55 protein-coding genes (2 of these 55 cut by a window edge) are annotated in these 57,671 nt (G+C 46.0%); 40 read left to right on the top strand and 15 right to left on the bottom strand.

Annotated features, from left to right (window positions below):
• Positions 1-241 carry the 5' portion of a P-II family nitrogen regulator gene (locus tag QUA01_RS04415; RefSeq protein WP_006633346.1) on the bottom strand. Its footprint begins 98 nt before the window's first position, so only the first 241 of its 339 coding nucleotides appear in the window; its start codon is at positions 239-241; its stop codon lies off the left edge, out of view.
• A gap of 348 nt (positions 242-589) precedes the next feature.
• Here QUA01_RS04415 and QUA01_RS04410 point away from each other — a divergent pair, with 348 nt between their 5' ends.
• From QUA01_RS04410 to QUA01_RS04370, 9 genes are all read left to right on the top strand, one after another.
• A complete protein-coding gene (locus QUA01_RS04410; RefSeq protein ID WP_333087134.1) occupies positions 590-1,888 on the top strand; it encodes an MFS transporter in 1,299 nt (432 codons plus the stop codon).
• A complete protein-coding gene (locus QUA01_RS04405; protein ID WP_333087132.1) occupies positions 1,878-2,081 on the top strand; it encodes a hypothetical protein in 204 nt (67 codons plus the stop codon). The genes QUA01_RS04410 and QUA01_RS04405 overlap by 11 nt, the downstream gene beginning before the upstream one ends.
• A 320-nt stretch (positions 2,082-2,401) precedes the next feature.
• Entirely contained in the window at positions 2,402-4,237 is a 1,836-nt protein-coding gene (ilvB, locus tag QUA01_RS04400; protein WP_333087131.1) for a biosynthetic-type acetolactate synthase large subunit, read from the top strand.
• 326 nt (positions 4,238-4,563) lie between these two features.
• Positions 4,564-5,961 carry a serine/threonine-protein kinase gene (locus tag QUA01_RS04395; RefSeq protein WP_333087130.1) on the top strand — a complete coding sequence of 466 codons (1,398 nt, stop codon included), beginning with the start codon at positions 4,564-4,566 and terminating at the stop codon, positions 5,959-5,961.
• Positions 5,962-6,066: 105 nt separating this feature from the next.
• On the top strand, positions 6,067-6,321 hold the full coding sequence (locus tag QUA01_RS04390) for a type II toxin-antitoxin system HicA family toxin (RefSeq protein ID WP_333087129.1): 255 nt from the start codon (positions 6,067-6,069) through the stop codon (positions 6,319-6,321).
• Entirely contained in the window at positions 6,321-6,530 is a 210-nt protein-coding gene (locus QUA01_RS04385; protein ID WP_333087128.1) for a type II toxin-antitoxin system HicB family antitoxin, read from the top strand. Before QUA01_RS04390 ends, QUA01_RS04385 begins: the two co-directional genes overlap by 1 nt.
• A gap of 70 nt (positions 6,531-6,600) precedes the next feature.
• On the top strand, positions 6,601-7,881 hold the full coding sequence (locus tag QUA01_RS04380; protein ID WP_333087127.1) for an FGGY-family carbohydrate kinase: 1,281 nt from the start codon (positions 6,601-6,603) through the stop codon (positions 7,879-7,881).
• Positions 7,882-8,193: 312 nt separating this feature from the next.
• The gene (locus QUA01_RS04375) at positions 8,194-8,538 is read left to right on the top strand and encodes a hypothetical protein (RefSeq protein ID WP_106146328.1); all 345 of its coding nucleotides are present in this window, start codon (positions 8,194-8,196) and stop codon (positions 8,536-8,538) included.
• Positions 8,535-8,735 carry a hypothetical protein gene (locus tag QUA01_RS04370; RefSeq protein WP_106146329.1) on the top strand — a complete coding sequence of 67 codons (201 nt, stop codon included), beginning with the start codon at positions 8,535-8,537 and terminating at the stop codon, positions 8,733-8,735. The genes QUA01_RS04375 and QUA01_RS04370 overlap by 4 nt, the downstream gene beginning before the upstream one ends.
• Before the next feature lie 178 nt (positions 8,736-8,913).
• Here QUA01_RS04370 and pcrA read toward each other — a convergent pair whose 3' ends face one another.
• Positions 8,914-11,259 (bottom strand): DNA helicase PcrA, encoded by a 2,346-nt coding sequence (pcrA, locus tag QUA01_RS04365; RefSeq protein ID WP_333087125.1) that lies wholly within the window; start codon positions 11,257-11,259, stop codon positions 8,914-8,916.
• Between the two features lie 52 nt (positions 11,260-11,311).
• Here pcrA and QUA01_RS04360 point away from each other — a divergent pair, with 52 nt between their 5' ends.
• Positions 11,312-11,464: a hypothetical protein gene (locus QUA01_RS04360; RefSeq protein WP_333087124.1), complete on the top strand. Its 153-nt coding sequence runs from the start codon at positions 11,312-11,314 to the stop codon at positions 11,462-11,464.
• A gap of 162 nt (positions 11,465-11,626) precedes the next feature.
• Here the strand turns inward: QUA01_RS04360 and QUA01_RS04355 are convergent, their stop codons facing one another.
• Positions 11,627-12,010, bottom strand: a complete 384-nt coding sequence (locus QUA01_RS04355; protein WP_333087123.1) for a YkvA family protein — start codon at positions 12,008-12,010, stop codon at positions 11,627-11,629.
• 177 nt (positions 12,011-12,187) lie between these two features.
• Here QUA01_RS04355 and QUA01_RS04350 point away from each other — a divergent pair, with 177 nt between their 5' ends.
• The 9 genes from QUA01_RS04350 (at position 12,188) to proB (ending at position 22,681) form a co-directional block, all read left to right on the top strand.
• Entirely contained in the window at positions 12,188-12,922 is a 735-nt protein-coding gene (locus QUA01_RS04350; RefSeq protein ID WP_333087122.1) for an SIMPL domain-containing protein, read from the top strand.
• 313 nt (positions 12,923-13,235) lie between these two features.
• Complete coding sequence (locus QUA01_RS04345) at positions 13,236-14,324, top strand: flagellar assembly protein H (protein ID WP_333087121.1); 1,089 nt, start codon at positions 13,236-13,238, stop codon at positions 14,322-14,324.
• Between the two features lie 215 nt (positions 14,325-14,539).
• On the top strand, positions 14,540-15,721 hold the full coding sequence (locus QUA01_RS04340) for a F420-0:Gamma-glutamyl ligase (RefSeq protein WP_333087119.1): 1,182 nt from the start codon (positions 14,540-14,542) through the stop codon (positions 15,719-15,721).
• A 327-nt stretch (positions 15,722-16,048) separates the two neighbouring features.
• Positions 16,049-17,380 (top strand): GNAT family N-acetyltransferase, encoded by a 1,332-nt coding sequence (locus QUA01_RS04335; protein WP_333087117.1) that lies wholly within the window; start codon positions 16,049-16,051, stop codon positions 17,378-17,380.
• Positions 17,381-17,625: 245 nt separating this feature from the next.
• Complete coding sequence (gene ruvX, locus QUA01_RS04330; RefSeq protein WP_333087115.1) at positions 17,626-18,093, top strand: Holliday junction resolvase RuvX; 468 nt, start codon at positions 17,626-17,628, stop codon at positions 18,091-18,093.
• A 301-nt stretch (positions 18,094-18,394) separates the two neighbouring features.
• The gene (locus QUA01_RS04325) at positions 18,395-18,970 is read left to right on the top strand and encodes a DUF3727 domain-containing protein (protein ID WP_333087112.1); all 576 of its coding nucleotides are present in this window, start codon (positions 18,395-18,397) and stop codon (positions 18,968-18,970) included.
• A gap of 372 nt (positions 18,971-19,342) precedes the next feature.
• Positions 19,343-20,467, top strand: coding sequence for an endolytic transglycosylase MltG (gene mltG, locus QUA01_RS04320; RefSeq protein ID WP_333087110.1), 1,125 nt, complete (start codon positions 19,343-19,345; stop codon positions 20,465-20,467).
• A gap of 141 nt (positions 20,468-20,608) precedes the next feature.
• Positions 20,609-21,130 carry a YqeG family HAD IIIA-type phosphatase gene (locus QUA01_RS04315; protein WP_194008478.1) on the top strand — a complete coding sequence of 174 codons (522 nt, stop codon included), beginning with the start codon at positions 20,609-20,611 and terminating at the stop codon, positions 21,128-21,130.
• 441 nt (positions 21,131-21,571) lie between these two features.
• The gene (gene proB / locus QUA01_RS04310) at positions 21,572-22,681 is read left to right on the top strand and encodes a glutamate 5-kinase (protein WP_333087109.1); all 1,110 of its coding nucleotides are present in this window, start codon (positions 21,572-21,574) and stop codon (positions 22,679-22,681) included.
• Positions 22,682-22,795: 114 nt separating this feature from the next.
• Here proB and QUA01_RS04305 read toward each other — a convergent pair whose 3' ends face one another.
• Both QUA01_RS04305 and QUA01_RS04300 read right to left on the bottom strand, forming a co-directional pair.
• Positions 22,796-22,990 carry a hypothetical protein gene (locus tag QUA01_RS04305; RefSeq protein WP_333087108.1) on the bottom strand — a complete coding sequence of 65 codons (195 nt, stop codon included), beginning with the start codon at positions 22,988-22,990 and terminating at the stop codon, positions 22,796-22,798.
• 18 nt (positions 22,991-23,008) lie between these two features.
• Complete coding sequence (locus tag QUA01_RS04300; RefSeq protein WP_333087107.1) at positions 23,009-23,209, bottom strand: hypothetical protein; 201 nt, start codon at positions 23,207-23,209, stop codon at positions 23,009-23,011.
• 310 nt (positions 23,210-23,519) lie between these two features.
• Here QUA01_RS04300 and ndk point away from each other — a divergent pair, with 310 nt between their 5' ends.
• The 5 genes from ndk to QUA01_RS04275 all read left to right on the top strand — a co-directional run bounded on the left by ndk (position 23,520) and on the right by QUA01_RS04275 (position 27,348).
• The gene (gene ndk / locus QUA01_RS04295) at positions 23,520-23,969 is read left to right on the top strand and encodes a nucleoside-diphosphate kinase (RefSeq protein WP_333087106.1); all 450 of its coding nucleotides are present in this window, start codon (positions 23,520-23,522) and stop codon (positions 23,967-23,969) included.
• 859 nt (positions 23,970-24,828) lie between these two features.
• Positions 24,829-24,993, top strand: coding sequence for a hypothetical protein (locus tag QUA01_RS04290; protein WP_333087105.1), 165 nt, complete (start codon positions 24,829-24,831; stop codon positions 24,991-24,993).
• Positions 24,994-25,206 carry a hypothetical protein gene (locus tag QUA01_RS04285; protein ID WP_333087104.1) on the top strand — a complete coding sequence of 71 codons (213 nt, stop codon included), beginning with the start codon at positions 24,994-24,996 and terminating at the stop codon, positions 25,204-25,206.
• Positions 25,207-25,370: 164 nt separating this feature from the next.
• Positions 25,371-27,050, top strand: coding sequence for a bifunctional lysylphosphatidylglycerol flippase/synthetase MprF (locus QUA01_RS04280; protein WP_333087103.1), 1,680 nt, complete (start codon positions 25,371-25,373; stop codon positions 27,048-27,050).
• 55 nt (positions 27,051-27,105) lie between these two features.
• Entirely contained in the window at positions 27,106-27,348 is a 243-nt protein-coding gene (locus QUA01_RS04275) for a hypothetical protein (RefSeq protein ID WP_333087102.1), read from the top strand.
• A 331-nt stretch (positions 27,349-27,679) separates the two neighbouring features.
• Here the strand turns inward: QUA01_RS04275 and QUA01_RS04270 are convergent, their stop codons facing one another.
• The 5 genes from QUA01_RS04270 to deoC all read right to left on the bottom strand — a co-directional run bounded on the left by QUA01_RS04270 (position 27,680) and on the right by deoC (position 32,879).
• Positions 27,680-28,906, bottom strand: a complete 1,227-nt coding sequence (locus QUA01_RS04270; RefSeq protein ID WP_333087100.1) for a glycosyltransferase family 4 protein — start codon at positions 28,904-28,906, stop codon at positions 27,680-27,682.
• Positions 28,907-28,932: 26 nt separating this feature from the next.
• Entirely contained in the window at positions 28,933-30,504 is a 1,572-nt protein-coding gene (locus QUA01_RS04265) for an MFS transporter (RefSeq protein ID WP_333087099.1), read from the bottom strand.
• Between the two features lie 213 nt (positions 30,505-30,717).
• Positions 30,718-31,593 carry a DNA repair protein RecO gene (recO, locus tag QUA01_RS04260; RefSeq protein ID WP_333087097.1) on the bottom strand — a complete coding sequence of 292 codons (876 nt, stop codon included), beginning with the start codon at positions 31,591-31,593 and terminating at the stop codon, positions 30,718-30,720.
• Between the two features lie 91 nt (positions 31,594-31,684).
• Positions 31,685-32,050, bottom strand: coding sequence for a four helix bundle protein (locus tag QUA01_RS04255; protein ID WP_333087096.1), 366 nt, complete (start codon positions 32,048-32,050; stop codon positions 31,685-31,687).
• A 151-nt stretch (positions 32,051-32,201) separates the two neighbouring features.
• The gene (deoC, locus tag QUA01_RS04250) at positions 32,202-32,879 is read right to left on the bottom strand and encodes a deoxyribose-phosphate aldolase (protein ID WP_333087095.1); all 678 of its coding nucleotides are present in this window, start codon (positions 32,877-32,879) and stop codon (positions 32,202-32,204) included.
• 400 nt (positions 32,880-33,279) lie between these two features.
• On the opposite strand from deoC, the gene QUA01_RS04245 reads away from it, so the two are divergent.
• Together QUA01_RS04245 and QUA01_RS04240 are read left to right on the top strand one after the other, a co-directional pair.
• Entirely contained in the window at positions 33,280-33,642 is a 363-nt protein-coding gene (locus QUA01_RS04245) for a hypothetical protein (protein WP_333087093.1), read from the top strand.
• A gap of 327 nt (positions 33,643-33,969) precedes the next feature.
• Positions 33,970-34,992, top strand: a complete 1,023-nt coding sequence (locus tag QUA01_RS04240; RefSeq protein WP_333087091.1) for a tetratricopeptide repeat protein — start codon at positions 33,970-33,972, stop codon at positions 34,990-34,992.
• Positions 34,993-35,085: 93 nt separating this feature from the next.
• Here QUA01_RS04240 and QUA01_RS04235 read toward each other — a convergent pair whose 3' ends face one another.
• Positions 35,086-35,880 carry a hypothetical protein gene (locus QUA01_RS04235; protein WP_333087089.1) on the bottom strand — a complete coding sequence of 265 codons (795 nt, stop codon included), beginning with the start codon at positions 35,878-35,880 and terminating at the stop codon, positions 35,086-35,088.
• Here QUA01_RS04235 and QUA01_RS04230 point away from each other — a divergent pair.
• Complete coding sequence (locus QUA01_RS04230; protein ID WP_194066484.1) at positions 35,879-36,052, top strand: hypothetical protein; 174 nt, start codon at positions 35,879-35,881, stop codon at positions 36,050-36,052. The genes QUA01_RS04235 and QUA01_RS04230 overlap by 2 nt on opposite strands.
• Positions 36,053-36,671: 619 nt before the next feature.
• Here the strand turns inward: QUA01_RS04230 and QUA01_RS04225 are convergent.
• Together QUA01_RS04225 and QUA01_RS04220 are read right to left on the bottom strand one after the other, a co-directional pair.
• Positions 36,672-37,394 (bottom strand): pyridoxine 5'-phosphate synthase, encoded by a 723-nt coding sequence (locus tag QUA01_RS04225; RefSeq protein ID WP_333087086.1) that lies wholly within the window; start codon positions 37,392-37,394, stop codon positions 36,672-36,674.
• 97 nt (positions 37,395-37,491) lie between these two features.
• A complete protein-coding gene (locus QUA01_RS04220) occupies positions 37,492-38,271 on the bottom strand; it encodes a nucleotidyltransferase domain-containing protein (RefSeq protein ID WP_333087084.1) in 780 nt (259 codons plus the stop codon).
• Here QUA01_RS04220 and QUA01_RS04215 point away from each other — a divergent pair.
• Together QUA01_RS04215 and QUA01_RS04210 are read left to right on the top strand one after the other, a co-directional pair.
• On the top strand, positions 38,263-38,472 hold the full coding sequence (locus tag QUA01_RS04215) for a hypothetical protein (RefSeq protein ID WP_333087082.1): 210 nt from the start codon (positions 38,263-38,265) through the stop codon (positions 38,470-38,472). The genes QUA01_RS04220 and QUA01_RS04215 overlap by 9 nt on opposite strands.
• Positions 38,473-38,541: 69 nt before the next feature.
• Complete coding sequence (locus tag QUA01_RS04210) at positions 38,542-39,402, top strand: Tab2/Atab2 family RNA-binding protein (RefSeq protein ID WP_333087080.1); 861 nt, start codon at positions 38,542-38,544, stop codon at positions 39,400-39,402.
• A 73-nt stretch (positions 39,403-39,475) separates the two neighbouring features.
• On the opposite strand, the gene QUA01_RS04205 is transcribed toward QUA01_RS04210, so the two are convergent.
• Positions 39,476-39,601, bottom strand: a complete 126-nt coding sequence (locus QUA01_RS04205; protein WP_333087079.1) for a hypothetical protein — start codon at positions 39,599-39,601, stop codon at positions 39,476-39,478.
• Between the two features lie 36 nt (positions 39,602-39,637).
• Between QUA01_RS04205 and QUA01_RS04200 the strand changes: the two genes are divergently transcribed.
• The 6 genes from QUA01_RS04200 (at position 39,638) to QUA01_RS04175 (ending at position 49,257) form a co-directional block, all read left to right on the top strand.
• Positions 39,638-40,933 (top strand): TldD/PmbA family protein, encoded by a 1,296-nt coding sequence (locus QUA01_RS04200; protein WP_333087078.1) that lies wholly within the window; start codon positions 39,638-39,640, stop codon positions 40,931-40,933.
• A gap of 644 nt (positions 40,934-41,577) precedes the next feature.
• On the top strand, positions 41,578-42,534 hold the full coding sequence (locus tag QUA01_RS04195; RefSeq protein WP_194066490.1) for a GDSL-type esterase/lipase family protein: 957 nt from the start codon (positions 41,578-41,580) through the stop codon (positions 42,532-42,534).
• 619 nt (positions 42,535-43,153) lie between these two features.
• Positions 43,154-44,227 (top strand): tetratricopeptide repeat protein, encoded by a 1,074-nt coding sequence (locus QUA01_RS04190; protein WP_333087072.1) that lies wholly within the window; start codon positions 43,154-43,156, stop codon positions 44,225-44,227.
• A 498-nt stretch (positions 44,228-44,725) separates the two neighbouring features.
• Positions 44,726-47,536, top strand: coding sequence for a chloride channel protein (locus QUA01_RS04185; RefSeq protein ID WP_333087071.1), 2,811 nt, complete (start codon positions 44,726-44,728; stop codon positions 47,534-47,536).
• 355 nt (positions 47,537-47,891) lie between these two features.
• Complete coding sequence (locus tag QUA01_RS04180) at positions 47,892-49,013, top strand: glycosyltransferase family 4 protein (RefSeq protein WP_333087069.1); 1,122 nt, start codon at positions 47,892-47,894, stop codon at positions 49,011-49,013.
• Between the two features lie 10 nt (positions 49,014-49,023).
• Entirely contained in the window at positions 49,024-49,257 is a 234-nt protein-coding gene (locus QUA01_RS04175) for a hypothetical protein (protein WP_333087067.1), read from the top strand.
• A gap of 201 nt (positions 49,258-49,458) precedes the next feature.
• Here QUA01_RS04175 and QUA01_RS04170 read toward each other — a convergent pair whose 3' ends face one another.
• On the bottom strand, positions 49,459-50,394 hold the full coding sequence (locus tag QUA01_RS04170) for an exopolyphosphatase (protein WP_333087065.1): 936 nt from the start codon (positions 50,392-50,394) through the stop codon (positions 49,459-49,461).
• A 66-nt stretch (positions 50,395-50,460) separates the two neighbouring features.
• On the opposite strand from QUA01_RS04170, the gene bioF reads away from it, so the two are divergent.
• The 5 genes from bioF to QUA01_RS04145 all read left to right on the top strand — a co-directional run.
• Positions 50,461-51,636: an 8-amino-7-oxononanoate synthase gene (gene bioF, locus QUA01_RS04165; protein WP_333087064.1), complete on the top strand. Its 1,176-nt coding sequence runs from the start codon at positions 50,461-50,463 to the stop codon at positions 51,634-51,636.
• A 238-nt stretch (positions 51,637-51,874) separates the two neighbouring features.
• Positions 51,875-52,024, top strand: a complete 150-nt coding sequence (pirA, locus tag QUA01_RS04160; protein ID WP_333087062.1) for an arginine synthesis PII-interacting regulator PirA — start codon at positions 51,875-51,877, stop codon at positions 52,022-52,024.
• Positions 52,025-53,101: 1,077 nt separating this feature from the next.
• The gene (locus tag QUA01_RS04155) at positions 53,102-56,032 is read left to right on the top strand and encodes an amino acid permease (protein ID WP_333087060.1); all 2,931 of its coding nucleotides are present in this window, start codon (positions 53,102-53,104) and stop codon (positions 56,030-56,032) included.
• Between the two features lie 4 nt (positions 56,033-56,036).
• The gene (locus tag QUA01_RS04150; protein ID WP_333087059.1) at positions 56,037-56,414 is read left to right on the top strand and encodes a response regulator; all 378 of its coding nucleotides are present in this window, start codon (positions 56,037-56,039) and stop codon (positions 56,412-56,414) included.
• 157 nt (positions 56,415-56,571) lie between these two features.
• On the top strand, positions 56,572-57,671 hold the 5' portion of the coding sequence (locus tag QUA01_RS04145) for a hybrid sensor histidine kinase/response regulator (protein WP_333087058.1). 265 nt of this gene lie beyond the right edge of the window; only the first 1,100 of its 1,365 coding nucleotides appear in the window; the start codon lies at positions 56,572-56,574; its stop codon lies beyond the right edge, outside the window.

Genomic DNA, 57,671 nt, shown 5'->3' with positions numbered 1-57,671 from the left:
AAGCAGCGATAATTTTATCAACCACCATATCAACCTGATCGTTTTCCACAACAATCTCGACCTTGAGCTTTTGCAAGAACTCAACGGTGTACTCAGAACCGCGATAGCGTTCAGTCATGCCCTTTTGACGGCCAAAACCTCTAACTTCAGAAACAGTCATCCCCACAATGCCGGCATTGACGAGTGCGATTTTCACTTCGTCTAGTTTAAAGGGGCGAATAATAGCTTCAACTTTTTTCAATTTTTTCACTCCTAACACTTAGTACCTTCGTTATATTACTTAACTGGCGTGACATCTTTTAATATCACTGATAAGATTAAGTATTTTGTAAAATATACTACCGTATGTTGTACTCGCGATGAAATGCAGGCCAATATTTAATCACATTGTCTGAATTTTCCGGCGCGGGTAATGGCTGTGGTCGATCGCGCTAGAGAAAAAAAGAACGCAGCCTTCCCCCGCCGATCTGCTAAAACAGAAAAAGAACGCAGGAGACAGGAGTTTTCATCCGTTTCGAGTTTGTTGTGTCAGGTTTGCAGGTATTGCTGAAAATTATCATTGCTACAAGCGGTCAGTTAAACTATTCCTATGCACCCAGCCAGCCCTCCCCCTGACCGCAGCGGGCTTGATGCCCTACTGAGAAATCGCCCCTTCCTCGCCTTGTGGACGGGTCAGTTGTTGGCCCAAGTGGCGGATAAAATCTTTTACGTATTGCTGATTATTCTGCTGAAAACCGGCGACTACCAACCCTGGCCGGTTTCTGCGGAGTATTCGGGAAATTCAATGCTGTCAGCGGTGATGATCGCCTACACGCTGCCAGCGATCTTCTTTGGTTCCGCGGCCGGTATTGTGGTAGACCGCTTTTCCAAAAAGCAAATGCTGATTGCCTGTAACGCGATCCGAGCCGTGTTGATTGTAGCTTTGCCGTTTTTGCCCAAAACTTTTGTCGTGTTGTTGGCGATTACGTTTTTGGTCTCTACTGTAACGCAATTTTTTGCTCCAGCAGAGGCCGCAGCAATCCCCCTGGCCGTGGGGCGAGAGGGACTGATGTCGGCAAATGCTCTGTTCGCCTCGTCCACAATGGGCGGAATTATTGTCGGGATGACGATCGGCGAACCGCTGTTTAGTTGGGTCAAACACAGCTTCGGGCCAGCTTATCAAGAGTTTTTGTTGGGCGGGTTGTACCTGATATCCGCAGGTTTGATCTATGCCATGCACATCAAAGAAAATCATGGCGGCGGCAGCAGCAAACACGTCCATCCTTGGCAAGACCTTAAGGAAGGTTTGCGCTATTTGAAGCACAACCACCTGGTTAGCAACGCGATGGTGCAGTTGACGATTTTGTATTCGGTGTTTGCGGCGCTGCAAGTTCTGGCGATCGCACTTTCGGGCAAAATTGGTCTTAAAGAAACTCAATTCGGCTTTTTGCTGGCGGCGGCTGGTGTCGGAATGGTCTTCGGCGCGGCTTTTTTGGGTCACTGGGGCGATCGAATGCAGCACAAACCTTTGCCGTTACTTGGCTTCTTGATGATGGGTTTTGTGTTGGCAATGTTTGCCTTTACCAGACAGTTGTGGCTGGGATTTAGTTTGAGTGCTCTGTTCGGTTTTGGCGCTTCTTTAATTAACGGCCCGATGCAAGCTTTGATTCAAGAGAAAACTCCAGAATCTATGCGGGGAAAAGTCTTTGGCTTGGAGAACAATGCGATTAACATTGCCCTCAGCTTGCCTTTAGCAGTGACCGGCCCGCTGACGGATGCTGTGAGCAAAGTAGTGGGATCGGATGACTTGGGTTTGCGGATCGTGCTGCTGAGTTTGGGCTTTTTGGTCTCGGTGATGGGCATGGCAGCTTGGCACCACACTCGCAAAGTCTTAAAGGATGCTCTGTGAACTTTGGCAAGAAGAAGGAAGATGGAAGAAGGAAGAAGGAAGAAGGAAGAAGGAAGAGGGAAGTTCGGCAACGAGCAATGTACGGGATGTAACGGATGTAACGGATGTAAGTCCGTCGGAAGAGGGAAGAGGGAAGAAGGAAGAAGGGAGAAGGAAGAAGGAAGATGGCTTTCTTTTCGCGATCGATCTCTAACATATAGCGGTTATCAAGCGTGGTGAGGTATGCCCAATGACCTGTTTGGCCAATGACCTGTTTGGCCAATGCCCAATGACCTGTTTGGCCAATGCCCTATAGCGTCATATCGCGGTAAACCGGCATAGAAACGGCGATTTCTTCTATTTCTTTTCTTCCTCTGCTGTTCCACAATTTTGCGATCGTCCGATCGCACACCGCCCCAGCGCGAAACTTTTTGTAAAATATCCGCCGGTGAACTACCAGAGTTCGATCGTAGAGATTAAAGTAGTATCAAAGCTTTCATTAAAATTCATAATTAGTTGGAGGTAAAAAAATCAGTGCAATTAAAAACTAAAGTAGCCGTCAGGCGTGCAACGGGTGGATTTGCTTTAATCGATAGCTTGATCCGCCACGGTGTCAAGCATATTTTCGGTTATCCCGGCGGCGCAATTTTGCCGCTTTACGACGAACTATACCGGGCTGAAGAAACTGGCGCGATCGATCACATTCTGGTGCGCCACGAACAAGGTGCTGCCCACGCCGCCGACGGTTACGCCCGCGCTACCGGAAAAGTTGGGGTTTGTTTCGCGACTTCCGGGCCAGGCGCAACTAACTTGGTGACGGGGATTGCGACGGCCCACATGGATTCTATCCCGATGGTAATTGTGACGGGTCAAGTTGCTCGTCCGGCGATCGGCACTGATGCGTTTCAGGAAACTGATATTTACGGCATTACTCTGCCCATTGTCAAGCATTCCTATGTAGTGCGCGACCCCAGAGACATGGCCCGAATTGTGGCTGAAGCTTTCCACATCGCGAGTACCGGGCGGCCGGGGCCGGTGTTGATTGACGTGCCCAAGGATGTCGGTTTAGAAGAGTTTGAGTATCTGCCGGTGGAACCGGGATCGGTGAGAATTCCGGGCTACCGGCCGACGGTGAAGGGAAATCCCCGGCAAATTAATCAAGCAATTCATTTGCTGAAGGAAGCAAAGCGTCCTTTGCTTTATGTGGGCGGCGGGGCGATCGCAGCCGGGGCCCACGAGGAAATTAAGGAACTCGCCGAGATGTTCCAATTACCTGTCACGACAACGCTGATGGGCAAAGGCGCTTTTGACGAAAAACATCCTTTGTCGGTGAAAATGCTGGGGATGCACGGCACTGCTTACGCTAATTTTGCCGTTACCGAGTGCGATTTGCTGGTGGCTGTCGGAGCTCGGTTTGACGATCGCGTGACGGGCAAATTAGACGAGTTTGCCGCCCGCGCGAAGGTGATTCACATCGATATCGATCCGGCGGAAGTAGGTAAAAATCGCGGCCCGGAGGTGCCGATTGTCGGAGATGTCCGGCAAGTTTTAATCGATTTGCTGCGCCGCTGTCGGGAAACAGGAGTTTCGGGTACTCCCGGACAAACTGCGGAATGGCTGCACAGGATCGATCGCTGGAAACAGGACTATCCGTTAGTTGTGCCTCACTACCCCGACATTTTGTCTCCGCAAGAGGTGATTTGGGAATTGGCTACTCAAGCGCCGGATGCTTACTACACGACGGATGTCGGTCAACATCAAATGTGGTCGGCTCAATTCTTGAACAACGGGCCGCGCCGCTGGATTTCCAGCGCTGGTTTGGGAACGATGGGTTTTGGGCTGCCGGCGGCGATGGGCGCGAAAATGGCGCTACCCAACGAGCAAGTCATTTGTATTGCTGGCGACGCTAGCATCCAAATGAATATTCAAGAGTTGGGAACCTTAGCACAATACGGTATTAATGTCAAGACTGTGATTGTAAATAATGGCTGGCAGGGCATGGTGCGGCAGTGGCAGCAGGCTTTCTACGGCGAGCGTTATTCGTCGTCGAACATGACTGTGGGGATGCCGGATTTTGCGATGCTGGCTGAGGCCTACGGCGTGAAGGGGATGCAGGTTTCGCGGCCGGATGAGTTGGAGGGTGCGATCGCTCAAATGCTCGCTCACGACGGCCCTGTGCTGATGAACGTGAAGGTGACGCGGGACGAAAACTGCTATCCGATGGTTGTTCCGGGCAAAAGTAACGCTCAAATGGTTGGTTTACCGGAACGCAGCACGTTGCCATCTGCAGAGTTGATTTATTGTCCGAGTTGTGGCGCGAAGAATGTGTCGATCAATAAGTTTTGTCCTGAGTGCGGGACAAAAGTTTAAGGAGTTTTGAGTGGGGACTTAGGCAGTGCTTATTAGTTTCAACTTAAGGTCAAACGTACTCACAGACTGCTGTTTATTGCTAAGGCCAGATCCCCCCTAACCCCCCTTAATAAGGGGGGAACCGGAGCGATCTCAAAGTCCCCCTTCTTAAGGGGGATTTAGGGGGATCTGGCTTGGGATAACAGCGAGAGATACAAAGGTTTCAGACTTAAGTTGACACATATCGGCAATGCCGTGTCCTTACCGGGATCTGCTGTTTCACATTTAAAACCATCTGGGCTGGCATCCCATCGAAAGCTTTAATCTATAATCTATAAGCATATTTTATGAGCCAGTGTCTCAACCCTGATTGCCTATTTCAAAACCCGTCTGGCTCTACAAAATTTTGTCAAAAATGTGGGAATAAACTGCTATTGGGCGATCGCTACGGAGCCCAAAAAATTATTGGACAAGGGGGATTTGGGCGCACTTTTCTAGCTATTGACGAGTATAAACCCTCCAAACCTCCCTGCGTTATTAAACAATTCTACCCCCTATTTCAAGGCACTTCAAGTATCCAGAAAGCTGCTGAGTTATTTGCTCTTGAAGCAGTACGCCTAGAACAGTTGGGTAAACATTCTCAAATTCCCGACTTATTAGCATATTTTAGTCAAGATGAACGGCAGTATTTAGTCCAAGAATTCATCGACGGTGAAAATTTAGCCGAAGCACTAGAATCTCAGGGATATTTTAGCGAAACGCAGATTCGCGACTTGCTTAATAATTTATTGCCAGTATTCGAGTTCATTCATTCCCGCCAAGTAATTCACCGGGATATCAAGCCAGAAAATATTATTCTTAGGCAAGATGGGCAACTGGTTTTAGTTGACTTTGGAGCCGCGAAATATGCGACAAAAACGGCTCTAGGGCTAACGGGAACCAGGATCGGGACGGCTGGATATACGGCACCTGAACAAGCCAACGGCAAAGCTATTTATGCGAGTGATATTTATAGTCTGGGTGTCACTTGTCTGTGTCTGTTAACTGAGGTTGAGCCGATTTATTTATTTGATGATAGCGAGTTTGAGTGGGTGTGGCGAGAACACTTAAAAACATCTGTCAGTTCGGAACTGGGTCAGATTTTAGATAAAATGATACAACCTGCTATTAAAAAACGTTATCAATCTGCTACTGAAGTTTTGCAGGCTCTTGCTTCTCAATCACCTCAAGCATCACCTCAAATACCTCCACCGTCAACAGACTCGCTTAAATCAGCGCTGGGTGTTGACTATACTCGTCTGCGGGATTTATTGGCCACAGGGAAGTGGAAAAAGGCGGATCAGGAAACACTCAAAGTGATACTGAAAGCAGCCAGACGGGAGAAGGAAGGTTGGTTAAGTACCAACGACATTGACAAGTTTCCTTGCGATGATTTACGCACGATTGACCAGTTGTGGGTAAAATATAGTCAGGGTCGCTTTGGCTTTAGCGTCCAGAAAGAAATTTGGCTGTCAGTTGGTGGGAAAGTGGATTGGGAGACTGAAAAGAAACTAGGCGATCGCGTAGGTTGGCGAAACAGCCGAAAAAGTTGGTTGAACTACGATGACCTAACCTTTAATTTGCAAGCACCATCAGGCCACCTCCCGTGGGTTCGTTGTTGCGTGCGGGTTGAGTTTGGTTTTGTGAGTTGGTGGGGTTGGTGGGGTTTGGTTTTTTTCTCTCGCATCGAGAACTGTAAGCTGTAATCTCTAACGATTTCAGCCCCCTGTCAAGTCTTTTTTCTCGAACCTTTTTTTACGAAGTTATCGGCTTTTTGTCATTTCAATACCTGCTACTTACGTTAATAATAAATGCCAACAAAAGTCAGAGATATCATTAAACAACTAGAGGCAGACGGTTGGTATCTCGCTAGAACACGAGGGAGTCACCGCCAGTACAAACATCCTACCAAATCCGGTTTAGTTACAGTTCCCGGTAAACTCTCTGACGATTTGGCTCCGGGTACATTCAATAATATTCTCAAACAAGCTCTCTTGAGAGAAGTCAAAGAGCAACAAGAACCTAACGAAGTCGAAACAAATCATCAAGATGAGGATCTCAACTAATGCGTTATGCCATTGTCATTGAAAAAACACCGAATAACTATTCAGCTTACGCACCCGATTTACCCGGATGTGCAGCTACAGGCGCAACCCTTGCAGAAATACAGCAGCAAATTAAAGAAGCGATCGAATTTCACTTAGAAGGATTGCGAGAGGAAGGTTTACCGATTCCCCAACCAACTACGCTTTGTGACTATGTAGAAGCACGATAATCTCAGAAACCCGGTTTCTCGCTGACACACCCTACAACAACTGTCAACTGTCAACTGTCAACTGCTAGAAATGAATCTTTATTTGGGAATAGATTTCGGCACGACGGGCGCTCGATCGACTGTCATAGACTCCCAGGGTACAATCCATTGCGAGACTGAATATACTTTTGCTAACAACGGGCAACAACAGACTGAATTGCCCTCGGTGTGGCAAAATGCGCTGTGGGATTCGATCGAGCAAATTCCCCCAACAATCCGCAATCAGGTAAGGGCGATCGCCATTGACGGCACATCCTCCACTGTCATGCTGTGCAATACCGACGGTATACCAGTATGCGAACCCATTTTATACAATGATGCGCGCGGTGCAGCCGTTACAGAGACGTTGCGGGCGATCGCGCCGGATAACCACACAGTATTAAGCGCAACATCCAGTCTGGCCAAACTCCTGTGGTTGCAAGACTTTCGAGGCTTTACCAGCCCGCTTTATTTCCTGCATCAAGCTGATTGGCTGGCATTTTTGCTGCACGGAAAATTAGGAATTAGCGACTATCACAATGCTTTAAAACTCGGTTTCGATGTTGATACTTTGTGCTATCCCGATTGGCTGATCCAGGGAATTGCGGGCGCTGCAACGCCTAAATTGCCGCACGTTGTCGCACCGGGCACGCCTGTGGGGGAAGTTAAAGATGAAGTGAGGAGTCGCTTCGGATTTCCCCGCGATTGTACAGTTTGTGCTGGCACAACCGATAGCATTGCAGCATTTTTAGCAAGCGGTGTCAATTTACCAGGAGAAGCAGTAACTTCTCTCGGTTCTACTTTAGCCGTCAAACTGTTAAGTCATACCCGCGTAGATGATTCTCGATACGGGATTTACAGCCATAAATTAGGCGATTTGTGGTTGGTTGGAGGCGCTTCTAATACCGGAGGTGCGGTGCTGCGACACTTTTTTACTGATGCTGAATTAGCTAATTATAGCACACAAATTAATCCAGAACAAGAGAGTTTGCTGGATTATTACCCATTGTTGAAAAAGGGCGATCGCTTTCCAATTAATGACCCGAATTTAGCGCCCCGGCTCGAACCGCGTCCCGCTGATTCTGTGGAATTTATGCACGGTTTGCTAGAAAGCATAGCGCGGATTGAAGCGCGGGGATATCAATTATTGCAAGAATTGGGCGCAACTCCTTTGACCAAAGTTTATACGGCTGGCGGCGGGGCGAAAAATTCGGTTTGGAGTGCGATTAGAAAGCGTTATTTGAAAGTGCCTGTTGAAACGCCAATTCATACTGCGGCTGCTTATGGAACGGCGTTATTAGCAATGCGAAGTGCGATCGATTTGAGATTTTAGGATTGAAGAAAGCGACCTCACGGATCGATATGGATGCTGGTAATCTGGATGCTTTTAGTTAGGTTTAAATGTGGTAAATTGGGAGTGCGATCGCTCTTGATTCCAACTCAAATAGAAGGAAGCAAACATTCTGCTATATTGTGTTAAGAATCTAAAAGTTAATAACTTAAACACCTCCTACAGTCCTCTCTTCTGTAAGTTACCAGATAAAAGGAGGCAGAGCCTCCGGATCTGCATTACCAGGCTCTGCCTGGTAACGATCAAACATTCTGATATATTGTGTTAAGTTGTTATCCCTAAAAATTAAGGACAATGGCAAAGCTACCTGATGACATCCTGAACACAATTTTCACATTGCAGCGGCGGCTAGTGGAAATCCTCAACGAAACAACCGCCACAGAATATATATTCATGCAGCAGTTTGGCGAGACAGAAGCGACACTCCCCGAACTAGAATCTCTGGATAATATTAAGGAAAGGTTGAGAACCTCTTACAATCGTTTGTACAGGCTTTTGCAGCAGGTGGCAGAATCTCAACCCGCTGCGACTGCGGATACGTTAAACTTTCTGTATGGCACGATAGAAGACGGAGAGGCCATTGTCGATGCCTCAGCAGCAAGCATTCAAGAAATCAAAATGGATTGGAACTTACGATGAATCAACAACCTAGAATCCCCGACGCTGAAACCAGAAAGCGACACGTTGAAAAGATGCGTGAAGTCTGCCGACAGCTTGACGCTTTCAATTTGAAGTTAGATGAAGCAATTGCTATATTTGAAGCTGACAACCGCCGCCAGCGTCGAGAACGTTTGGCGGGTAAATACAGGCGTGTGGAATCTCAGGTAATCGAATAATAGAAGAAAATCCGGCGGTTGAAACCGCCAGAAAGTCAAACGATGTCCGCCTCTGCGGACTCAAGAAAACAATGTAATTTTTACCGCCATTTTTACCGCCCATTCTTCAACCCCTCAGCTCGGGTTTTACCTGTACAGACGCGGTTGAAACCGCCTGGTTTTTTTGGAGTTTTTTATATTACACTCGCTGCAACTTGGCCGTCCTCGGATCGATGATTTTGCGGCCCAAACCTTTAAACTTAATTGCTAGATTAGTTTTATCGCCCACTCCCAAAACGTGGGTAATTTCTCCAACTCCAAAAGCATGATGAAAAACCCGTTCCCCCGTTTTCCATTCTGATGGAGAACTCCCAGAATCGGCTGCTGAATTATTAGTTTTTCCCTGGGATGCACCAGTTTTGCCTGTCTTAGTTTTCTTCGCACTTCCAGCTAGCAAATGTGTCGGTAATTCGCCCAAGAATAGTGAAGGCGTACAGTGTTCGCGGTATCCTCCCCAGAGGCGGCGTTCGCGAGTGTGGGTGAGAAATAGCAATTCCTGGGCGCGAGTGATGCCGACATAGCACAAACGGCGTTCTTCTTCAACTGCTTTCGGGTCATCTAAACTGCGGAAATTGGGAAATAAACCCTGTTCCATTCCGACTAAAAATACTACGGGGAATTCTAACCCTTTGGCTGAGTGCAGCGTCATCAGCGACACGCGGGAATCGTCTTCTTTCAAATCATCTAAATCGGATGCTAAGGATGCTTTTGCTAAGAATGATGTTAGCGTCGGTTCTTCGTTTTGTTCTTCAAATTGCAGCACTGCGTTGTACAATTCTCTGACGTTTTCGATGCGATTTTCGGCTTCTTCGGTTCCTTGGTTTTTCAAATCGTCAATGTAACCAGAATCTTCGATAATTCCTTGGACAATTTGCGATGCGGGCGTGGTTTCAAGTTTTTGTTGCCAATTACCAATCATGGCGGCAAACTTAATGATAGCTTTTGCCGATCGCCCTGCGAGAGTATTTACAGAAGATTCGTCGCTGAGAATTTCCCACAGCGGAATACCTAATTGAGTTGCAGCATCTTCGATTTTACCAAATGTCGTGTCGCCAATGCCGCGGCGGGGAGTGTTGATGATGCGTTTGAGGCTGACGCTATCGTCGGGATTGGCGATCGTCCGCAGGTATGCTAGGATATCTTTGATTTCTTTGCGATCGTAAAACTTCAGGCCGCCGACAATATTGTAGGGAATATCCAAGTACATTAACGCTTCTTCAAAGGAGCGAGATTGGGCGTTGGTGCGGTAGAGAATCGCAAAGTTGCTGCCGTGTTCGTATTCGGAATTTTGGCGCTTCAGGGACTGAATTTGCCCCGCTACAAATTGCGCTTCATCTATTTCGTTGTCGGCGCGCCATACCACAATCGGAGCTCCGGGTTCGCGAGTCGGGCGCAGAACTTTCTCGATGCGTTCGGTATTGTGTTCGATCAAGTGGTTGGCGGCTTGCAGGATGTTTTCGCGCGATCGATAATTTTCCTCTAATTTGACCATCGTCTGAGTTTTTTCGTCCGACAAGCCATCGCCGAAATCCTCTTGAAATTCCAGCAAAATGGTATAATCAGCCATCCGAAAACTGTAAATAGATTGATCCACATCGCCCACCACAAAAATCGAGCGATTTTGCCATTTATCAAACTCTTTCGGGTCGCTGTTATTTGTCACCAACATCCGAATCAAATCGTATTGAGTGCGGTTGGTATCCTGATATTCGTCAACTAAAATATGTCGGAATTTGTGATGCCAATAACTTAAAACTTGCTCGTTTTGGCGTAAAAGTTTAACCGGAACTAGAATTAAATCGTCAAAATCTAAGCCATTGTTGGCGGCTAAAGCATCTTGATAACGGCTGTAAACATCCGCAATTACCCGCCCTCGGTAATCCGGTTCTGCTGCGAGGAATTCTTGAGGCGACCAACCTTGATTTTTAGCGTTGCTGATGGCATATCGGACTTTGCGCGGGTCAAATTTCTTATCGTCTAAATTGAGGACTTTGGTAACAATTTGTTTGACGAGACTTTGAGCATCTGACTCGTCAAAAATTGAAAAATTCTTCTTCCACTGGCGGCCTTTTTCGTCTTGATACTTCTCAATGTCGTAGCGGAGAATTCGGCCGCACAGAGAGTGAAAGGTTCCCATCCAAATCTGTTTGGTAATTCTCTGGTAAATTTGCGATCGCAATCTGGTTTGCACATCCGGCGCTAAATCTGCCAAAGGTTTCCCATATTCCGCTTCAGCTTGCTGAGTAGCCAGCAATTTCTCAATTCTTTCTTTCATCTCCCTGGCGGCTTTATTTGTAAATGTCACCGCCAGAATATTTTCTGGATCAACTCTATGGGTGCGAACTAAGTTAGCAACTCGGTAAGTTAGAGCTCGCGTTTTGCCGGAACCAGCGCCCGCTACTACTAACAGCGGCCCGTTATAATGGGCGACTGCTTGGCGCTGAGATGGGTTGAGGTGGCTGAGGAAATCAGTGGTTTGAGTCATAGCTAGATAGTTAGTTGTTGGATTTTTTTAAGAGATAAATAATACTTAGTATGTGATAAGCAGAAGGAAGAGGGAAGAAGGAAGAAGGAAGAAGGAAGAAGAGATACACAGCAAGCCTTTGAGGGTTTCGTATTTTACGTTTGATGAAATGAATTCATTTACTCCGAGTTTGTTTAAGGTAATGAGCGATCGCCCTACAATATAATATCATGAAGATCCGACGGCGGTTGAAACCCCCAGAAAGTCAAACGATATCCGCCTCCGCGGACGAAGAGAGAATAAGGTAAAACATAATTTTCACCGCCTATTATTCAACCTGCGGAGGCGGGTTTTGTCTCTATAGCCGCGGTTTCAACGGTCCGGATTTCTAACGTTTCAATATTTGTTTGAGCAAAATTGCTGCTAATATTCCCAAGCCAATCCAAATAACAATAATTATAGCAGCCGCAGCCAGATTTATCGGTTTTTCTCGCTCTATTTCAGCAGCGGCTTTTTCCCGACACTCGGCTAAAACCTGTGGGGGAATCATCTTCAGTACCAGCCAAATTCCCAAAGGTACAATTATCAAATCGTCCAAGTAGCCGAGAATTGGTATGAAATCGGGTATTAAGTCGATCGGGCTAAAAGCATAGGCCACCGTAAGGCCAGCTAAAATTCTGGCGTACCCAGGTACTCTCTGGTCTGTACTGGCTAAATAAACGGCGTAAGTCTCTTTTTTAAGTCGGCGGGCAGCTTGTTTTAAGGATTGCATATAGTAATAACTAATGAGTAATAACTAATGAGTAATGAGTAATGAGTAATGACCAATGACTAATGACCAATGACTAATATTTTTTTTAGTTGCCAAAAATGTAACAAGCCGGATATCTAGGAATTTCAGTGGCAAAGTAAAATATAGCATCTGTTGTATGTGAGGATAATCAAAGTTATGAATTCAAATTTGCGGCGCGGTACTAGAAATAATTTCCGCAGTCTGTTAACAGCGTTGTGTTTAACGTTAACTTTCGTGAGTTTTGTGAGGTTAGATCCGGCGGTTGCTCAAGAACAGCGGCTCAGAACGTTGACTGTTACCGGGCGAGGTGTGGAAGCGATTCCTACAACTAAAACCCAAGTGCGGCTGGGTGTTGAGGTGCAGGGGAAAACGGCGACTGCGGTGCAGCAGGAAGCGGCCAGGCGATCGTCCGCTGTGGTAGAGTTGCTGCGATCGCGCCAAGTAGAAAAACTCGAAACTGCCGGCATTACCCTCAGCCCGAATTACAGCTACGAAAACAACCAGCAGCGGCTGACAGGGTATACTGCTACTAATACCGTCAGTTTTCAGATTAATACTGAATCTGCAGGCACTTTGCTCGACGATGCGGTGACAGCCGGAGCAACGCGCATTCAAGGTGTGAGTTTTGTGGCCGCCGAAAGCGCGATCGAACAAGGTCAAAAACAAGCACTCAAAAAAGCCACTCAAGACGCTCAATCGCAAGCGGATGCAGTCTTGAGCGCGCTCAACCTCAAGCGCGGCGAGATTCAGGGAATTCAAGTCAACGGTGCGATCGCGCCAGCTCCCGTGTACCGCCAATTTGCTGCTAAGGCTGATGCTAATGCTGCAACGCCTGTGGTGGGAGGGGAACAGCAGATTGAAGCTTCTGTGACTTTGCAAATTGGATATTGATTGCAGCCTGCATTCTAAATGAACGTAAAATGCAATATCTGTTAGATACCCGACTTCTTGAAAAAGTCGGGTATCTGAGTGTTTGATGGTTTTATGTTTGTCTGCTGGTTGTCAAAGCAAATATCTTAAATATCTGACAGTCATACCAATTACGGTTGCACTCAAACATGATTTTTGACTGTTGACTGTTGACTCGATGTCAAAAAAACTGAATGGTTGAGTGTTAAATGTTGACTCGATTTTATGATTCCGATGCAACCGGAAGCGATATAACATGATAAAATTAAATCATAAAATATGAAAGCAATTTTTTATGACGCGATTTATTCACGATCGCTTTGCCAAAGACTTGTTGACAGAACTGCTGTCTCCCATCGGAACGGTGAATATCGGGCATGATGTTACTGCAGAAGTCCGAGAAATCGATGTTTATTTCATTCCCAGCACTGTAATTCCCGAATACTCAGCAACTTTAGGATTGTTGGGAAAAATGGCTGATACGGCGGCAATTTTTGAACCGTTTCGCAATGCAGCAACTGTCGGCGAAGTCATTAGCTGTATGAGTAAGTTATGGGATTTGCGAGGTGAATTGGAGCGGCAAGCCAGAAGAGAAAATACTCGCTACGACGATGCTAAGCTGCCCTTATTGTGGATTTTGACACCTACAGCGTCGAAAGCACTGCTGGAGGGTTTTGGTGCGGTACCCAAGCCGGATGATTGGCTCGATGGCATTTATTTTTTGCCGAGGCATTTGAAATCGGCAATGGTGGTGATTCATCAATTGCCCGAAACTCCCGAAACGTTGTGGTTGAGGATTTTAGGCAAAGGAAAAGTGCAGCAAAGGGCGATCGCCGAACTGAGCTCTTTAGCAACCGACGATCCGTTACGGATTATCGCGCTAGAATTGCTGTATCAGTTGCAGTCAAACTTAGTAACCGATACCGAACAAGAGTTACAGCCAGAAGAGCGGGAGTTAATTATGGCGATCCCATCACTTTTTAGAGAACAGTTAGAAGCCGCACAACAACAAGGAATTGAACAAGGATTAGAACAAGGCAGACAAACACAACAGCGCTTAATTTTAGAGAATTTCCTGCAAGTGCGATTTGGAGAAGTTAACTCGAAAATGACAGCTTTTTTATCTCCAATATCAAAGTTGCCCGCTGCGGAATTTACAGTGCTGTTGCTGGCAATATCCATGCTAACCGTCGATGAAGCAGGAAGACAACAAGCGGTGAGATTATTAGCAGAAAATGTTTTGAGAATGCGCCAAAGTGAATTGGAGGATATTCTGCCTGCTGCCCTTACCAACTTACTAGCAATGCCTGTCGATGAATTGACATTGTTTGTAGAACAATTGCCTCAGTTATCGGCTGATGAAGTGAGAGCAAGGTTGGAATAAAAACCGCGATAACATTTGTTCGGGCAGTCATAAAGTCTACCCGAATTTCCCGCCATCCCGTGCAAGTCATCCGAAAAATCTATTTCGATCGCGCCCATCCCACTCTCCAACCCCGCCCCCAACAACCCCCACAACTTCCAATTACTGCCGGATCGGATCTCGAAGTACCCGATATCGACTACAGTAAACACAAAATATTATTGGCGGTGATTTGAGTGATTGAGAGTTTAGCAACAGGAATCGCAGCAGCAGGTTCGCTGCTAGCATTGGGCGGATTGGGCCTAGAGTTGAACTATCGCCGGACTGGGAGTGCAAATAAACTAGAACTTACAGCCGGAGAATGGCACTTAGCCATAAACGAACCCAATCGCTATTTTTTAGTCGGGGAAATGGAATTCCGCAACCTGACACAGCGGTTCGAGGTGATGTTGCCGGAAGTGCGCGCACAGGTGAAACTGCTGTCAGACGCAAGTTTGGATGGCGTGACTTTCCAGACAAAAGTGATTCCTTGCCACAAAGACGCAAAAGCCCGATCGGACGATTACTGGTTCGGCTATATTGTTAAAGCCCAACAAAACACCAAAATTAAAGTCTCTGTAGACATTCAAGGGCAAGATTTAACCAAATTGCAGTCAGCTTGGGTGCAAATACATTTCGTCACCTACGGCCCAGGCGGGCGCATCCCCAAAGTCCGCAACGTAGTAGTCCCGCTGCAATTTCCCAACTCGGACACCGTACCCGTCGCCCGCAATGTCGGAGTTGCCGAAGTTTTGCCGATTCGCACCCACATACTGGCAGAACTAGACGATCCCGTCGAAATTGTCAAGCGCTACGTGCTGCCGCGCGCCCAGAAAGGTGATATTGTCGCCCTTGCAGAAACTCCCCTAGCTTTGATGCAGGGACGCTACCACCACCCCAGCGAAGTTAAACCCGGATGGGTAGCAAAGCGAGTTTGCTTGTTTTTCTTGCCGATGTCGAGTTTGGCCACAGCTTGCGGAATGCAAACTTTGGTGGATGTAGTTGGGCCTTGGCGCGTAGTCGCAGCATTTGCGATCGGCTCTGTAGCTAAAATATTGGGTAAACCGGGAGTCTTTTACCAGTTAGCAGGGGAACAAGCAAGGCTAATCGACGACGTTACCGGGACTTTGCCTCCCTTCGACCAATTTATTGTGCTTGGCCCGGACAATCCGCAGCAAGTTGTAGAACAAATTCAGCGAGAAACTGGACTTGCGGCGGCGATCGTAGACGCTAATGACTTGAAAGCAGTTAAGATATTAGCAGCGACCTCCGATTTATCGGTAACATTTTTAGAGCAAGCCTTGCGAAGCAACCCCGCCGGGAATGCTGACGAACGAACACCGGTCGTATTGATTCGACCTCTGCCACAGAAATCTTGATTTTAAAACTGAAAATTAAAAATTCAAATTAAAAATTAAAAAAAGATGATTTGAAATTTTTAATTTTCGCTCGATCGAGAAAGGGAGAAGCATCAAAAGTTTTTAGTTCGCGGACCCACGGGCTGCCAGAAACCTGGTTTTTAAAAGCGTTTCCTTCGCAGTAACCCACAGAAAGAGTAAAAAACCCGGTTTCTTTGTAGGCGATGGCGTCCCCGAACAGGTTCTAAGTTTTGAACGCAAAATTAACGCATTCAAAACTCAAAACTTCCCTAACTTTTCCCCTTTCTGAAATTTTATTTAAAAACTTCCATTCCCCACTTTCGTGCTATGACTTCATTTACCTCTCAAAACCAAAACCAGGTTGTGATTCGCCCGTTTCAGTACCGCGACATCGAGGCGATGGAACAACTGTGCGCGGAAACAGCCGAACAACCAGAAAAACGCAAGGGTGCAAGCTGCGACTTGGTACTAGGTAAAAAATTGCAGCAGATTCGTCGCTGGTACGGACTGCTAAAGCTGTTTAGCTTGTTTCCCAACCCTTGTCAGTCTTTGTTTCGGGCCCACGTTGCTGAAGAACAGGGGAAAGTTAAGGGCATCATTCAGATTTCTCCTTTCAACCGCACCCGCAGCACTTGGCGGATCGATCGCATCGGAGTAGACCCAGAAGCCCGCAGCAAAGGCATTGGTTCCATGCTGCTGCGGTACTGCTTTGAGGCAGTCTGGGAGGCGCGGACGTGGCTGCTGGAGGTGAATGTCGGCGACACAACTTCCCTAGCTTTGTACCGGCAGAACGGGTTTCAGCCGTTGGCCCAGATGACTTACTGGACGATCGCCCCAGAACGCCTGCAAGAAATGGCAAACTCAACGCCAGATTTGCCCAACCTGCTGCCGGTCAGCAACGCGGACGCTCAATTGCTATATCAACTCGATACCGCATCGATGCCGCCCTTGGTGCGCCAAGTATTCGATCGGCACATTCAAGACTTCAAAACCAGTTTTTTCGGCGCTTTAGTCGAAGGTGCCAGACAGTGGCTGGCGAAAACAGAAGTAGTCAGCGGTTACGTGTTTGAACCGCAGCGGAAAGCCGCGATCGGCTATTTTCAGGTGCAGCTATCCCGCAACGGCGAAGCGCCACACGTCGCCCAGTTGACCGTACACCCGGCCTACACTTGGCTGTACCCGGAACTGCTATCCCAGATGGCGCGACTCGTTCAAGACTTCCCCGTTCAAAGCCTGCAACTAGCTTCCGCCGACTATCAACCGGAACGCGAAGCTTATTTAGAGCAATTTGGAGCCGTGCGCGTGGAACACAGCTTGCTGATGTCTCGATCGGTATGGCACAAACTGCGCGAATCAAAGTTAGTCTCCCTCGAAGGACTCCAACTATCAGAAATGTTGCAGAGCTTCCAACCAACTCGCAAACCAGTACCGGGTCGGATGTCCTGGCTAGGCCCGATGGCTGGGGAAGCCGCAGCAGGGCCCGCGTCCTCAGAGATTAAACCGTTTTTGTCGGACTCAGGAAACGGTCAAGCCGATCGAATTAACCCCTCGAACAGCCAAAATTCCGAATCAGCAGCAACAGATGCCAACAGCATTTTGCCTCTGAATTTGCCGGAATTGCCTCCAGACGGCGGCTCGCTAGGAGAACTCAATTCTTAACAATTGAAAGCAGAAGGTAGCAGGTAGAAAGCAGAAAAGAATAGAATTAATCATTCAACAAATTACTTTTTTTCTGTCATATTTACAGGAATTTCCTTTTGCTTTTGATTGATGCCAACTTAATATTGCCTATTATCTTCTTGCTTTCTTCTGTTATTCCTTCGCGTTCTTTGCGTCTTCGCGGTTCGTTAAATAAAATTGTATCCGCCCAAAAACAGTAAATCTAAAATCTAAAATCGATAATAATGTCCAACGAAAAATTATGGATTTCAGCCCTCGGATTAGATATCGGCAGCAAACGAGTCGGCATCGCCGGATGTGACGGCACAGGTTTAATCGCTACGGGGATTACTACTCTGGTGCGATCGTCCTTCGATCGCGATGTAGCTTGTCTGCGAGAACTCGTCCGATCGCGCGGAGTGAAAATTTTGGTTGCAGGCTTGCCCTACTCCATGAACGGAGAATTGGGCAATCAAGCGCGACAAGTGCAGAAATATGCTGGCCGCCTCGCCGAGGCCTTAGAACTCCCCCTAGAATACGCAGATGAGCGCCTGACTTCGGTTGAGGCAGAGGAATTGATTCAAGCACAAGGAATGTCGCCTTCGCAAAATAAGGGTTCGATCGATCGCAAAGCAGCAGCCCTGATTTTGCAGCGGTGGTTGGATATGAGAAGACAAAATATCGCCCCTGTTCCCAATCGTGATAGCTTTTAACAAAGCCGTGATATCCTAGTTGTGCAAGTTTGCTAGGCACACCTGTAACCGTTGACATACTTGAGAAAATTTCGCTGTACCCTTCGGTACTGAAGCAGCACAAAATTGTGATTTGTCCTCAGTGTCGCTCTGGACTAGACAGAAATTTAAACGCTGCACTCTCCGCGTGGAAAATGCCGCGAGTCTCGCAGTTTAAACTTGTGGGCTGGCGATCGCCCGCGCCGCCAGAATATCGCCACGAAAACTCCCCATTGTCAAGCACAAATTACTGAATAATTGACGGAAAATTAAGATACACGCGATGTCCTCATCCCCAAACCGCAAAGAGAATGGCAGTTCCAACGAAGAGTCCGTCACCCTGACGGATGAATTCGGGCGCTCGCTGACTTGCAACATAGAGCATTCGATGAACCTAGAAGGTCAAGAATATGCTTTGCTGATTCCGATCGACTCTCCAGTAGAAATTTTTACTTGGCACGGAGACGAAAGCGACGAAGCAGCAATTCCTGTAGAAGACGAGACCGAAATTGACAAAATTTTTGATATTGCTCAAGTTGTGCTGCAAGAGCAGAACTTGACACTCCGGCGCACGGCGGTGACGCTGACTGTAGTTGGCGAATTGCCAGAATTTCCCGACGAGGAGATGGCACCGGATACCGATCCCGATGAAGAGTCGGATTTCGAGGAACTGATGTGGCTGACCAGCTTCTATCACGAAGAACAGGAATATGCCATTTATACTCCTCTCGATCCGTTCTTTATCTTGGCTCGCATCAATGATGACGGCGAGCCGGAATTGCTCTCGGAAGAAGAGTTCCAAAGGCTCGAACCGATGTTGCCGATGCTAGAAGACCAGTTTTTTGACGAGCCTGATTAGATATTGATTGCAGGCAGAAGACCTGACGGCAAAAAGCAGAATTTTTGATTATCTTATGGTTAGAAGTTAACTGCTTGCCCGATCGAACTTTTTCGAGATTGTGCCTTCTGCCCTGTCCGCTCAGGGTGTTGAATTGAGCCGCGCCAATATGGTTGCGGAGCGTCGATTTTAGATTTTAGATTTACTTGCAGCTAGGTGAATCTGGGATGTTGAACTCTTGTCTAAAATTTCAGTCTCTCCACGACTGAACTCGGGGGCTTATATCAGTTTTTGGGTGGATCGAACAGGCTGCATCCCTGACTTTCGGTCAACAATCGCAGAGAGTTAGTCATTAGTCGTTAATTAATTGGCGCTTATCGAGGACAACGCACTATGAGCAAAGAACAACTGACAAAAAGCAGCGAGTCTGAGAGCCGAAAAGCTGCTCCGCAACTTTCAAAATGGTTGTTTTATCTGGTGTTGCTGCCGGCAATTTGGGGTGTTTGCGCTTGGCAGGGCTGGGCTTGGTGGAGCTGGGCTTCGGCCGCTCCTAAAATCGCTGAAACCTCAACTTCTTCGGGAGATGGTGCTGCTGTTTCCATCCAAATTCCCCCCGGTACTTCCAGTCAACAAATCGGGCAGGATTTGGAAGCCGCGGGCTTAATTCGATCGGCAGGAGCATGGGATATGTGGGCCCGCTGGCTGACAATGCAAAACCGCGACGGAGGTTTTAAAGCCGGAACTTACCAACTGTCGGCGACTCAGCCTCTGAGTGCGGTTGCTGAGAAAATTTGGAATGGCGAAGTCGCACAGCAGAGTTTCACGATTCCCGAAGGGTGGTCGATGCAACAAATGAGTGCTTATTTTGAAGCCCAAGGTTTTTTCCCGGCTAAGGATTTTATGGCGGCAGCGAGTCAAGTTCCCTACGCTCAGTACCCTTGGCTACCCAGCGGCTTGCCTCATTTGGAAGGGTTTTTGTACCCGGATACTTATCAGCTAGACGGCGATGCAATTAGCCCGGAAGCTGTCATTAAGCAAATGCTCGATCGTTTCGAGCGGTTAGCTTTGCCGGTCTATCAAAAAAATCAGAACAATACTAAGTTTTCTTTGAAAGAGTGGGTGACGCTGGCGAGTATTGTGGAAAAAGAAGCCGTGGTGGCGAGCGAGCGCAATCGCATTTCAGGCGTGTTCAACAACCGTCTGAAAAACAATATGCCCTTGGGCTCCGATCCTACAGTTGAATATGCCCTCGGCATCAGGCAAACTAAGGAGAAGCCTTTGACTTTTAAGCAGGTGGAAACGCCTTCTCCTTACAATACTTATATCAATGTAGGGCTGCCGCCAACTCCGATCGCGTCTCCGGGAATTGCCAGTTTGGAAGCTACTCTGGCTCCTGAAAATACGGAATATCTGTATTTTATGGCTCGGTACGACGGCACTCACATTTTCAGCCGCACCCTGGCCGAACACAATGCTGCTGTGGCTCAAGTTGACCAAAAAGTGCGATCGGGTCAATAGATTGGCAAAAACTAATACAAAAGTAAAAAGTAACAAAGCAAAAGCAATAACGCTTGCTGGAGATTTTTTACTTTTTTAATCCTTAACTTCCAATTTCTTATTTCTGAATCTAAAATCTAAAATCTCAACTCTAAAATCATTATGACTTGGGGTAAACTATTACAGCCTGACTTAGTTTTAGGCAATTCGATCGTAAATTTAACTGCAGATATTCTTCAGGAATATCAGATTAAAGGATTAGTTTTGGATGTGGACGACACTCTCGTTCCCATGACAGCAATGAATGCTTCTCCCGAACTCAGCGTGTGGGTGGAAGAAATTAAACCGATAGTATCGCTGTGGTTGGCGAGCAATAATTTAAGTCAGACTCGGATCGGTCGAATTGCTGAGTCGTTGAATCTACCTTATATTACTGGTGCTGCTAAACCGTCGCGCCGCAAGTTGCGAAAAGCTGTGACGGCGATGAATTTGCCGGTGGAACAGGTGGCGATGGTGGGCGATCGACTTTTTACTGATGTTTTGGCCGGCAATCGTTTGGGTATGTTTACTATTTTAGTCGAGCCAATGATTGATGCTGGCTACGCGCTTCGTAAGTATCCGGTGCGCTCTTTTGAAGTGTGGGTTTCTCAAGCTTTGGGGGCAACTCTGAAAATTAAAGATTAGTCAGTAGTCAGTTGTCAGTAGTTAGTTGTCAGTTGTCAGTAGTTAGTTGTCAGTTGTCAGTAGTTAGTTGTCAGTTGTCAGTAGTTAGTTGTCATTAGTCATTGGTAATTGGTTAGTAGTTAGCAGTCATACCAAATTCGGGTTTTGGATACCCTTTATGAACCAGTCGGCGCAGGCCGACATCGTTTGTGTAGACGCGGTTTCAACCGCCGAATCATATATTACCCGGATTTGGTATCATCAGTGATTAGACATATCATAAAAAGCCTGTTTGGAACAGGCAGGATGCCTGTTCCACAATAGTTATTGGAGAGGTATATTAGTAATTAATCTGAAATATTGTTTATGAATAGGCCGTTTGGAACTCGATCGCAATTAAATAAAAAAGCTCTGATTGTCATAACAAACAACAAATAACAAATAACTAATAACAAATAACAAATGACTCAAACTATTGTTATCAAAATAGGAACTTCGACACTGACTCGATCGACTACCGGAAACTTAGCTCTCTCAACTATTGCTGCATTAGTCGAAATATTAGCAGGTTTGCGGCAGAGCGGCCATCGAGTAGTTTTGGTTTCTTCCGGTGCGGTGGGCGTGGGTTGCGCGCGCTTGGGTTTGACGGAACGCCCGCGAAATATCGCTATGAAACAGGCTGTGGCTGCCGTGGGGCAAGGGCGGCTGATGCGCGTGTACGATGACTTGTTTACTACTCTACAACAGCCGATCGCCCAAGTATTGCTCACGAGGGGCGATTTAGTGCAGCGCAACGGTTATGTTAACGCTTGCAATACCTTTGGGCAACTGCTGAAGTTGGGCGTGATTCCGATCGTCAACGAGAACGATACAGTAGCCGTAGACGAGCTCAAATTTGGCGATAACGACACGCTTTCGGCGCTAGTAGCGAGTTTGGTAGAAGCAGATTGGTTGTTCGTGCTCACAGATGTCGATCGGCTGTATTCTGCAGATCCGCGCAGCAATCCCGACGCGCAGCCGATCGCCCTAGTCCAAAGTATGGCACAGCTCACAGAATTGCAGATCAAAATAGGAGATTCCCGCAGCGGTTGGGGAACCGGCGGAATGCTAACAAAAATTGAAGCAGCCAGAATCGCCACAGCATCGGGAGTGCGGACAGTCATCACAGACGGCTGTTTTCCTGGTAATATCGAGAAAATACTTAACGGAGAGTCGATCGGCACTCAATTCGAGCCGCAAACTCGCCCTGTAAACGCTCGCAAACACTGGATAGCCAACGTGCTAATTCCAGCAGGAAAACTGTATTTAGATGCGGGTGCTGTCAAAGCAATTTCCCACGGCGGAAAATCGCTGTTAGCTGCCGGAATTTCTCAAGTAGAAGGAGAGTTTCAAGCAGATGATTCCGTGCAGTTGTGCGACGGAGAAGGCAAACAAATTGCCAGAGGACTTGTGAATTATAGTAGTTTAGAAATGAGACAAATTCAGGGATGCAAGTCCGATAAAATCGCAGAAATCTTAGGCTATGCAGGCGTAGAAACAGCCGTACACCGAGACAATTTAGTAATAGTTTAATTAAGTCATTAATTATCGGGGCGGGTTTAGTGGAACATCCCATAAAAAAGCGACAAAACACAGATAAAACCCGCCCGCCCCATTGCAGATTTATTGGCAGTAACAATCTCAGATTTATTGATACTCAAAAGCGCGCTCGAACGCAGAAATCGAAGATACTTGCAGCACAGTATTGCAAGAATTTGTTTTGCTGTGTCCGAACAACTCTTTCATCGCTTCAGTAAATAATTCAAATACATCTTGTGCTAACTCTAAAGCCACTTCACGTTCGGAATAAGTAACTTCCATCTCTGTCAAAATTTGCAACATTTCAGGTATATTTACAATCTAATGACTCTCCCAACCCACATAACCTCCTTCAAAATAAACATATTCTTTGTTAGTAGCTTCTTGTAACTCCATTACCACAGCTAGCGCCGCCTCGAAAAAAAACGTAGCAGTTGCTTCCAGGACTTCGACTACAACCAACTTCTGAAGGGGAGAAGCTTTCCAAGCATAGCGTTCTAGCACCGAACAAAGCGATCGCATTTTTTGAATTTCTTCACCCCAAAGCAGCCGGAAGTCGCCATAATATCAAATCCTCTCTTCATCGGAATGATTCAGATATATATTCTCGGACTCTGTGTACTCTGTGTTCTAGCGCCGGTTAAATCATTCCGATGCAAGCGAAAACGATATAATTCATTAAAACGAAGCAATCTTAGTCTCGGCGATTACTTCGTTCCTCGCAATGACACTTCTGTCTAAAATAACAATTTGCTCTTCCCAGAATTGCCATTGGGTACATTGTGAGCTACTCTATCTTTTGGATTGGTTAAGAAAATAATAGGAGTTAATCTTGGAACGGACTTTTTTAGCGATTAAACCCGACGGCGTACAGCGCGGACTCGTCGGCGAAATTATCAGTCGTTTTGAAGCCAAAGGCTTCACGCTAGTAGGGATGAAGCTAATCACGGCGAGTCGCGAACTAGCCGAACAGCATTACGCCGTGCACAAAGAAAGACCGTTTTTTGCGGGACTGGTAGATTTCATCACTTCTGGGCCAATGGTGGCGATGGTGTGGGAAGGCGAGGGCGTGGTGGCGTCGGCGAGAAAAATCATTGGCGCTACAAATCCTCTGAATTCGGAACCGGGAACTATTCGCGGCGATTTGGCTGTGAATGTCGGCCGCAACATCATTCACGGTTCTGATGCTGTGGAAACTGCGAACCAAGAAATTAGTCTCTGGTTCAAATCGGATGAATTGAGTAGTTGGACTCCTTGCTTGAGTCCTTGGATTGTGGAGTAGTTTTGATATTCTCCCGATTAATCATCGGGAGATATTCTAAGTTTTAATCAATATAAAGCCGGATTTATATAGAAACCGAATTTCTTCCTAAATCCCAGAAACCGGGTTTATTTCGAGATTTATCGCGTTCAGCGGAAAATCTCATAGAAACCCGGTTTCTCGCTACGAAGCGACAGAATTAGATGCACTTAAATCCTAGAAACCGGGTTTGTTTCGAGATTTATCGCGTCTCACCGAAAATCTCATAGAAACCCGGTTTCTCGCTACCCAATGAATTAAATTCGAGCGGAAATCAGCGATTGTCAACCGCCATTCTCCAATTCGCGGGATGGTGGAAATCGAACAGGCGCAGTTGAGCGGGGAACAGGGAGAAAGGGAACATCAGGGCGATCGCGAACAAATACAATTATCAGAGAAATGGGTTTAAAACCCATCCTTTTAGGACGGCTTTAATTTCTTAAATTCCTTCCTAAAAATCAGGGAGTTCCTAGTGTCTGTGGTATACTAGAATAGTCAAGGTTAAACTCGCAACGCCCTCGTGAAACAGGGATTAAGACACACTTTTAGGCGTTAATCGGGGGACAAAGAGTGGCGAAAACTCGCCATACAGCTAGAGGCTTAATACAGTCTCACAACCAGAAAAACAAACAATTTACTTTTGTTAGGTAGGGTAGAGCATACCCAAACTCTAGGTCAATATCCTAGTACCATGAGTGGAGATAGACCCTCTGGGGTGGCTGCGAATCAGACTCGTTAATTAGTAGGATTTCTACGGTTAAAAGGTTTGAGTATTGCCGTAAGGACGTAACACTTAAAGGTCAGTCGCTGAATTAAGAATCCCCATCCTTTAGGTTGGGGAGTGTCAAACAAGCAAAAGGAAGAAGAGCAGAAAGATCGCGATCGAGATAAAATGATAAAAAGCGCGATCGCCAACTTGAGAATATCATCTTTTTTGTCGGAACTGCGATCGGCGGCGGCCAAATCTTTTCAGCAGCCTATCCCTAATCAAGGATACACCCATTAAATGGCAACCCGATTCTTCCCTCCCGCTTCATCCCTTCACCGCGATGATTATCTGGAGTTTGCTTGGCCGTTTAGGATTGGGCGGGCTGATATTAGTTATGCTGTGGGTGGTAAGGAAAATATTTCCCAAGTCGTAGTCGCAGCTAAGAAAAATATTGCCCAGGTAGGGGCGACTTCACCAACAATCTTTAATTCCCACCGACAATTTACATAAACCCGCCCCCACCCAACTACGAACCTAAATAAAACTCATCAAACAAAAAAATCGGCTTTCTTACCAAAACCAGCCTACCCCGAACACAAATCACAATCGCGATCGGCGATTGCTTTCATAATATATCCCTAGGGCAAATGTTATTAAAATTATTAAGGTGAACAGTGTTATCCCGAAAAAATAGGATTGGACTATGGACGGCATCGTTTTTAACTGGATTAGTAGGAATTATTAACCTGCTATCTGCCGTAACTCCCAGTTTACCCGATCGCCGAAATTGGCTGGAACCGTTTTTTCCTTTTACCGTCCGTGCAGGCAGTCATTTTTTTGCAGCCGTTATCGGGTTTATGTTGCTAACTTTGGCAGCTAATTTGTTGCGGCGCAAGCGGATTGCTTGGTTGTTGACTGTGGGACTGTTAAACGTTTCTATCGTAGTTCATTTAGTTAAGGGATTAGATATTGAAGAAAGTTTGCTTTCTGGGGTGCTGCTGTTGCAATTATTGGTGATGCGGAAGACATTTACCGCTCAATCCGATCGCCCTTCAATTGCTCAAGGAATCCGCGTTTTGGTAGGCGCTTTGTTATTTACACTCGCTTACGGTACGGCTGGTTTTTACATATTGGACGGGCGTTTTGAAGTTAACGAACGAGCAGTTAATTTCAATTTGGACGATGCTTTGTACCAGACTTTCGCTATGTTTTTTACGGCGGACAATGCGGGTTTGGTTCCGAAAACTCGATTTGCTAACTTTTTCGCAGATTCGATTTATGCTGTCGGTGCGGTAACGCTTGGTTACGCACTTTTGATGCTGCTGCGGCCGGTGCTGCTGCGAAATTCGGCAAGTATTTCGGAACGCAATAAAGCTCAGGAAGTTGTAGCAGAATACGGGCGGACAACCCTAGCGAGACTGGCGTTGCTTGAGGATAAATCTTATTATTTTAGTGCTTCGGGAAAAAGTACGATCGCCTACGTGCCCAAAGGTAGAGGCGCGATCGCCCTCGGAGACCCCATCGGGCCTGCAGAAGACCGCAAAGAGGCAATTCTGGGGTTTCAAGAATTTTGCGATCGCAACGATTGGTATCCAGCATTTTATCAAACTTTGCCCGACGATTTAGAAATGTATTCTACTATCGGTTTTCGAGTATTACAAATTGGTGAAGAAGCGATTGTAAATCTCAAAAGATTTACTCTCAAAGGCAAGGCAAATCAAAACTTAAGAACTGCGATTAACCGACTGACAAAAGCAGGCCATCGTATCGAATTTTACGAACCTCCTTTAAGTGGGGAATTGATGCGACAAATGAAATCTGTTAGCGACGAGTGGCTGCAAATGGTTCAGGGTGCGGAAAAACAGTTTTCTGTGGGTTGGTTTGACGAGGCATATTTGCAGAAAACGCGCGCCGTAGCGATTCACACTCCCGACGGTAAAATTAGTGCTTTTGCGAATATGATATCTGTGGGTAATGATGCGATCGGAGTTGATTTAATGCGGCGGCGCACCGAGGTAGAAAATGGCACGATGGAGTGTTTATTTGCTTCGATGTTGCAGCACTGTCAAGAATTGGGCTATGCAGAATTTGATTTGGGTTTGTCGGCTTTGGCGGGAGTCGGAGAAGAGGGTAAATCCGGGCGGTTGGAAAAGGTTTTGATTTATCTTTCGGATCACTTGAGCAAGTTTTATAATTTTAAGGGATTGCACAGTTTTAAAGATAAGTTTGGGCCGCGCTGGGAACCGCGTTATTTTGTTTATCCGAGTTTGGGAAGTTTGCCGGATGTTGTGGTTGCTTTGATTCGGGCCGATTCGGGCGATCGGCTTTTGGATTATTTGCGTCCGGGAAGTTAGGCAATTTTAGATTGAAGGTTTTAACGCAGCAATTACCAACAAATAGGAGCCGTTTATGAATTTGACGCTGAATCTATCACCTGAATTGGAGCAATATCTCTTACAGTCTGCTGAGCGGCGAGCTCTTTCTGTGGAGGAAGTAACCTTGCAAATGCTGATGGGATGTATGCAGAGTCAGGAACAGGATTTGATCGCATCTGGGGCGGTGTGTGATGTTTGGTCTCCCTATGATGCGTTTGATGCTGCACAAACGATGCTGGGAGTTTTAAAGCAATCGAAAGCCCAAGAGGATGAGTAATGTGGAACGATTTTCTTTTGTATCTGTTAATAATGCTTTAGGGGAAATTGGACTCGGGCTGAAAATGTACCGTTGATTTTGGGTCAGGTGAATTTCTTTATGGAGTTCGATGTTTGTTTTTATTGATCGCAATTGGCGTTTAATGTTAGTCCTCGTTGACTGGTTTAACTGGTTCCGAGGCTCTGCCTGGGAACCCATATCACTCTTGCTCTGCCTCGGCTGGAGAAATCGAACGGATATGACTACTGACTACTGACTAATGACTACTGACTAATGACTACTGACTAATGACTACTGACTAATGACTACTGACTACTGACTAATGACTAAGTTATGCCAAGCCCCGCAACGGCACGCGCTGCTTCTGCAAAACCTCTGAGTACAGCTTTTCTAGCTCAGTAATATTCTGACTGAGAGTGTACCGCTCGATCGCCCGCTGGCGTGCTTTTTGACCCAGCAGCATTCCAAACTCAGGATGATCGCAAAACAGCGGCAGCAAAGTTTGTAACTGACTCCGCACCCGCTGAGTGTTCAAAACTATCCCCGCGCCTTCCTCCAAAGCCTCGCCATCAGCACCGGCATCCGTTGCCAAACAAGCTAAACCGCAGGCCATCGCTTCCAGCAGCGACAGCGACAGTCCCTCCACCAAAGAAGGCAAAATAAATACATCTGCACCGCGCAGAATTTCGATCCGGCGCTCCTCCTCGGCGACAAATCCGAGCCACACAATGCCCTCCTCTTCGCCGTAGGACAGTTGCAGCGATGCGGCAAGGGGCCCGTCGCCCACGATGGCCAATACGTTACCAGGCCCAAAATTACACTGTTTCCAAGCCTTCAGTAGAGCCTCGACATTTTTCTCCGGCGCAATCCTGCCTTGGTAGACAAAAAGTCGATCGGCCTTTAACTCCGACTTCAACCCCGAAGGCCCAGGAGAATACTTCGTCGCGTCTACTCCGTTGGGAATCACGGCTACCCGTTCTTGCGGTACTCCCAACTTCATCAAAATTTCCCGCTGAATGTAAGAAAAGACGATCGTCGAGTCGTAGTGAGCCAAAAACGGAGCGTAGAGTTGATACATCAGGTGTTGGGTTCCCGATGTCAAATTCCGCAATTTGCGATCGAACGGCGGGTGAAAAGTCGCCACCAAAGGCAAATTCAATTCTTGACAAATTTCCGGCAGCAGAAAGTCTAGAGGCGAAAGCGTCAGGGAAGCGTGAACAACATCGGGTTTCAGCCTCCGCAAAGATTTCATCAACACGGTGCGGGATTTGAGAGTCGGAATCGTATAAATTTGCGATTTGTAGTGACAGGGTAAAGAAACTTCATTGCAACTCGCCGGCGAGAGCGAATTGGTAAATGAAGTTTGAGCAATGGAAGCTCCCCATTTCCCATTGGCCATGCTCCACGCTGTATTGTTCCTGTCCAGCGGGCCGGCTTCTTGGGCAAAGTGCAGGAAACTTACCTGGTATCCCCGGTCTAACAGTGCGTTGGTGACTTCCCTGGAGTAAGTGACGTTACCGCAAAAAGGTGATTTTTTTCCTAGCCAAGCGATGTGCATTCGAGTAAATCAGAGTTTGTTATTTTTTAGATTCGATCGACTTTGCTATTAGTGCTACGGAAAATATACCAGGTTAAGACACCGCCAGCGATCGCCAATCCAGCCAAAGCCAAAAACACAGCAGGTAAACCCAGAAATGTTTCCGCTACTCCCGCCAAAGCTAATGGTAAACTCAAAGCGATATTAGTGGCATTATTTTGCAGACCGAAGACTTTTCCCCGCATTTCTTCTGGGGTTTCTGATTGAATTGTCGTCTGCATCGGCACTCCTACCAATGAGGCAAATAAACCCAACATGGTAATAAAAAGCACCGAGATCCACAAATGGTGTGTAAATGCAGAAAGGCCCAGCAGAGCAAGTGCCATCCCAACCGATCCGATTAAACTCAGTTGGGAATGAGAAAGTTTGTGACCGAGATAGCCGACAGTCGTCGCCCCAACAGCCATCCCCACGCCCACCGCAGCCAGCAAAAAGCCAAATTGCGACGCTTTCATACCGGGCAGCATTTCTGCCAGTCGCACCGCTAGAACTGCCAAGGCTGCAAAAATCGAAAATAAAATAATTAGTTGAATTAAAGCATTGCGGACTTTCGGTTGATCGTTGATGTAACGCAGGCCGTCTTTTAAATCTGCTAGGGGGTGTGGCGGTTCATGTTCGACTTCGTTTTTTTCGCCTGTTTTCATCAACAGCAACAGCACTCCGGCGAAGGCGTAACTTCCGCCTACTACTATTTCTTTGCCGATGCCGATTCCGCCGCCGAGGTTGGTGAATAGGGTGTCGGCTAAGGCTAGTAAGGGTTCTCCGACGGCAAAGCCAATAATCACCGAACCCATCATGGTGGTGGTGTAGAGGGAGTTTGCCGATAGCAGGTGGCGGCGTTCCACAATTAGCGGAATCACTGACTGTTCTGCTGGGGCGAAAAATTGAGTTAGGGTCGAAACTAGGAATGTTACTAGCAGCAGCAAGCAGAATCCGAGCGGCAGTTGACCGATTTCAAAACCGTCTGAGAGCCACAGCAGCAGGGGTAATGCTAGTACGAAGCCTCCCCGCAGCAGGTTTGTGGCTACGAGCACGGCTTTTTTCGGCCAGCGATCGACATACACGCCTGCAGCGGCACCGAACAGCACTGCGGGTATGGTAAAGGCGATCATGATTGCTGATACCCATCTGCTGATGCTTTGATCGGGCGCTTGAAACCGGCTGGCTACGAGGGCGATCGTCAGTACGAGATAAACTTTATCTGCTAGTTGGGAGAATATTTGTCCGCTCCACAGTGCTAGAAAATTGCGGTTTTTGATGACTGGTAAAAATCCTGTGCCTTTTTCGGGAGTTTCGCTAACTGTTTCGGATATTTCTGCTGCTGGCTCTGCTGTTGGCTGCGGGGGGATTGCTGCGGGTGGTTGGCCGTTACTTGTGCTCGCGTCTGTTTCTGGATTTGTCAGATATTTATCCATTGCTGGGTGTTGGGCGTTGCTCCATTGTCGATCGGCCAAAACAGGCTCAGACTGAAAATCTGGACAATTTTCTCGTTCTTCCATCTTGTGGTTGGTCGCAGCTAAAATAGATGTTCTCAAATCAGAATCGGACAGTCGCATCATAGGATTGGGGGGTGGCTCGCTGGGGATGGTTCAAGGTTGGGGATGTGAAGTTCAAATTGAGTTTTTTAGCTCCTAAATTTAATAATTTATAACTTGATCTATTATCTAATGTTGCGAGAATGTTGGAAATTTACCTGAAATTGCCGACAGGTTCGGATATCCCGCCGGCTCGGGGTGCTGTACGATCGCCCGTTCACTTCTTTAACCTAAAATTTAAAACTCAAAATTCTCTAAGTAAGTGTCGATCGAGCTTCCCGATCGAATCGTGCAACCTAAATGATACTGGGCATACTGTCGCAAAATATTTTCGACAGATACCCAAGCTGCGCGATCGGCAATCCCCTCTTCTAGTTCTGCACTACCCAACAGTTGCAGTGCTGCTAATTCCTTAGCATTTATATGGAAGTTTGTCAAGTGCTTGCTGTCGCTGGTTGGCCGGGAACGGGAAGCGACTCTGTAGGAGCTGCCAATTTCAGAGGATAGTTCAGCTTCTAAGTTAGCTAATTCTGGCAAGCTAAAGGTTCCCCCAGAGGGTATACTAAAGCCGGTTTGCCAGTTCGGATCGCTGAAATTGGGGGCGATCGGTTGTCTGGTGGTGCCGCAGACTTGGACTTGGGGCGCGAGGCCTGCTAGGGCGAGCAAGTGAAAAATACCTTGGGCGAGGTGGGCGATGAGGACGGCGGCGGATTGGATTTCGGTGCGATCGGACAAACGCTCCAAACGGCTTAAGTGTTCGCCCAGCAAAAAGAAGAGGTCTTCTTGGGGCTCGTCGGAAAGGGCGCTGGCGATCGCCAATTCGGCCAGATATTGTGCGGCTGCGAGTTTTCCCAAGTTGCGGCTCAAACCCGGATAGGATTCGACGGTGGACGCTTGGGTAATTTTGTCGAGCGATCGGCCTTTAGCAATTAGCAATTCGTTGACGACAAATAACTCGCTTCTACCGCCAATGCTCGATCGCTGTTTGCGAACACCGGGCGCTACAGCTCGAATTAAGCCGAATTCCCGTGTCAAAACTGTCAGCAGGCGATCGGATTCGCCGATCGGTGCACTCTTAAGATTGATTCCAGTTGCTTTGTAAGTTCGATTCATTTGTTAGTTGACTGTTGGCTGTTAACTGTTGGCTGTTGGTGGTTGGCTGTTGGCTGTTAACTGTTGACTGTTGACTGTTGACTGTTGGCTGTTAACCTTTAGCTTTTTGTTTTAGTGAGTTAAGATAGGCATTAAGTTTTGGTGAAAATTCATTCAATAACGGATGCAATCGATCGCTCTCTTCTTGAGTTAAAAGATTACGAGCATAGGCAAGTCTTAACCAGTGTCTTGTTTCATTTAATGAACCTCGGGCAATTTTCACGAAACGCTGATTATCTTGATAACTACTGCGTCCATGTCCTTCTGCAATGTTAGCACCAACACTATCAGCGGATCTCACGATTTGTTTGCCCATCGTATCTTTCGTAAAGTAGTCCCATTTCTTAACAATAAACCATATTTCGTTTGATATTTTTTCGGCTAATTGATATACTTGTAACTGTTGGAAGTTCTCCATATTAACTCCTTTAAACAATTAATCACCAATAAATACAAATCAACAGTCAACAGTCAACAGTCAACAGTCAACAGCCAACAGCCAACAGTCAACAGTCAACAGTCAACAGTCAACAGTCAACAGTCAACAGTCAACAGTCAACAGTCAACAGTTAACGATTATCCAAATTATCGCGCTGGCGGAGTAATTCCGGGCCACGAGAAGTCCCCAAACGAGTAGCACCAGCTACTACCAAATCTATAGCTTGTTCGTGAGTACGAATTCCTCCGGCCGCTTTAATCCCAATCCGTCCCTTAGTAACTTCCTTTAGCAGTCGCACATCGTCAACTGTCGCCGCCCCAAAAAAGCCAGTGTTAGTTTTGATATAAGCCACACCAGCTTCCATACAAATTTCAGCCGCTAACTGTTTTTCCGCATCAGAAAGCAGCGAACTTTCGATAATTGCTTTGATGGTGAGATTAGTTTCTTCGCAAATTTGGGCTAATTCCCGATGGAATTCATCCATTCTTCCAGCTTTTAATAATCCTAAATTAACAGATACATCTAACTCTACAGCTCCATTATCTGCGGCTTCTAGAGCTTCATAAAGTTTCACCGTTGAAGTAGAAGCACCCGTGGGAAAACCGATCACAGTACAAACTTTTGGGCGTTTGTCGTGCAGTAGCTCAACAGCTTGTCGGACGTAGGATGGATAGACGCACACTGTCACAAAGCCAAATCTATCTGCTTGTTGGCAAAAGTGTTCTACTTGCTCTGGCGTCGCAGTCGGGTCGATCAGGCCGTAGTCAATCAAGGGGGCAATATCGATGTCTGACTGGTTTGCAGCCATTATTGTTATTTATCCTAAGTAACTACTTCCTTATTATGTAGCCAATTTACCAATCCTTGACCTTCATCAGCCCAGGTACAAGCCACCGGATTCATCCGTGAGGTCAGTTTCTTCAATTTTTCAATCTAAAATCGATCGACTTGCGGGGCAGACTCGATCGAGCACAAATACTCAATTCGCTGCTCGTAACAAATGTTTTGGGAATTAGTTGCTCTATTTATTACAATAAAATAAATTTTAGTATCTGCCTTTAGATACATTTTTAATCTTTCTTTAGGTATACTTTGTTAAATGGAGTTGCAGTAGAGCCTGCGTCAGCCACGCCGTCTGGATGAGCCCGATCGCAGTCACTGTTTTTACTCTGAGTAGTGCTTTAAAAACTTAACAGCCAATGCTAAGCATGAATCATTTAGAACTCGAACAAGAAATTGGGAAGATGGCTAGGGCGATGATGACTCGCAATAGCTTAATTGGTAAAGATTTGATTGCCGATCTCAGAGAGCGGATTTCTGTTGAAAGTGTTGCTGCTTTGATGATTGTCAGTATTGAACGTTTGATTTGGTCTGACTGCGAGTCGGTGATCTGGAGTTTGACTTATTTGATTCCTGCTGACGTGATGGAAGAAATTCGCCGGATCACGGCGCTGATAGTTTGTCAGCGGTTGATGGGCAAGGGTTTTGTGCTGGGGAAGGATTTTAGTATTGATGCTGCTGGCAGGTTGTTGTTGAGCGAGACTGCTCAAACAGCGGTTGTGCTTGCTTGAATTTGGCAAGCAGAGGTTGGAGCCGCCAGCACTGTGGAATTTTCACTATTTCTGTAACTGCTTTCCCTAATTCGCGATGCGGTAATAGTTGTTTGACTCGCGCAGATTTCAGATTCGCAGCAGCTCCAACCAGCGATGAGTGTGGTTAGCTAAAAGAGCTTTTCGTCTTGGGAAAGTAGTTAGTTTCGATCGCAAATAGTTGAGGTTGTTACGGGCGGTTTGTACGGGCGATCGCCTTGTATCAAAATTTTCCAAGTTTTAGTGGAATTACAGTTTAACTCTGCAGATTGTTTGTGTAAAATCATTCTTAAGATAGATGCAAATATTATGAACTTAATCCAAAACTTGGAAGCGGCTTGGTATTATCATTTGGGTTCGCGCCTCCTCGAAGCTAACGATCGCGATGGTGCTCTGGCTAACTTTAACAGAGCTTTGAAGTTGCAATCGGATCATTATCAGGCTTGGTTCGGGCGAGGCATGGCTTTGGGCAACTTAGAACGGCACTTAGAGGCCTTGAAAAGTTTTGATGAGGCTTTGGCGCTGCAGCCGAATGCGAGTTTTGGCTGGCACAACCGAGCTATTGCTTTAGGAAAGTTGCACCGCCCTTGGGAGGCACTCAACAGTTTTGACAGGGCTCTGGAGTTCAATCCCTGTTCGGCGAGTATTTGGCACAACCGAGGATTGACGCTGATCGATATGGGGCTTTTCCATAAGGCGGTTCTGAGTTTCGATCGCTCTTTAAGTTTGGAGCCAGAGGTTGCTGGGGCGTGGTACAACCGAGGTAATGCTTTGTTGGAACTCAAGCTTTACTATCAGGCGCTCAACAGTTTCGATCGCGCGATCGAATTTAACCCAGACGATGCGAATGCTTGGTACAATCGCGGTCTAGCTGCTAACTCAATGGGACTTTACAAACAAGCAGTGGCTAGTTTTAGCCGATCGATCGCTCTGAAACCGGGCGGAACTGAAGCTGTGGGCGAACGGAGAGTCGCTTTAGCGAAATTAGTCGGTTTCAATCATAAAAATAGTAAGTTCACTCCCACATCAGAGTGTGGTTTTGAGGATTATTTGATTTGGTACAACCGGGGTGTGGAATTAACGCGAAAAGGCTCCTACTCGGAGGCAATTGCTTGCTACGAAACAGTCTTAGAAATTAATCCTGATTTTGCTAATGCTTTTTACAATAAAGCTTGTTGTTATGCTCTACTGGGATTTGTTGATTTAGCCCTTGACAATTTGCAGCGGGCTGTGGAGTTTATTCCTAATTTATACCGAGAACTAGCTTTGGCTGATTCGGATTTAAGCTGCATTTGGAAACAAGAACGTTTTGCAGCGCTGATCCGAGGTTAGTTTTAAATAAAAAATAGCTCGCCGGTGGGGCGAGCTTTTGTGGCCGGGCGACGGAAATTCGATCGCCCACAGAGAGTTTTTTGCCATCTCGATCTAACGTACAGAAACTTTGATGGAGGGCTTGACTGGTCTTTTCGCAACTACTAGCACTTTGTAAATGCCGGATTCGGGAAGTTCAGCAAAAGTTTGACCTTCGCCTTGATCTAGGAGTTGTCCCGACGGAGATTCGATCGCCACACCGAGATTTTTGCTGTTAGCACTCACCCTAATTGTCTGTCCCTGTTTTCCTGGAACTGTGAGGGGCTGGATTTGGTAGCCGGACATTTTGAGTTTGACTGTGGCTTCTTTTTCTCCGAATGCGATGGGCATTGCGCGATCGGGCCTGTAAGTCCACTTGGCGTTAAAGTCGCGTCCGATTACAAAGCTGCTGGTTTCACCTTTCGGGGTGAGTCGCAGGCGGTAGATTCCCGAGTCTGGTAACTGGCCGATCCACTGATTGTCGCTTTTTTCAATAACTCCCAGATTCTCGCCGTTGGGGCTGTAGAGTTCGGCTGTCAGTTGTCCCGCCCACAGCGAGAGTGTGAGTTCTCGTCCTTTGATGCCTTCAAAAATATAGGTGGTTGGTTGGTTGATGGTGGCTCGAATTTGTGAGGTTGACATTCGCTCGATCGGCTCTATCTTCGCAACTGAGTCAGATGTAGCTGGCATGGGATCGATCGGTTCTACGTTGGCAACAAAGGTAGAAGTAGCGGGTTGGTTAACGGTTTCTGTAATTTCCGAGGCGCCCATCCGATCGCCCGGTGCAATTTTTGGGGCTACAGGGCTGGCAAATACTGATTTTGCCGTCATCATTAGTAGCATTCCAGTCAGTAAAATTAGTTTTTTCATGTCACGCTTGCCAGGGGTAATCAGTTGTATATGTTTACTTGTGTGGTGCTGTTTGCACCGGATTAAATTTGCCGATCGCGCGATCGGCGTCATCAGCATAGAGGATACAGCTAAATATTTCGTAATTTCACAAAAATTCGCGGTAGCAGATGGCCCTGCCGAAGCTAAATAGTAGCCTTGGTCGATCGGACATTTCCACCATATTCCCTACCCATAATATCATCGGATCGTCCTAGGAATTTGGCCAATAAAAATTCAAGCTTTTTCCCAAAAACTTGCTCAAAAAATGCCAACCATCAAAAAAAGGCGGTGTCTGGGTTCCAAGAGAGGCTTTACTGCCAGAAAACGGCCCTTAACCCAGCGGGGGTTACAGCCTCTACTGTTAACTGCTGCGAGGGCGATCGGCTTTTACGGCTTGCACAGTGCGCCTTACTAACCCCAAACAACATAATTTGCTTGTCATATCAATTCCGGTTGCACTCCTCATGATGTTAACGGTTAACCGTTAACCGTTAACCGTTAACAGTCAACAGTCAACAGTGAATTTACTATTCCGATGAAAAGAGGATTTGATATCATATCATGTCCGATCGATTACTATCACAAACACGGTTTGTAATGCGGACTAAAGTCCGCTTTTATGTTGCGAAGTTTAGTCCGCACTACGAACCTTAAGCGCGTGTGGCGCGAGCTAAAAACCAGAATTTTTAGGGTGCGGCAAGCCGCAATATTTAACACAAACGCAACGAATTATATAGAACCCGCTCTCTGCCACGCGAGGTTTACTTCTACTACGAATCAGAAAGGATTTTGAGGTAAGCTTGCACTGTATTGGATAATCCCATTTCTAGCGCTTCCGCAATTAAAGCGTGACCGATTGATACTTCTAGGATATCAGGAATTGAGCAAAATTCAGCTAAATTTTGCAAATTTAAATCGTGTCCGGCATTCACTCCCAAACCTACTGATTGAGCTGCTTTAGCTGCCAAGGCATATTGTTGCAAAACAGATTCTACTTTACCTTCGCGAAAAGCAGTTGCATAGGGTTCCGTGTATAGTTCTACGCGATCGGCTCCAACTTCTTTTGCTAGGGGCATGAGAGCAGGATCTGCATCCATAAACAAGCTGACTCTGATGCCGTTATTTTTTAATTTTTCAATAATTGGTAAAAGCCGATCGCGATTTTCGGGAATATTCCAGCCGCTATCGGATGTTAGCACGTCGGGAGCGTCCGGCACCAAGGTACACTGAGCCGGTTTGACATCGCAAAGTATATCCATAAAGGGCGGCTGAAACGGATTTCCTTCGATGTTGAACTCGACAGTTAGCATTTTGGCTAAGTCGTAAACATCGGCAGCTTTGATGTGTCTTTCGTCGGGGCGGGGATGGACTGTAACGCCGTGGGCTCCGGCGGCAATTACTGTTTTTGCAGCTTCGGTAACGCTGGGAATGCCGATGTTTCGAGAGTTTCTCAGGAGGGCGATTCTGTTGATGTTCACGCTGAGTTTTGTCATGGGATTGGAAGTTGCGGATGTTTGTTGATTTTTAATTTTAACCGCTGATGAACGCTAATGAACGCTGATGCAGGCGAATTGATTTTTTGGACGGCTTTTAATTGGGTTGATTTGGATGGTTATGAATCAGATTTTCTGCAAGCGGTAAGGTTTCGGCAAAAATAGCCTCTGCTGTTTGGTGTTTTGCTGCTAAATCTTCAAGATTTGTGATGCAGAAAAGGGGTGCGGTGCGATCGACTATTTGGGACGGAAAATCTCGGCTAAAATATTTGAGTTGAAAGTCGTATCTGTGGGGACGATAAATCATGCCCAACAGTTCAACTAAGGGTAGAAGCGTCCAATTGTGATAGTTGCCAATCGCCTCTACTATGTGTCCGCGATAAATCTCTTTTTTTACTAGAGGTTGCAGCAAATTAAAACGATTTTTTATTTCGTTGAAGCGAATTTGCATTTGGGCAAAATGCTGGTTTGTATCCAAATGAGCGGGTACAATTAGATTGGCTTTGTCAAAGGCGATCGGGACTTTTCCGTGTCTCTCGATTTCGAGAAAGTTGTTGCGGCTGCTGCGCCGGAAAATGGCAAAATCAATTAGCAAGAATTGCGGGGTTTCTTTTAGCCGCCAGAAGCACTGCGATTGACCATGCCAAGCGGGTTCTGGAACTCGATATTTGAGTTCGATTTCGCTAATTTGTGCGAGGGCTTTTTCGACAATTTCAAAGGTTTCTTCGACGCAGTTATCTGCAACGACAACTGCAATGTCGATGTCTGACCATTCGTCCGTGTATCCGTGGGCTGCTGAACCTCCTTGCCACAAAGCTAAAACAAAATCTAAAGGTTGTAAGGTGGAAACAATCTTTTCGAGAATGATTTGTCTCATGGAATCAAGCTATACTGTTGGTTTGACCCTGGTTCCACAAGTTTAACAAATATTGCGGGTGGAGATTGCTGTGGCATAGTTGTGCTAGACATTGCTAATGTGTCCGATTGTGTGCTGCGGAAAATTATAGGGGAAGCTGCAAGCGAGAGTGGCAATTTTTGGGAAAGTTACGATCGCCCGCTGCGAGAAAATCAGTCTTAAATTATCGCTCATCAGAAACGAGACCGCTGTCGGGTAGTATGAGAAAGGATTAATTTTTAACAGCGCGGCATGGCTACTATTTGGGAACTTGACTTTTACAGCCGTCCAATTATAGACGAGCGAGGAAAAAAGAAATGGGAAGTGTTGATTTGCGAAAGCCCGCTGAATGTAAGCGACAAGGCAGAATCTCTGTTTCGCTACTCGCAGTTTTGCCCGAGTACAACCGTGAATTCCCTGTGGCTGGCTGGCGCGATTAAAGATGCGATCGCCTCTGCACCGAAACGCCCCGAAAAAATCCGCTTTTTCCGCCGCCAAATGGCGAACATGATTACCAAAGCCTGTGAGGAGTTGGACATTCCCGCAGCCTCCAGCCGCCGCACCCTCGCCCTCAACCTGTGGCTGGAAGAACGGATGCAAAACGTTTATCCCGCCGAACCGGGCTATCAAGCCGCTCCGAACCCGAGCGTTCAATTTGTACCCGAAACGCCCGTGGCGCTGCCGGACGCTTTAATCGGCGAAAAATGGGCGTTTGTGAGTTTGCCGATCGCAGCTTTTGATGAAATGTCCGAGTGGGATATCGGATTTGGCGAAGCTTTCGGGCTACCGATGACAAAGCTGCCGCCTGAAACGCAAATTCCAGGGCTGATCGTCTATTCGTCGAGAGCAACAGCTTTGGCTGGTTGGATGTCGGGTTTGGAGTTGGCTTTTATCAAATTTGAGAGCGGCCCGCCAGCTAGGCTGGTGTTAGATACGGGAGCTAACGATCGCTGGATTTTAGCTAATCTCAGAGACGCAGCAACTGAGAGAGAAGCAAAAGGATTTGAAGCAGCGAAAAAACAAGCAAGAAAAGTACATTTTTTAGCAATTCAGTCGAATCCACAATCGGAATCCTTCGCCGGATTTTGGCTGCTGCACGAACTAAGTATTTAGTGAGTTGTTAATTGTTAGTGGTTAGTGGTTAGTGGTTAGTTGTTAGTTGTTAGTAGTTAGTTGTTAGTTGTTATTAGCTAATGCCAACTGTCAACTGCCAACTGCCAACTGCCAACAACCAACTGCCAACTACCAACTGCCAACTGCCAACTACCAACTGCCAACTACCAACTGCCAACTGCCAACTGCCAACTACCAACTACCAACTGCCAACTGCCAACTACCAACTACAAAAATGACCAATCACCAATCAGCAGAACAACTGCTAGAATTAGCAACCAAAGCAGGTGCCGAAGCTGCTGAGGTATTGGAATCGCAATCGCTCTCGCGGCCGGTATTTTTTGAAGCAAACCGCCTCAAACAGCTAGAAACCGCCCAAGCAGAAGGTATTGCTCTGCGGCTGTGGCGGGACGGGCGGCCTGGTTTGGCGGTGGCCTACGGGCCCGTGGAACTGCAGATTTTGGTCGATCGGGCGATCGCGCTTTCGCAACTAAACGAACCGGAAACCATCGAACTCGGCACCGGGGAAAAAGTTGTTTATCCCGATCTCGGAGTGTCGGTGCCGGCCGAACAGCTAGTAAACTGGGGAAAAGAGGCGATCGCGATCGTCCGCCAAGCTTATCCCGAAAGCCTCTGCACCGCCGAACTCGACTGCGAAATCGAAAGCACCCGCTTGCTGAACACACTAGGCTTGGATTGCAGCCACACCGACACCACCCTCAGCGGTTACTTGTCAGCAGAATTAGTGCGGGGCGAAGATTTCCTCAACATTTGGGAAGGCGAAACCGAACGCGGTACCCTCGACTTAAACACTAGCGCCCAGCGGGTTTTGCAGCGGTTGGAATGGGCGAAAGATAATGTTGCCCCCGCCACCGGGCGCGTGCCGGTGCTGTTTACAGCCAAAGCCGCCGATTTGCTGTGGGGGACTCTCTGTGCGGCATTGAATGGCAAACAGGTACTAGAAGGCGCTTCGCCTTGGAGCGATCGACTAGGCCAACAAGTGACATCGCCCCTTGTCACCCTCTGGCAGCAGCCGGATATCGGGCCCTATAGCTGTCCTTTTGATGACGAAGGCACTCCCACTCGCGCGATCGTCTTGATCGACAGCGGAGTATTGCAGCTATTTTATACCGATCGCACCACCGGTCGAGCCCTGGGAAGCGGCACCACCGGCAACGGATTTCGCCCTGGTTTGGGCAGCTATCCCACACCGAGTTTGTTTAATGTTTTAATTAAACCAGGTTCCCTTTCATTAATCGATTTAATCGCTAAATTAGACGACGGAATTGTAGTCGATCAAACCCTAGGTGGCAGTGCCGGAATTTCCGGCGACTTTTCCATTAACGTCGATCTCGGCTACCGAGTCAAAAAAGGTCAAATAGTAGGCAGAATCAAAGACACAATGGTAGCCGGCAACGTCTACAGCGTCCTCAAACAATTAGTAGAATTAGGAGGAGACTCCGAGTGGAACGGTTCTTGCCACACACCATCTGTAATTGTAGAAGGATTGTCCGTCACCGGCAAAAACTAATCGGTAATCGGTAATCCAACTCTCTCCGGGCACCCGAAAGCGACAAATATTCACAGGAATTACGCATCGGCGGCAAAAAACCGGGTTTTTGGATAAAATAGTGCATCACAGCCTTTAATATCTGTGAAAAACCCGGCTTCTTTGATATTGATACGTAACTCCTATAGCGGTTATCAAGCGTAATGAGGTACGCCCGGTTTGGCCTATGCCGCACAGTACCTCATATGAGAGGAAAAAAGGCTATAATTCAAATCCTAACTATGAGACTATAGACTATCACGCACAGCCCAAACGATTAAACATCTCCTCGAAAAGCAAATCTTGAACAGACTTTCCGTGCCAGATTCACAATAATTGTTAGAGAAGACTATTGAATAACATTGATGCAGCAGCAAACGAGATGACAATCCAATTATAGCGTAGTAAATTATCAACTCCCCAGCCCAATTGTCTCTTGCTACAACTGGTAAGCTGGAAAGGCCGCGCACCCGACAGATAACTCACAAATTATCGGAAAAGCATCTTTGTTGCATCTGCCTTTCATCTGCCTTTCATCTGCGGTTGAAATATCAATCGAGGAACTATAGAATCTTGTCGGTAGAAGTTCCGGCTAAATCCCGCACTATCAAAAATCTCAAATTTTTATGCGTATTTGTTTTATCGGCGATTCTTTCGTAAACGGTACTTGCGATCCAAAATGTTTAGGTTGGACAGGACGAATTTGCTCAGCAGTTTGCAAGCAAGGACACGATATCACCTACTATAATTTAGGAGTGCGGGGAGAAACCAGTACCGATATAGAAACTCGCTGGTTCAACGAAGTTTCTTGCCGCTTACCTCACTACTGCGATGGTAGAATAGTTTTTTCCTTTGGCGTTAACGACACTCACTTTGAAAATGGCAAAACTCGCGTCGCACTAGAAAAATCTATTGAAAACCTGCGCCATATTCTCAAATCTGCCCAAGAAACAGTACCAGTTTTAATGATTGGACCGCCGCCAGTTATTGATGTCGATCGCACAATCAGAATAGCTCATTTATCCCAAGAGTTTTCCCAAGTTTGCAGCGAGTTAAACGTACCTTATTTAGATATTTGTACCCCGCTCCAGAAATCAGAAATTTGGCTGCAAGAACTTGCCCAAAATGACGATTCCCATCCCCGTGCTGTCGGTTATGCGGAATTGGCTAGAATTATTCACAATTGGGAGAGTTGGAAAGATTGGTTTAAAAATATCACTGTGTCAGAGCGAGAGACAGTAACTCTGTTTAGAGCCGTCGGCAAAAAAGAAATGGAATTAATCAAAGAAAGCGATTTTTTGGCATTTCCGCCACGGCTGTCTTTTCAACCTATTTTTTATCCCGTACTACAAAAAGATTACGCGATGCAAATTGCGCGAGATTGGAATACTAAAGATGCAGCATCTGGATATTTTGGCTATGTAACTAAGTTTCGAGTTTTGGCTGATTTCTTAAACAAATATCCCGTGCAAACTGTCGGGAGTTCGAGCCATCAAGAGTATTGGATTCCTGCTGAAGAGTTGGCGCAATTCAATCGCAACATTGTCGGTAAAATTGAAATTTTTGCAGAATATCAACCGTAAAACAAGATAAATAGGACTTAGGAATTGGCGCTCGGAAAGCGGCTTTGTTGGCGAAATAGGGGTTTATAATTTTTAATTTCTGTAATGTTATGTCCGGTTGTAGGGGGTTTTGGAGTCCTCGGTTTAAGAGCAGATTGAAATCTGCGCGCGCTATCGGTTCGTTTCCGGTAACATCGTCAGGTGATTTAACCGGTGCTAGGGCGCAGAGAACACAGAGGAAGACAAGAGAGAGAGATGAATACAGAAGTATGAAGCGCGGATTTGATCTGACTCGATTTTGTAATTCCGATGCTACCGGATTTGATATTAATGGATCGGACACGATATAAAAATCCGGTTTCTAGACGGAGCGGATCGTTTTCGATACAATAGGAGCAATGACAAATGTTGGATTTTAATCAATTTGAAGTTGTGAGTTTTGACTGTTGCGGCACTCTCATCTATTGGGAAAGCGGCATATTGCCAGTCTTGAGATAATTGCTGTCGGGTCGCGAACTCGATTTCAGCGCGCAATTTTAGAAATGCCGGATTTGAAAAGGTTGGTGGAGGCGATCGGGTAAATAAACCGCAGATTGATGTCAAAATAGTTGTTTAAAATTATAAAAGTGTGGAGATTACTATGAATTGCCAAATATTGACCGGATTGTTGACGGGATTAGTTGTTTCGAGTACCGCAAGTTTGATCGATTGTCAACCTAGTTATGCGAAAAATAATCCAATTTTAAGGGGGATTTCGATTAATTCAAATTTCAAATTGTTGGCTTCAGCAAAGGTGGATTTGGGAGTTGAGGTTGCGAGGGAGCTTGTGGCGGCAGAACCCACAGCCGAGGATTTGTATAATCAGGGTGAGGAGAATTACAACAAAGGAGATTTTCAAGGTGCTATAGAGGCTTACGATGGAGCAATTAAGCTTAATGCTAATTATGTTGAGGCCTACGTTGGTCGGGGTAATGCCCGCGATGACTCAGGAGACAGACAGGGTGCGATCGCCGATTACGATCGAGCCCTAAAAATTGACCCCAATAATGTCTCGGCCTACTACAACCGAGGTGTTACCCGAGCGAGGTTAAGAGACTATGAAGGTGCGATCGCCGATTACACCGCAGCCCTGAAAATTAACCCCAACAATGGCTCGGCCTACTACCATCGGGGTGTTATCCGATCGAGGTTAGGAGACAATCAAGGTGCGATCGCCGATTACACCGCAGCCCTGAAAATTAACCCCAACGATGCGTTAGCCTACAACGAGCGGGGTAATGCTCGCTATATATTAGGAGACAAGCAGGCTGCTCTCACCGATTTCAACGAAGCCTTGAAAATTAACCCCAACTATGCGCCTGCTTACACAAATCGGGGTAATGCTCGCGATGACTTGGGAGACAAGCAGGGTGCGATCGCCGATTACGATCGATCCTTAAAAATTGATCCCAACAATGATAATACCTACTACAATCGGGGCGTTACCCGATCGATCTTAGGAGACAAGCAGGGTGCGATCGAAGATTACAGCCAAGCCGTGAAAATTAACCCCAACAATGCTCGTGCTTACTACAATCGGGGAGTTATCCGCTATGACTTAGGAGACAAGCCTGGTGCGATACAAGATTTTCAAAAAGCCGCCAACTTGTATCAGCAACAAGGAAACACAGATAGCTACGAAAAAACATTAAACATCATTAGAAGAATCCAATAAATTGATATAACTCCGGGGCGGGTGCCGGTTATGCAAGTTCACAACTTTGATGTTAGAAATATGCGCGCACCAGCCCGACAAAATTATGCTTGTGGCTTGTTTAACCGGACAGAAGCTCAATAAGAGTGCGATCGTTCAACTTGCAACGACTTAATCCTCTTTTCAACTGCTGGGAAAGCGCGATCGCCCCTAGGAACTTACCTAAAGGGCGATCGAGCCTTGTATCCCTTACAGCATTTTTCTAAAGATTTGCTAGGGATAAAGTTCTAGCCCGCCCTTAATAAGGAGCGGTTGTGGGTGGGTCACACTTAGCACTTATTTTGCAAAATGGTATTAAATAAATCTAAATAATGTGGAAAGAGCGAAAATTGGAAAGCGAAATAAGGGCGATCGCACAAATAGTAAATTCGAGATTAAATTTCTGGCATTTTCCCAAACCAAGCAATTTCTTGCTAAACTCTAACCGAGCAGGAAATTTGCAGGCAATAAACGCTATTTATGCCGTACATTACTATCCCTAAACAATTTAGGGAACCTTCCCGGATCGTCAAATCTCAACTATTTTTAAAACCGAGAAGGCTCGCTATTTTTGAAGCTTGCTTGATTGGCTTAGTTGCCGGAATCGCAGGCGTTTTGCTCAAATCTGGAGTCGGATGGCTCGGCAGTTGGCGAGTAGCTAGCTCCACATTAATTCCAGTTTGGATATTACTCCCCAGCGTCGGATTAGTGGGCGGTTTCCTAACAGGTTTGTTGGTAGAACGTTTAGCTCCCGAAACTGCCGGTAGCGGCATTCCTCACGTCAAAGCTGCTCTCGGCGGTGTCAATCTTGCCTTAGATTTGCGAGTAGCTGTCGCCAAACTTCTCACCACTATTTTAGCAGTTGGTTCCGGTTTATCTTTAGGAAGACAAGGTCCCACCGTACAAATAGGAGCATCTTTAGCAGGCTGGATCGGTCACTTAATGCCTACTTCCCCAGACTACCGCCGACAATTGATTGCTTGCGGTGCAGCGGCGGGATTAGCAGCGGGTTTCAATGCTCCTATTGCGGGAGTTTTGTTTGTAGTTGAAGAACTTTTGCAGGATGTTTCGGGATTGACATTAGGGACTGCAATTATCGCTTCATTTATTGGTGCAGTTGTCTCACAACTTTTGGGCGGCGATAGTTTAAACTTGAACCTGCGCGAGTACCCAATAAGTTTTCAAATTTCCGAAATTCCGTTTTTCATACTGTTAGGAGTTTTAGCCGGCATTTTCGGAGCTTTGTTTAGTAAAGGGATTATTGCCAGCTTAAATTTCAACAAGCGAACCCTCAAATTGTCCTTGCCCGTGCGAATTGCTCTAGCTGGTCTAATCTGCGGTTCAGTAATAGCTTTTCTGCCAGAAACTTTTCGCAACAATACAGGATTGCGGGAGTTTTTACTGACCGGAGAAGCCAACATTACAACGAGTTTAACTGCTTTAGCAGCTCATTTTTTTCTGACAATTATTTCCGCTGCTTCTGGAGCTCCGGGAGGATTGTTTTCTCCTTCCTTAGTTATGGGTTCTGCCCTAGGTCAGCTTGTGGGAATTTTGCAAGAAAATTCCCTTGGTGTCGGTTTGCCGACAACCTATGCTTTGGCGGGAATGGGAGCGTTTTTTTGCGCGGTTTCGAGAGCGCCGATTACTGCGGTAGTAATTGTATTTGAAATTACGGCGGATTTCAAATTAGTGCTACCTTTGATGATCTGTTCTGTTGTTGCTTATTTAGTCGCAGAAAAGGTAGACAGCGGCTCGTTGTACAGTCACCTTTTGGAGTTTAGTGGCATTCAACTGACGCAGGCAAAAGCTGCTACCAATACTTTGAGTGACTTGCACGCAAACGACGTTATGCAGCGCCGAGTTGAAACTCTGTCGAGCCTGCTGACTTTGGATGAAGTGATGCAGGCTTTTTCGCGATCGCACCACCGAGGCTTTCCAGTAGTAGACGGCGGTAAATTAGTTGGAATTGTCAGCCAAACCGATTTAGCCAATACCAGCAATCGCAATTTTTCAGGCAACTCCCTGCTGAAAGAATTTATGACAGCACAGCCAATTACGGTAAAAGCAACCGACACTTTAAGCGAAGTTTTGCACAGGCTCAATTACTACCATCTCAGCCGTTTGCCGGTAGTAGAAGGCCGCCATTTGGTGGGAATTATTACCCGCAGCGACATTATCCGAGTTGAATCCGATCGCCTCAGCGGAGAAACAACCCAGGGCCCGCATCCAGAACCTTCCTATGTAGTGTATCAAACCAAAGCTCCCCAAGTCGGCAACGGCAGGCTGTTAGTGCCACTTTCCAACCCGCAAACAGCGCCGGCTTTGCTGCGGCTGGCGGCGGCCATTGCGCGCGATCGCAATTACGAACTAGAATGCCTGCAAATCATCATCGTACCGCGCAACAGTTCCCCCTCAGAAAGCGCAGTGCGGACTACAAAAAGCCGTCGCCTGCTACAACAAGCCGAGCGAATAATTCGCAATTGGAACTTGCCAGTACACACCCAAATCCGGGTAGCTCACGACGTGCCTAACGCGATTTTGGAGACAATTAAGGAGCGACATATAGACTTAATTTTAATGGGCTGGCAAGGCGAATTATCCACAAAAGAACGCATTTTTGGCGATGTTGTAGATACCGTAATTCGGCAAGCTGGTTGCGAGGTGGTTTTGGTGAAATGGAGCAAACAATTATTAATAAAAAGCCAAAAAGATGTGTTTTCAACCAGCAGCGACGGGGGAGAATATGCCTCTAAAGAATGGCAGTTAAATGCCGCAAAAATTGATGAGGTAGAAAATTCTACATTGGCGGTATCAAGTTCATCAGCGACTCCTGAAACAGAACTTTTGCCACCAAATTCTGACATTCCGGTGCCAGAATTGGGACTGCACACGTTGATGAGTTTGCGGCGCTGGCTGGTGCCAATTCGCGGTGGTTACAAACAAGCTGCAGCTTTGCGCCTGCTACCTGCTTTAGTGGCTGCGAGTTCAGTACCGGAGATTAAATTGTGTCAAATTCACCAGCCTTCTGTTGCAGAACCCTCGCGCGACGAATTAAAGCAAGCTGCGGAGTTTATTCAGCGCCGGGTTAGGTGTTCGGTAGTCGCGACTGCGGTTTGCGCTACATCGGTTTCTGATGCTTTAATCGATCAGGCTCAGAACGATCAGTGCGATGCGATCGTCTTAGGAGCGAGTCGCGAAGGGCTACTGAAACAGGTAATTCACGGGAACATCCCGGAAGCCGTGGCGCGCGGGTGCGACTGTACAGTTATTTTAGTGCGATCGGCCTCTTAGTTATTGGTAATCGGGCTGTTGACTGTTAACTGTTGACTGTGGACTGTGAACTGTTAACAACTACCAACTAACAACTGAGGGCGGGCACGCACCATCCACCGCCCCTACTAACTAACAACTCACAACTCACAACTAACAACTAACAACTAACAACTCACAACTCACAACTCACAACTCACAACTCACAACTCACAACTCACAACTCACAACTCACAACTCACAACTAACAACTAACAACTCACAACTCACAACTCACAACTCACAACTCACAACTAACAACTCACAACTAAGAGGGCGGACACGCACCATCTACCGCCCCTACCAACTAACAAATAACAACAAATAACAACTAACAATGGTTCACTTTAACGTCGGCTTTGAAAACTTTAATTCCTTCGCAGACATTACCCTATCCTTGGCGAAAACATTAGACAAAATGGAAATTCCCATTTCAGTCGCACCATCGCCAATCGCCTCTCACATCACCCGCAATTCCACAGCAGACGAAAATCACCTACTAGCAAAGTGGATGAACGCCGTACCATCAGATTTATTTCAGATAAAGTGGTCTCATTACTGGAAACCTTATTTTCTCAAAGAACTTAACGGACATCTCAACTTAGAATTTTTTGCCATTAATTACGAATTCACCAGAAACGATGATAATTATGATTATTGGATTTATGATGCAGTCAATAATTCATCCCACATTTTAGCCGTAAGCGAATATTCTAAAAACGTTTTAATCAAAGCTGGCTGTCCCGACAAAAAAGTCTCAGTCGTGTCTTTAGGGTTCAATCCTTTAATCTCGCAGCTTTATTCTTCCAAACCGCATAAACCCAAAAAAGATATAAAATCTATTCTGCACATGACCAATTCTTATGATTTTTATAGATTTGGCACCGACCTCGCCATTCAAGCATTTTATCAAGAGTTTCAAGATGATCCTAACGTAGAATTAATTATCAAAGATGGCGGCAAAAATCCTGATATCATAGTGGAACATCTTGTAAAGATTGAAAAGCAATTTGGCAAGTCTAAGTCAAAAGTTTACATAAAACCTAAATTTTTTACCAAAACAGAACTAGCTGATTTATACTTATCAGCAGATGCTGTTTTAGCTCCGTTTCGCGGCGAAGGTTTTGCGATTAAAATTTTGGATGCCTTTGCTGCTGGCTTACCCGTCGCCATGACTCTGTACGGAGGCCCGACGGACTACGCCAATACTGATAACTGCTATCCCATTGCTTACAATCTAATTCCCGTTGGAGAGTGTTACGATACTCAGTATCTGAAAATCAGAAATGCTCCTCATTGGGCAGAACCAAATGTTCAGTCTGTTCGCGAGCAATTGCGAAAAATTATTGAAGACCCGATGCGTTTTGAGATAGCTCAAAAAGCTAGAGAGACGGCGGATTTATTTAATTGGAAAGCAACGAGCCAAAAATTGCTAAAATTAATGCGAGAGTTGTTTTAGGAGCGGAATTATGGGACTCGAACGCAAAATGTTTAGGGGAATGTTTGCACCTAGCGAAGTCGTACAATTGAAACAGCCTTGTTTTACTCCTGGGCGGTTGTTTGAACCAGGAAGATATAATGCGGCCGATTTGCCGGATGTAGCTTTTGATATGGGTTTAGTAGACCATTTACCCCCAGTCAAAGGCAATAGTCCAGCAAATCTCAACGCCTCGAACCCACAGCCTCAAAACCTTGATGAATAAACTCCCGGTTTGAGGGTTCGGACTTCAGTCAGAAAAATTCAAACAATCAAAAGACCTCTTGCACTCATTCCCAAATTATCTTGAAATAATCTGCGTTTGTCAGTGTTTATCTAGCTTAAATCTGCGCTTGAAAAATCGAGTTCTGATTTATGCAAGAGGTCTAGAAACTAATGTCTAGACTGCAAAAAAGATCGAGCCAATTTAACCATTTTGCTCGATCTGGGCAATTAACTCCTTCAAAATCTTACTAGCCTTATCATTTTCAATCTGACAAGTTCCGGCGTTCTGATGCCCGCCACCACCATATTTTAACATTAACTCCCCAATATTAGTTTGAGAAGTTTTGTTAAAAATTGACTTACCAACTGCGAAAACCGTATTTTGTTGTTTCAGCCCCCAAAGTACGTGAATCGAGATATTGCACTCGGGGAACAAAGCATAAATTACAAAACGATTCCCTGCATAAATCACATCTTCGTTACGCAAATCCAAAACAACTAATTTATCATAAACTTGGGCGCAGCGCTGTATTTGCTCTTTGAATTTTTCTGATTGCTCGAAGTAAAGATCTACTCTTTCTTTCACATCAGGAAGCTGCAAGATTGAGTCGATAGTATGACTTTTGCAGTAATCAATTAACTGCATCATTAACTGATAGTTGGAAACGGTAAATTCTTTAAACCTGCCCAACCCAGTTCTAGCATCCATCAAGAAGTTTAACAGCACCCACTTCTCCGGGTCTAAAACTTCTTCTTGGGCAAATTGAGCGGAATCTGATTTGTCAACTGCCGCCATCATTTCCTCCGAGACATTGGGAAACTTTGTTTTGCCTCCATAATATTTGTACAACACTCTAGCTGCTGAAGCTGCATAGGGGTCGATAATGTGATTGATTTTGATTTTTTCGTGTCTGAGAGTTTCGCTGAAATGGTGGTCGAAGGCTAGATAAACTCCTTCAACATAGGGTAAATTGGTGGTAATATCGTTATTTGTTATGTCGATTTTTCCGTCCTGCATATCTTTAGGATGCACGAATTTAATCTCGTCGATCAAATCGAGTTCTTTGAGCAAAACGGCACAGACAAGACCGTCAAAGTCGCTGCGGGTGACTAATCTGTATTTTTTAGTGAGTGGCATATGCTTTGGTGATGCGGAGGAACTGATCACCCGCTAATATAACTTATTACCCGATCGCTAAACAATATGAACGCAGACCCTTACGCTTGGATAGAGAAATCCCTGGACACTGTTCGCCGGGCCGATTGGTATCGATCGCCCCAATCGATCGAAAGTTGCCCAGGCCCTGCGGTAAAATTAGGAAACCGCCGGCTGATTAACTTTGCCAGCAACGATTATCTCGGCCTCGCGGGGGATGACAGGCTAATTCAAGCGGCTGTGGCTGCAACAAAGGAATTTGGTACGGGCGCGACGGGTTCGAGGTTGCTCAGCGGACACCGCGATTTGCACCGACAGCTAGAACAGGCTATAGCTAATTTAAAACAAACCGAAGACGCTTTAGTATTCAGTTCGGGATATTTAGCGAATTTAGGGGCGATCGCCTCGATTGTCGGCAAGCGCGATTTGATATTATCTGACAAGTACAACCATTCGAGCCTCAAAAACGGAGCAGCGCTCAGCGGTGCAACAGTGCTAGAGTACGATCGTTGCCATCTTGAGGATTTAACAGCCAAACTAGAGCAAAATCGGGCACAATACCGCAAGTGTGTAATTATTACCGATAGCGTCTTCAGCATGGATGGGGACTTGTGTCCGCTGCCGCAGTTGCTAGCTTTGGCGGAACAATTTAACTGCATGGTATTAGTAGATGAAGCTCACGCTACAGGAGTTTTCGGTGCTAGCGGTGCTGGTTGCGCGGAACATTTCGGATGTACGGGATTGCCGCTAATCCAAGTGGGCACGCTAAGCAAAGCTTTGGGAAGTTTGGGTGGCTACGTTGCGGGCTCTGCGGCTTTAATTGACTTTCTCCGCAATCGAGCTGCAACTTGGATTTATACTACAGCATTAACGCCTGCTGACACAGCGGCTGCTTTGGAAGCTGTGAGAATTGTACAGCAAGAACCAGAACGCCGAGTGCGGTTGCAGCGTAATATTGAAACTTTCAAATATTGTGCTACCAATCGACAATTACCAATTAACAACTCCCTCTCCCCAATTTTCAGTTTGCCCTTAAAAGATGCAGCCACAGCTTTAACAGCCGCCAGCAAACTCAAGGAAATTGGTATTTTTGCTCCAGCGATTCGGCCTCCGACTGTAAGTGTAAGCCGAATTCGGATTTCGCTGATGGCAACTCACGAGCTCGCACACCTGCAGCAGTTGGTAGAGGCTTTGGAGCAAGTTTTGAGTCTTCAGTCAATGTAGGGTGTGCGCTGCGTACCGCTTGACTAAATATAGTTGAGTTTGTAGGTGCGCGCTTCGCCCTGCTTTAGATTGTGGGAAATGTTAAGATATCGCTATTGACTTATCGCAAATACTGTAGGTTATTGCGGTCGATCGCTCCACAAGTGTAAATTTTTTGTAAATTTAGATACTTTTTGCAATTTCGCGCTATATTAGAGAAGTAGTCGGTACAACAAATTAAATATAAGGAATGTCCATCATGAACACAAATCGCAAAAACGTACAAAAAGTAGCTGAAACCCACCGCAATAACATTCACAAGCAACTGATGCACCGCATTGAAGTAGCTAGAGCAAGCGGTAATCAAGATTTGGTTCGGGTGCTGGAAGAGGAAATGAAACAGTTGTAAGAAGCTGCCACTAGAATTTGCCCGCAGTCTGGTTTAGAGGGTTGTGCGAGAAATTGCAAAATTCCGGCAACCGCTATTCGTTAAATTTTCACTCCTCTATTTGTTGATAGAAAAAAAACCGATTTCTTGATGAAACCGGTTTTTTTTATTTATAAGGAAAAGAAAGAAGGAAGAGGGCACGCACAAACTCTATTTGTAGGGTGCGCCTCGGCGAACAGAGCCTCTACCAATACCGGATTGAACCATTTTTGGCGTAAGTTATTAAGTCAGAAGGAATAGGGAAGAACGGAGAACAGGAATTATACTGCATTGCTTTTATTTTTACACTATCTGTAGTTGTAAACTGCGCCGAGGCGCACCCTAGTAATAACTACAGGACTAAAGCCCCTCACCCATCACTTTAACCAGTCAGGATCACTCACCAGTTGACAGTCGCGACTAATATCAACTCCGGTAGCATCGGAATTAATATTACCCACAGTCAGGACAGGGCTTGGCCTTAGTCCCTACGATAATCGGGGTAGGGACACTCTTGCTCTCGCGGTGTCCTCCGTATCATTCCGATGCAACCGGAAATGATATAACGACCAAACTCAATAAGCGCACGAATGACGTACACTCATGTGTGTGCTATTAGTTAGAAAATTGAGCAATTTCCTAAGGGACTCAAGCAATTAATCGGGAGAGAATCTTGCCAGTTCCTTCAAGCTAGAATTCAAACAAATCATATTGCTTGCCATGAACTTGTGTGGGTGCTCAAAAGTTGAGCCGATAAAAATGGTCAAATAATATATCAAATTAAACATGGGTTGCTATTAAGTTATTTAATTCAGCAACTAAAACTTCCCGTTCGATGTTTATTGTCTAATTTTTTGGTGCTGGTACACCGATCTGTGATAGTTGCGTAACTCCTGGTAATATTGAAGAGGGATTGAGATAGATTTTCATGGTTTACTGGGAAAGGCAGCTTTGCCAAAATTTAAGACTAGCAAAAATGCTTAACGGAAAAAGTTAAAAGCTATAAAGCTGAACATCAGGGTCGCGACAGCAAAATCCCCAAAATAATAGGTAAAATTGATGGCGATCGGCATCCGACACCAGCCGGAAAACGGCTACAACTCAGAACCAGCTCAGCCTTCCCCAAAAGAAAATCTTAATAGCCGATCGCTCATGCGCCTGCCTCGAAGCCTGAGTGCGGTGGAAACATCGGGCTTTGGGCTCACAGGTCACGCCAATTGGTTTACCATCGCCACAGCTATCCAAGCAGCGATCGGGCCTAGCGCCATCTTCGTCTGGTTGCCCGGTATTCTCATGGGCATGATGCTCAATCTACAGGTAAAACGCATCGGTGAGTATTTCCCAGACATGGCTGGGGGAACGCCCAACTATACCGCCCGACTGCTGAAAAATTATCCGGGTCTGGGAAGCTATGCAGCGATCGGATACTTTTTAAGCTGGGTAGCAACACTGCCAATTTCTGCGATCGTACTGACGCAGCTAATCAAAGTCAACCTCAATAGTTTAGGTTTTAGCTGTCCTGAAACTTTACTAAATATTACCTTCACGCTCCTACCTTTCATTTTGACATTCAGCGGCACTCGCGCCTTAAGTATTCTGCACGCCTTTTTTGTGTTGCCGACAGTCGGCGTATTATCCGTTTTTTCCATTTATGGTCTATTCTGGTTAGCTTTTTCCGCAAACAGTCCCGGATTTTTCCCCGCAACTTGGCCGCCATTCACCTTTATTGACTGGGCTAAGTGGTTTTACTTTGGTACATACATCTTCTACTGCTGTGACTCTGCCGCCAGTTTCGTAGCGGATAGCCGCAACCCTACTAAAACCTTGCAGTTTCTCAAAATTTCCGCACTGGGGATGCTGCCTGTGATTTTAGGAGGCGCTTGGGTACTGATGCGCTTGGCCACCGATCCCGGTCTGAAAGATGACGTATTCTTGAATTTATTAGCTGCCTGTCAGGTATTGTGGGGGCCCTGGGTTCCCTCCCTCGTCACGTTTCTGGTGGTCGCTAGCTGTCTTCTGAGTTGCGCGACCATAGTTTCCAACTGCCCTCGGATGTTGTACCAACTTGCCGTAGACGGACATATTTCGCCAACATTCGCAGTTGTATCCCGACGGGGTGTATTTGGATTTGGGCTTGTGCTGGTTTTGGTTCTGAGTTTAATCTGTCTAGCTTGGGGAAATGTCCCTCGGCTTGTGGCGATTACTAATGTTGGCTTGGTTGTGTGCCTGACACTATTCCATCTATCACTGTGGCTGCGGCGGGGTAGTCCAGAAGTTCGGTGGCCTTGGTGGTCGCTGGCCTTCTTCATAGTAGATGCGGTGGTGCTGGTAGTCGGAGGCTTGGCTTGGGGCTGGCAAGACTTTATCATTGGGTTGTTTTTTCCCCTTGCCGTTTTGGCAGTAGATGCAGGGATAAGTCGCATTGCTTTTGCCCCCTTCCATCCGTCGTGGTGGATTCGGCTTTACCGCAACAGAAGCCAGAGCAAAATGCCAGATTTTGTGGCGTTTCAGGTTGTAATTTTGATCTTGCTGATTGTCAGCGCCGTCGCTGTGGGCTGGATTTTTGGCATCAGATTATATGCTAACTCTAGTGTTGGATTGAATCTATTAGTAGTGCTGGTTTTGTTAGTTGCTTTTGTTGGGGTGGCCGTTGCGTGCTGGACGAGTTTACCCCAAGTCGTCTCAATGGATGAAGCACGAGAGGGGGCAGAACAGTTATTTACCATTGCCCTAGATGCGATCGTAGTGCTCGATGAAAAAGGTGTAATTCGCCAGACTAATCCTGCTGCTGAAAGCGTCTTCGGAATCAATTCTACTAGGCTAATTGGGTCTCACCTAAACAAATTATTACCCGGATTAGAGACTCAGCCAGAAGACTGGCTCAGTCGCAGCGAACAAACTCTCAAGTTGTCCAATGGAGACTCGCGCATTCTAGAAGTTGCCATTTCCGACCGATTCTCTCAAGAAGCTTCCCTTTCCAATCAGGATCTGCAAGAATATGTGGCGATCGTCCGCGATATCACCGATCGCAAGCAAGCCCAAGAAGCACTGCAAAAGGCTAATGAGGAACTAGAAATCAAAGTCGAGGAGCGTACCTCTGAACTCACCCATACTGTAGAGCAATTGCAGAATGAAATTCAAGAGCGCCAGCGGATCGAAGAAAATCTCAGAGCTATGCAAAATCAGATAGTTGTCCAAGAAAAACTAGCTTCTCTAGGCAGTTTAACAGCCGGAATTGCCCACGAAATTAGAAATCCCTTAAATTTTGTCAACAATTTTTCAGAACTTTCTGCTGAATTAACCGAAGAACTGTTTGAAGAATTAGAAAATCAAGGAGAACGGTTAGAGCCAGAAACCAATGAATATATTGCCGAGCTATTAACCGATCTCAAAGGAAATCTTAAAAAAATCAATCAACACGGTCAAAGAGCCGACAAAATAGTTGGCAATATGCTGTTGCATTCGAGGGGACAAAGCGCCCATTGGGAAGCCACAGATATCAATAGTTTATTGGCAGAATATATCAATCTAGCCTATCACGGGATGCGAGCTAAGGAAACTGCTTTTAACATTACCATAGAAACCGACTATGACAATGACATTGGCCAAGTAAAGGTCGTGCCACAAGACATAGGTAGGGTTTTTCTTAACATTATTAGCAATGCTTGCTATGCAGCCCATAAAAAGCAACAAGAAATCGGGTCAGGATTTTCACCTGTACTTGACGTGAAAACTCGAAATCTGGACGGTCGGATTGAAATCCGCATTCGCGATAATGGCCAAGGGATAACGCCAGAGGTACTTGATAAAATTTTCAATCCCTTTTTTACTACAAAGCCACCAGCAGAAGGTACTGGTTTAGGTCTTTCTATCAGTCACGATGTTGTCGTCCAGCAACATCGCGGAGAACTAAAAGTCGAAACAGAAGTAGGAAATTACACAGAGTTTATCATCACATTGCCGAAAAAAACAGCAGAAATCAAGGAGTAAAAAAATGAAAGTAATGGTTGTAGACGACGAGGAAGATATTCAATCTTTGTTTACTCAAAAGTTTAGAAAAGAAATCAAAGCAGGGCAAATTTACTTTTATTTTGCCCTGTCAGCAGAGGCCGCCTTGGAATACTTAGAAAATCATAAAGAAGCGTCGATTGTCTTGATTTTGTCGGATATTAATATGCCCGGGATGAATGGGATAGAACTGCTCAGAATTATCAAAGAAAAGTTTCCCGATCTAAAAGTTTTTATGATTACCGCTTATGAAGATGAGAACAATCACCAAACTGCAATGGCTTATGGGGCTGATGACTATATTACTAAGCCTGTGAATTTTGAAGTTCTCAAAAATAAAATAATGAATTTGGAGTCACAATGAAATATAATTGCTAATTGCTAATTGCTAATTGCTAATTGCTAATTGCTAATTGCTAATTGCTAGTTGCACCCAGTCTCCCAGTCTCCTAGTCTCCCAGTCTCCCAGTCTCCCTCTCCCCATCTTCCTTCTTCCTTCTACTAGCAACTAAGAGGCTAATATGCCAGCTAAAATATTATTTGTGGATGACGAGCCAGATTTAGAATCTCTAATTTCCCAGAAATTTAGAAAAAAGATCCGTGCGGAAGAATACCAAGTTTTTTTTGCGTATAATGGCGTAGAAGCGCTGGCAAAGTTACAAGAACAACCGGATATAGACATTGTGCTGACTGACATTAATATGCCAGTTATGGATGGCATCGTTTTGTTAGGGAAACTTAATCAGATAGCTTCCCTAGTCAAAACAATAGTTATATCGGCTTATGGCGACTTGGGAAATATTAGAAAGGCGATGAACGCCGGAGCCTTTGATTTTTTGACTAAGCCTATAGATTTTAATGATTTAGAAATTACAATTAACAAAACATTGTCCCACGTACAACAGCTAAAGGAAAACGAGCGCTCCCGCCAAGAAAGAGAGGAGAAGTTGCGGCAATCGGAAGTGCGAGAGCGAGAAAAAGCTATCCAACTAGAAGTCGCAATGCAAAAGTTACAGCGCACCCAATCTCAGCTTATTCAGACTGAGAAAATGTCTAGCTTAGGACAGTTAGTTGCTGGTGTTGCCCACGAAATTAATAATCCGGTTAATTTTATTTATGGCAATTTAACTTATGTCAATGAGTATAGTCAGAAGCTATTGGATTTAATCAACCTTTACGAACAGCATGATGCCCATAATCACCCTGAAATCGCAGCTTTAATTGACAACATAGAGCTAGAATTTATCAGAGAAGATTTACCTAAAATGCTATCTTCGATGAAAGTAGGGGCTGAACGTATCCGTCAGATTGTGCTGACGTTGCGGAACTTCTCCCGCCTTGACGAAGCTGAGATGAAATTCGTTAATATTCACGAGGGCATCGACAGCAGTATAGTCATTTTGCAGAGTCGGCTCAAGCCTAAGCCGGATTGTCCACCTATTCAAATTATTCAAGAATATGGAGATTTGCCGAAAATAGAATGTTATGTGGGTCAGTTGAATCAGGTATTTATGAATTTGCTGAGCAATGCGATTGATGCCTTGAATTCCTATGACAAAAAACGCAGCCCGGAGCAAATTAAAAACGAGCCTAGTACGATTACGATTCGTACTGCTATGCT

This window comes from Microcoleus sp. S36a_B3 (assembly GCF_036700745.1).
In the GTDB taxonomy this organism is placed as follows: Bacteria; Cyanobacteriota; Cyanobacteriia; order Cyanobacteriales; family Microcoleaceae; genus Microcoleus.
This window is presented reverse-complemented; position numbering and strand designations above follow the sequence as displayed.

What these genes read in the sequence shown, in the direction of transcription:
- QUA01_RS04210 (WP_333087080.1), top strand. Translation starts at nt 38,542, where the DNA reads ATGGCTACTATTTGGGAACTTGACTTTTACAGCCGTCCAATTATAGAC.
- QUA01_RS04220 (WP_333087084.1), bottom strand. Translation starts at nt 38,271, where the DNA reads ATGAGACAAATCATTCTCGAAAAGATTGTTTCCACCTTACAACCTTTA.
- QUA01_RS04385 (WP_333087128.1), top strand. Translation starts at nt 6,321, where the DNA reads ATGCGTTATGCCATTGTCATTGAAAAAACACCGAATAACTATTCAGCT.
- mltG (WP_333087110.1), top strand. Translation starts at nt 19,343, where the DNA reads ATGAGCAAAGAACAACTGACAAAAAGCAGCGAGTCTGAGAGCCGAAAA.
- QUA01_RS04380 (WP_333087127.1), top strand. Translation starts at nt 6,601, where the DNA reads ATGAATCTTTATTTGGGAATAGATTTCGGCACGACGGGCGCTCGATCG.
- QUA01_RS04155 (WP_333087060.1), top strand. Translation starts at nt 53,102, where the DNA reads ATGGCGATCGGCATCCGACACCAGCCGGAAAACGGCTACAACTCAGAA.
- QUA01_RS04305 (WP_333087108.1), bottom strand. Translation starts at nt 22,990, where the DNA reads ATGTTGCAAATTTTGACAGAGATGGAAGTTACTTATTCCGAACGTGAA.
- QUA01_RS04350 (WP_333087122.1), top strand. Translation starts at nt 12,188, where the DNA reads ATGAATTCAAATTTGCGGCGCGGTACTAGAAATAATTTCCGCAGTCTG.
- QUA01_RS04180 (WP_333087069.1), top strand. Translation starts at nt 47,892, where the DNA reads ATGGTTCACTTTAACGTCGGCTTTGAAAACTTTAATTCCTTCGCAGAC.
- QUA01_RS04150 (WP_333087059.1), top strand. Translation starts at nt 56,037, where the DNA reads ATGAAAGTAATGGTTGTAGACGACGAGGAAGATATTCAATCTTTGTTT.
- QUA01_RS04240 (WP_333087091.1), top strand. Translation starts at nt 33,970, where the DNA reads ATGAACTTAATCCAAAACTTGGAAGCGGCTTGGTATTATCATTTGGGT.
- recO (WP_333087097.1), bottom strand. Translation starts at nt 31,593, where the DNA reads ATGAATCGAACTTACAAAGCAACTGGAATCAATCTTAAGAGTGCACCG.
- QUA01_RS04390 (WP_333087129.1), top strand. Translation starts at nt 6,067, where the DNA reads ATGCCAACAAAAGTCAGAGATATCATTAAACAACTAGAGGCAGACGGT.
- proB (WP_333087109.1), top strand. Translation starts at nt 21,572, where the DNA reads ATGACTCAAACTATTGTTATCAAAATAGGAACTTCGACACTGACTCGA.
- QUA01_RS04355 (WP_333087123.1), bottom strand. Translation starts at nt 12,010, where the DNA reads ATGCAATCCTTAAAACAAGCTGCCCGCCGACTTAAAAAAGAGACTTAC.
- QUA01_RS04395 (WP_333087130.1), top strand. Translation starts at nt 4,564, where the DNA reads ATGAGCCAGTGTCTCAACCCTGATTGCCTATTTCAAAACCCGTCTGGC.
- QUA01_RS04265 (WP_333087099.1), bottom strand. Translation starts at nt 30,504, where the DNA reads ATGATGCGACTGTCCGATTCTGATTTGAGAACATCTATTTTAGCTGCG.
- QUA01_RS04190 (WP_333087072.1), top strand. Translation starts at nt 43,154, where the DNA reads ATGAATTGCCAAATATTGACCGGATTGTTGACGGGATTAGTTGTTTCG.
- bioF (WP_333087064.1), top strand. Translation starts at nt 50,461, where the DNA reads ATGAACGCAGACCCTTACGCTTGGATAGAGAAATCCCTGGACACTGTT.
- QUA01_RS04225 (WP_333087086.1), bottom strand. Translation starts at nt 37,394, where the DNA reads ATGACAAAACTCAGCGTGAACATCAACAGAATCGCCCTCCTGAGAAAC.
- QUA01_RS04410 (WP_333087134.1), top strand. Translation starts at nt 590, where the DNA reads ATGCACCCAGCCAGCCCTCCCCCTGACCGCAGCGGGCTTGATGCCCTA.
- QUA01_RS04195 (WP_194066490.1), top strand. Translation starts at nt 41,578, where the DNA reads ATGCGTATTTGTTTTATCGGCGATTCTTTCGTAAACGGTACTTGCGAT.
- QUA01_RS04370 (WP_106146329.1), top strand. Translation starts at nt 8,535, where the DNA reads ATGAATCAACAACCTAGAATCCCCGACGCTGAAACCAGAAAGCGACAC.
- QUA01_RS04405 (WP_333087132.1), top strand. Translation starts at nt 1,878, where the DNA reads ATGCTCTGTGAACTTTGGCAAGAAGAAGGAAGATGGAAGAAGGAAGAA.
- QUA01_RS04375 (WP_106146328.1), top strand. Translation starts at nt 8,194, where the DNA reads ATGGCAAAGCTACCTGATGACATCCTGAACACAATTTTCACATTGCAG.
- QUA01_RS04270 (WP_333087100.1), bottom strand. Translation starts at nt 28,906, where the DNA reads ATGCACATCGCTTGGCTAGGAAAAAAATCACCTTTTTGCGGTAACGTC.
- QUA01_RS04170 (WP_333087065.1), bottom strand. Translation starts at nt 50,394, where the DNA reads ATGCCACTCACTAAAAAATACAGATTAGTCACCCGCAGCGACTTTGAC.
- QUA01_RS04275 (WP_333087102.1), top strand. Translation starts at nt 27,106, where the DNA reads ATGAATTTGACGCTGAATCTATCACCTGAATTGGAGCAATATCTCTTA.
- pcrA (WP_333087125.1), bottom strand. Translation starts at nt 11,259, where the DNA reads ATGACTCAAACCACTGATTTCCTCAGCCACCTCAACCCATCTCAGCGC.
- QUA01_RS04285 (WP_333087104.1), top strand. Translation starts at nt 24,994, where the DNA reads ATGGCAACCCGATTCTTCCCTCCCGCTTCATCCCTTCACCGCGATGAT.
- QUA01_RS04345 (WP_333087121.1), top strand. Translation starts at nt 13,236, where the DNA reads ATGACGCGATTTATTCACGATCGCTTTGCCAAAGACTTGTTGACAGAA.
- QUA01_RS04245 (WP_333087093.1), top strand. Translation starts at nt 33,280, where the DNA reads ATGAATCATTTAGAACTCGAACAAGAAATTGGGAAGATGGCTAGGGCG.
- deoC (WP_333087095.1), bottom strand. Translation starts at nt 32,879, where the DNA reads ATGGCTGCAAACCAGTCAGACATCGATATTGCCCCCTTGATTGACTAC.
- QUA01_RS04175 (WP_333087067.1), top strand. Translation starts at nt 49,024, where the DNA reads ATGGGACTCGAACGCAAAATGTTTAGGGGAATGTTTGCACCTAGCGAA.
- QUA01_RS04300 (WP_333087107.1), bottom strand. Translation starts at nt 23,209, where the DNA reads ATGCGATCGCTTTGTTCGGTGCTAGAACGCTATGCTTGGAAAGCTTCT.
- QUA01_RS04185 (WP_333087071.1), top strand. Translation starts at nt 44,726, where the DNA reads ATGCCGTACATTACTATCCCTAAACAATTTAGGGAACCTTCCCGGATC.
- QUA01_RS04235 (WP_333087089.1), bottom strand. Translation starts at nt 35,880, where the DNA reads ATGAAAAAACTAATTTTACTGACTGGAATGCTACTAATGATGACGGCA.
- QUA01_RS04335 (WP_333087117.1), top strand. Translation starts at nt 16,049, where the DNA reads ATGACTTCATTTACCTCTCAAAACCAAAACCAGGTTGTGATTCGCCCG.
- QUA01_RS04255 (WP_333087096.1), bottom strand. Translation starts at nt 32,050, where the DNA reads ATGGAGAACTTCCAACAGTTACAAGTATATCAATTAGCCGAAAAAATA.
- QUA01_RS04315 (WP_194008478.1), top strand. Translation starts at nt 20,609, where the DNA reads ATGACTTGGGGTAAACTATTACAGCCTGACTTAGTTTTAGGCAATTCG.
- pirA (WP_333087062.1), top strand. Translation starts at nt 51,875, where the DNA reads ATGAACACAAATCGCAAAAACGTACAAAAAGTAGCTGAAACCCACCGC.
- ruvX (WP_333087115.1), top strand. Translation starts at nt 17,626, where the DNA reads ATGTCCAACGAAAAATTATGGATTTCAGCCCTCGGATTAGATATCGGC.
- QUA01_RS04325 (WP_333087112.1), top strand. Translation starts at nt 18,395, where the DNA reads ATGTCCTCATCCCCAAACCGCAAAGAGAATGGCAGTTCCAACGAAGAG.
- QUA01_RS04230 (WP_194066484.1), top strand. Translation starts at nt 35,879, where the DNA reads ATGTCACGCTTGCCAGGGGTAATCAGTTGTATATGTTTACTTGTGTGG.
- QUA01_RS04200 (WP_333087078.1), top strand. Translation starts at nt 39,638, where the DNA reads ATGACCAATCACCAATCAGCAGAACAACTGCTAGAATTAGCAACCAAA.